Origin of the sequence: Dechloromonas sp. ZY10 (assembly GCF_041378895.1) — a bacterium.
GTDB lineage: Bacteria > Pseudomonadota > Gammaproteobacteria > Burkholderiales > Rhodocyclaceae > Azonexus > Azonexus aquae.
Genome location: NZ_CP144212.1, coordinates 728,782 through 784,664 on the forward strand (window position 1 = coordinate 728,782; position 55,883 = coordinate 784,664).

The window sequence follows — 55,883 nt, forward strand, 5'->3', positions numbered from 1 at the left end:
GAGCGCAGCAGTTTGCCGGAATGTCTCGAAGTGACGGCGTGGACGGACGACGGCGAGATCATGGGGGTGCGTCACAAGACCCTGGCGGTTGAGGGCGTTCAGTTCCATCCCGAGTCGATCCTGACCGAGCGCGGCCACGATCTGCTCAATAACTTTCTTCTGGAGCACCAGTGATGAGTCCGCAAGAGGCTTTGCAACGTGTCATCGAGCATCGCGAAATCTTCCACGATGAAATGATTTCGCTGATGCGCCAGATCATGGGCGGCGAGGTGTCGCCGGTGATGATCGCGGCGATTACCGCCGGCTTGCGGGTGAAGAAGGAAACCATCGGCGAGATTGCTGCCGCAGCTTCGGTGATGCGCGAACTGGCGACGCCGGTCAAGGTCCCGTATGACCGACGGTTCGTTGATATTGTGGGTACCGGCGGTGACGCGGCCCACAGTTTCAATATCTCGACTACGTCAATCTTCGTTGCGGCAGCGGCAGGTGCCAAGGTGGCCAAACATGGCGGGCGCAGCGTGTCATCCAGTTCGGGTAGCGCCGATGTGCTCGAAGCGCTGGGCGCCAATATCATGCTCTCGCCAGAGCAGGTTTCTGCATGCATCGAGGAAACCGGGATCGGTTTCATGTTCGCGCCGAATCACCACAGCGCAATGAAGCATGTGGCGCCGGTGCGTCGTGAGATGGGAGTGCGGACACTATTCAATATTCTTGGTCCGTTGACCAACCCGGCTGCCGCGCCGAACACGCTGATGGGTGTATTCCACCCCGACCTGGTCGGGATTCAGGTGCGTGTGATGCAGCGCTTGGGGGCTGAGCGGGTGTTGGTCGTGCATGGCAAGGACAATCTCGACGAGATTTCGTTGGGGGCGGCAACGTTGGTCGGTGAATTGAAGGATGGGCAGGTGCACGAATACGAGGTGCATCCCGAGGATTTCGGGCTCCAGATGCTGTCGCTCAGGAACCTTCGGGTCAATGGCGCCGCTGAATCAAAGGCAATGATGCTCGGGGCACTGGAAAACCAGCCGGGGGCAGCGCGTGAAATCGTTTGCCTGAATGCTGGCGCGGCGCTCTACGTCGCCAATGTTGCCGATAGTATCGGCGACGGTATTGCCCGGGCGCGCGAGGCTATTGCCAGCGGTGCAGCGCGCACTAAGCTCGACCAGTTCGTGCAGTGTACGCAGCGACTGGCAGCCTAATTTCATTGAACGGAACAAGATGTCGGATATTCTGAAAAAAATCGTCGCCACCAAGCACGAGGAAGTTGCTGCTGCGCTCGCAGTCAAGCCGTTGTCTGTGCTCGAAGCCGAGGCTGCGGCCCAGGCTCCAGCCCGCGATTTCGTCGCGGCGATTCGCAACAGGATTGCTCACGGTCAACCGGCGGTTATTGCCGAAATCAAGAAAGCCAGCCCGTCCAAAGGGGTGATTCGCGAAAATTTTCATCCGGCCGAAATTGCCCGCAGCTATGCACAAAACGGTGCTGCCTGTCTGTCGGTACTGACCGATCGGCAGTATTTCCAGGGGGCTCAGTCTTATCTCGAGGAGGCTCGCGCGGCTTGCCACCTGCCGGTCTTGCGCAAGGATTTCATGGTCGACGCCTACCAGGTGGTTGAAGCGCGGGCGATGGGGGCTGATTGCATTCTGTTGATCGCTGCTGCGCTGGATCTGCCGCAAATGCAGGCATTGGAGCAGGTTGCTCAGCAATTGGGTATGGCCGTGCTGGTCGAGGTGCATGATGGCGATGAGCTGACTGCTGCGTTGCAGTTGCAAACTCCGTTGATTGGCATCAATAACCGTAACCTGCGGACTTTCGAAGTGACTCTGCAGACCACGCTTGACCTGCTGGCGAGAATTCCCGAAGGGCGTATCGTGGTGACTGAAAGCGGTATTCTGAAGCCAGAGGATGTGGCATTGATGCGGAGTCACCGGGTCGGCTCCTTTCTGGTCGGCGAAGCCTTCATGCGCGCAGAGGATCCTGGGCAGGAGTTGGCTCGGCTGTTTGCCTGAAACGGTGGTGGCAAGCCGAGGGGGCGGGTTAAAGCCGCAAGCGCAAGCTGCGGCTTTTTTGTTACCCCTGTCCGTCCTGTAAGCGATTAGCGTCTTCTCCGGCAACAGAGAAGGGTAAATGGAGCCAGAGGAGGGTGGCTGTTGCGGGCCGGGTGTTGCGGGAATGCAACAGGGTCGGGGATGGAGTCTTGTTTTGCGGCAAATGGCGTTTGTGTTGCCAGAGGGGTATGCCAGAATCCCCCCAACTTCTCGATCCGAGAGGTAAAGCTTGGTTTTGCCCCCGGGGAAAACCAAAACTAACCACTAAGGAGAAATTTTGATGCAGAAGAAACTGATCGCTCTGGCCGTCGCCGGCCTGGCCTCCACCGCTGCTTTCGCCCAAACCAACGTCACCGTTTACGGTGTCATGGATGCAACCTTTGACTACGTTGGCGCCTCCCAGAGCACCGCCGCTACCAAGGTCAAGAACGACGCTCGCGTCTCCGCCAACAGCTCCTACCTGGGCTTCAAGGGCGTTGAAGACCTGGGCAACGGCCTGAAGGCTGTGTTCCAGATCGAAGGCGGCCTGACCAGCGACGCCGCTGGCGCTTGGGGCGGTGCAAACCGTGACACCTACGTCGGTCTGACCGGTGGTTTCGGTACCGTTGTTGCTGGTAACCTGACCGCTGCTGGCCGCGCTCTGGGTGCCAAGGTTGACGTCAACTCCGGCGCTACCGGCATCGGCTACCAAGGCGCCCTGTACGGCAAGATCGCCGGCACCACCTCCGGTGTTGATGATCGTACCGCCAACGCCATCGCTTACATCTCCCCGAACTTCAACGGCTTCTCCGCTCTGGCTGCTTGGGGCGCTGGTTCCGAGCAGAAGGACACCGCTGCTCGCACCGACAACGTTTGGTCGCTGGGTCTGAACTACGCTGCTGGCCCGTTCTACGCTGGCTACGCCTACACCCAAGTTGACAACGTCGTTGGCAACACCGATGCCAAGGCCAAGAGCCACCGTCTGGGCGGCACCTTCAACTTCGGCGCTGGCCAAGTTGGTCTGCTGTGGGATCGCACCGATGCCAACACCTCTGACAGCACCGACAGCGCCCGTAACGTCTGGTTGCTGAACGGTAAGTTCAACGTTGGTGCCAAGGGCGCCGTCATCGCCGGTTACGGCAAGGCTGGCGACGTCGGTAACGTCAACAACACCGGCGCTACCCACGCTTTCGTTGGTTACGAGCACAGCCTGTCCAAGCGTACCGTCCTGAAGGCCATCTACGCTCAAGTTCGTAACGAAGCTGGCGCTTCCTACAACTTCTACAACGCCGCTACCGGTTCCGTCGGTGGTGTTGTTGCTGGCAACGATCCGAAGGGCTTCCAGTTCGGTATCCGTCACTCCTTCTAATCTGACTCGTTCAGTTTAGTTTGAGAAAAACGACCGCCTTTAGGCGGTCGTTTTTTTTTGTCCCTGTTTTTGTGTCCCTGCCAGGGGGGCTCGATAGACAAAGTCATCGGCAACTTGGTGAAGTCTGTTTTGGCGAGAGGGTAGTTGCGGCGATTGGGTTGGCTCCTGCCTGACCCCTCATTCGGCGCCATCTCTACAAAGAGAAAAAATTGCGCTGAGCGGCACACTGCCCAGCCGAAAGAGTGCATCCAACCAACTAACCTGGTCTCAGCCTTAGCGGCACGGCACCTGCAACCGGAGGGTTTTAGGGGGGGGGCTGGTCTTTGGATCTTGTGTTTGGTGTTGGGCGCGAGGTCCGGGGTGTATTGACCCAATAGAACCTGCTCAACTTATCTCGCTAAAGCATACGCCTCGGCGGGGATTTTCATGCCAAGTGCCTGATGTGGGCGCTTTTGGTTGTAGAAATTAATCCAGTCTCCAATGACCCGACAGGCATGCTGCAGGGTCTCGAAACGGTAGCGATGGACATACGCTCCTTCAGCGTCTGAATCAGTCGCTCAATCAAGCCGTTCTGCTGCGGCGTGTAGGGCGTGATGAATTCCTGCTGCAGACCATAACTCTTGACCAGCGCCGTGTAGCTGCGACTAGTGAAGACCAAACCATTGTCTGAGCGGAGCAGGAAGGTTTGATCTACCTTGCCCAGCGTTCCGAATCGAGAGATCAGGGCTTGTTCCAAGGCAGACTCGGCCGTCCTGGATTTTCCGCTTCGGGATAAAGGCCACCCTAACAGTTTGCGACTACAGCAGTCAGCCACCAGCGCCAAGGTCACCCAGCCGTCTCGGCCTGTCCAGACCCGGCAGAGGTCCGTGGCCCAGCGCTCGTTCGGCTTCTCTGGCGCTGAAACCTTGGCTTCGATCCGTGGCGGGAAACCCACCGCCCGCTTCCTGACCCGCCAGCCCTTGATCTGGAAGATGCGCTGCACCGTATTCTTGTTCATCGACAGGAGATGCGCCACCGTCCGGTAGCCAAACGAGGGATTCTCCTCGATCATCGTCTTGATCTGTGCCACCAGCGATTCCTGAACTTTGGGTGGCGACTTCACCGGCCGGTAGTAGAACGTACGGCGTGACACTTCGAACTACTGCCACAGCTTGTTGATCGAGACTTCGATGCCGTCGAGTCCCTGGCGGATCATCTCGATCACTTCTCTTCCTCGCCCAGCAGGGACTGCGTTTTTTTTCGTGCACGTAGCTCCAGCATCGCTTCGCCGTAGGCTTCCTGAAGTGCTTTGATCTGCTTCTCGTACTGCTCCCGGATATCCAGCGGATTGGCTCTCAATGCGTTCTCCATGCCCCGCTTGGCTTCATCAACCCAGGTTTCAATCTCCGAGGGTGGCAAGTCAAAGGCTCGACTGGCCTCTGATATCCTCGGCTTGCCTTACACAATCTCACTCACCAACGCGCTCTTGCGCTTGGCTGTCCAGCATTTGATTTCCTCATCCATGACCATGCTCATCGTCAAACTCCTTCAAGGCTAACGCGTGAGCAGATTTTTACTGGGTCAATACAGGGAGGCATTTCCGAAGTGGCGTTTCACGGCAACAAAAAGGCGATCCTTGGATCGCCTTTGGTGTGGGTATTTGCCTATTTATTTGCTGGTGCTGCTTTTCCGTGCTGCAGCTGCCGTGGCGCTTTTGGTTGGCGCGGTGGTTTGGCTGGCGGTGTTCAGGTTGGCTTCGGCGATGTCGCTCAATTGCTTGGCCATCGAGGTCATGCTGCCGAACGCCTTGTTCGATGCGTCGAGCAGAGATTGCATGCCGGCGGCAAAAATGTCGCCGCCCACCGGGGTATTTGCCTTGGCCTTGGCGACGGCTGTGTTGGCGTTTTGGGTGAAGCTGCTGTACTGCGCTTCCATCACTGCCGTGACTTCCTTTTGCATCTCGCTACCCAGTTCATAGAGGCTGCGTGAATAGTCCATCCACTTGTCGAGATTCGGGCGGGCCAGTTCGCTATTGAGTTTGGCCAGGGTATTTGCATCCTTGGCGCCCATCAGCTGTTGGGTGGTGGCGACGGTGGTGTTGAAAAACTCGCGCGAGGCAGCCATGTTCAGCGCGGTCAGGCGCTCCAGGCCGTTGAAGGCAGTGCGCAGCAAGGCCATCATCACTTCGGTGTTGGCTTTCTGGGCGGCGGCCAGTTGATCCAGATTGTTGCTCATGAGGGTTCTCCAGTCTGGTTGCGGTGCGGATGGAAAAAAGCCCCTGCCCAAGGCAGGGGCTTTCATCAATTTAGCCCAAATTACTTCTTTTTGGCAGCAGCGGCAGAGGCGCCTACAGCCTTGACGGTGGCATTGGTCGCGGCGGCTACGTTGGCTTCGGCGATTTCGGCGACTTGCTTGGCAGCCTTGTTCATGTTGTCGAAGGCGGAGTTGGCGGCAGCGATGGCGCTCTTGACTGCAGCAACGGCAACGTCCGAGCCGGCGGGGGCGGACTTGGCGGCCTGGTCGAGGAGGCCGGCCACGGTCTTCTGGAACTCGCCGAACTGGGACTCAACCATCTTGGACAGTTCTTCCTGGGTCTGGGCGGAGATTTCGTAGACCGAGCGAGAGTAGGCGACGGCCTTTTCGACGTTCGGCTGAGCCAGTGAGGCCTGAATCGACAGGGCTTCCTGAACGTCCTTGGCGCCCATCAGCGCCTTGGCGCCGGAGACGGAGTCTTCAACGACCGAGCGGGCGGTGTTCAGGTTCAGAGCGGCGATGCGCTCGGCGGAAGCGAGGGCGGTGTTGGCCAGGGACAGCAGGGAGTCAACGGTAGCCTTGTTGGCGGCAGCGAATTGCTCGGGGGTGGTGAACATGGATATCTCCTGAATGTAAATCATGTATTGCGGCGAAAACCGGCAGCACAGTCATTTATACTTCATGTTGCACTGCATCATGAGACATCATTATAGAGTTCGTTGCTATGCTGTCAACCTCTTTTTTGTGCGCTGCAGCAAATCCTGTTTTTGCGTTACAAATCAGGGGGGTGGCGGCTTGTCAGCAAGCTACTCCGCGAGTGTTGGTGCCGGCGGTGTGATGCTGTTCGCTCCCCGCAGCTGCAGGCTGTCGCTACGTGGTGTCGGGGCAGCGGTGAGTTCCTCTGGCATGCTCTTGTTGCGCGGCTGGATAACCGCGCGGACTCGTGCGGCCGGGGTGCCGGGAGTTTTCCGGTCGCCGATGGTGGCCATGTATTTTTCGCCGATTGCGTCATACCAGATGTAGTCGCCCTTGATTTCATCCTCGCCGCTGCGTACCCAGGCACGATGGAAGAGTTCGGCAATTTCGTCTCGGCTGCTGTACTCGATGCGTTCGGCCTGGCCCTCGACGTACTCGTCCCGTCCCTCGCGTTTCTGGCGGAAACGGGCCAGGCCGTTGCGGCTGCCGAAGGCGATGCCTTTCTGGAAACCGTAGGCGTCTTCGCTGACGACGATGCGTTCGGCTTTGAGGACCAAGGTCCCTTTGGTCAGCACGACGTCACCTTCAAGGATTTGCTGCTTCTTGGCATCGTCGATGGTGACGCGGTTGGCTTCCAGCAGCATCGGCTTGTCGCGGTCGGCGCGTTCGGCATGGCCGGTGCTGGCGGCGAGCAGGCTGCCCAGGGTTGCGAGTAACAGGCAAAGGGGGCGCAGTTTCATTGCGAATCTCGTTGACGGATGTGGCTGCCCTGAACTTGTGACAGCAGCGTAAAGGTAGCAGCGTTGTTGTCGAGGCGCATCCCGGTGCCCTGGAGCCATGAGCTGCCTTGGTCGATGCGCACTGGGCTGGCGGTGAAGCCGATGCCTAGATCGGGTTGAACCGTCAGGTCGGGCATCCGGGCGACCGTACCCGGTTGCCCAGGGCTGCCGGGGCGGGTGGCAGTAACCTCTCCCCAGAGATAAACGGTTTCGCCATTGCTGCTGGCGCGGGCGTTGTGAGCCCGGAGTTCAAGCGGCTCACCGTTGTCGCGCAGGGTGAGAAGGCGCGGCTGGCGCAATTCGGAGCTGTCGTCATCCGGGAAATGCACCAGATACGGGGCTTGCAGGCGGTACTTCAATTGACCACTTTCGCTGAAGCGGCGGATTTCGAAGTCTTCAGCAATCGCATCCGGATCGTGCCGCAATTTGCCGTTGTTGATCGGATTTTCATGGTCGACTGCGTTTTGCAGCAAAAAAGTCAGGCCGGCCAGCAAGGTCAGCAAGATCAGGGGAAAGAGCTGGTTGCTGGAAATTTTCATGACCGGGTCGGCAGGTAGGGGGCCTGTGCGGCGCTCAACTTGTCTTGTGCGGCAAGGATGAATTCGGCTGCTTCGCGAACTGCGCCCTGGCCTCCGCTTGCATGGGTCAGTAACTGGGCCTGCTCGCGGACCAACGGACGGGCATTGGCTGGTGCAATGGCGAGGCCGCAGGCGTGCATCGCGCGCAGGTCGATCAGGTCGTCCCCCATGAAAGCGCAGTTCTCCCAGTCGAGTCCGAGTTCTTGACGCAGGTGATCGAGAACGCTGAGCTTGTCGCCAACACCTTGGTAGACGTGCGAGATGCCGAGATCGGCGGCGCGCTTGGCGACGACCCCGGAGTTACGTCCGGTGATGATTGCCAGTTCCAGACCGACGCTTTGCAGCAATTTGAGGCCCAAGCCATCCTGAACATTGAATGTCTTTAGCTCATGCCCGTCATCGGTATAGTGCAGGCCTCCATCGGTCATCACCCCGTCGATGTCGAAGGCAATCAGGCGGATGCGGGCGGCGCGGGCTTGCGCGAGTTTTTCTTTCATCAGATGACCTTGGCGGTAAACAGGTCGTGCATATTGAGGGCGCCCACCAGGCGGCCGTCGCGGTCGGTGACCAGCAGGGCGTTGATGCGCAGTCGTTCCATCATTTCAACGGCCTCGACGGCCAGCTTTTCGGGGTGGATGGCGTGCGGGGCGGGGTGCATGACTGCACCGATCCGTGCTGTATGCAGGTCAAGTTGCCGTTCAAAGGCCCGGCGCAAATCACCGTCGGTGAAAATTCCTTGTGGCCGGTCGTCCTGATCGGTTACTGCGACCAGACCGAGTCCGCCGCGCGACATGGCGACAATCGCATCACCGATCAGGGTGTCACGGCTGACGCAGGGGACCCGTGAGCGTTCGCGCATCACGTCGCGGACATGGGTCAGCAGGCGTCGCCCGAGCGAACCGCCAGGGTGTGAGCGGGCAAAGTCTTCCGGACCGAAGCCGCGGGCGTTGAGCAGCGCGACGGCCAACGCATCGCCCAGGGCAAGGGCTGCGGTGGTACTGGCAGTCGGGGCCAGATTCAGCGGGCAGGCTTCCTGCGCTACTCCGGCGTCGAGATGAATGTCGGCTTCGCGGGCCAGGGTCGACCCCGGGGCTCCGGTCATCGCAATCAGCCGGGCACCCTGGCGCTTGACGGCCGGAACGATGCGCAGCAACTCCTCCGATTCGCCAGAGTTCGAGAGGGCGAGCAGCACGTCGTCACGAGTGATCATCCCGAGGTCGCCGTGGCTGGCTTCGCCGGGGTGTACGAAGTAAGCCGGGGTGCCGGTGCTGGCCATGGTGGCGGCGATCTTGCGCGCGATATGGCCGGACTTGCCCATGCCGCTGACGATGACCCGGCCGGGGCTGTCGAGAATACACCCTACGGCGGCGACAAAACTGGCGTCAAGACGGGCTTCCAGCGCTGCGACGGCGGCCGCTTCGATGGCCAGGGTACGGCGCCCCAGGGCCAGGGCCTGATCGGGCGCAAAGCTCGGAGCGATGGGGGCGGACGGGCTTGGGTTCATGGACGGGCTGCGGTTATGATGGGCGAAGTATACCCGAATCGAAAAAATCACCCTTGAGCGCACTTTCTCTTGTCCTGCTGTTGCTGGGGGCTTCGGTCCTCGCTGTTGTTGTTTTCCGCCGTTTCAATCTGCCGCCGGTGCTCGGCTACTTGGCCGTGGGCAGTCTGATCGGGCCGCATGCGCTGAACCTGATGGGCGATGTGCAAAAGGCCTCGCATCTTGCGGAATTCGGTGTCGTTTTTCTGATGTTCTCAATCGGCCTCGAGTTCTCGCTACCGAAACTGTACGCGATGAAGCGCATCGTATTCGGGCTCGGGCTATTGCAGGTGGTGGTGACCCAGGTGCTGGCCACCGGGGTGTTGATCCTGTTGGGTGTGTCCTGGCAGCACGGGATTGCGCTTGGCGGGCTGTTCGCAATGTCGTCGACGGCGGTGCTGACCAAGTTGCTGGCCGAACGGATGCAACTCGATTCGCCGCATGGGCGCGAGGTGCTGGGCGTATTGTTGTTCCAGGATTTGGCCGTGGTGCCATTGCTGGTGGTGATTCCGGCGCTGACCCAGCCGCCGGAAAAGCTGGCGATGTTGCTTGGTTTGGCCTTGTTCAAGGCGGTGGTGGTGCTGGCAGTGATTCTGGTCTTCGGCCAGCGGCTGATGCGCAAATGGTTCCATTTCGTTGCCCGCGCCCGCTCGCCCGAGGTGTTTGTTCTCAACGTGTTGCTGATTACCCTGGCTCTGGCTTACGTTACCGAACTGGCTGGCCTGTCGATGGCGCTGGGGGCTTTTGTCGCGGGAATGCTGATTTCGGAAACCGAGTTCCGCCTGCAGGTGGAAGAGGATATCAAGCCGTTCCGCGACGTGTTGATGGGGCTGTTCTTCGTCACCATCGGCGTCCGTCTTGATGTGCAGATTCTGGTCGGCCTGTGGTGGCAGGTGCTGTTTGGCTTGCTAGCGCTGCTGGTACTCAAGGCACTGGTGGTCGGCCTGCTTTCGCGTCAACTTGGAGCCAGCCCCGGCAATGCGATTCGTTCGGCCCTGTGGCTCTGTGCCGGGGGTGAGTTCGGATTCGTATTGCTCGGCGAAATTGCCGGCCTGCCGAAAAATGTCGAACAGGTGGCGTTGACCGTGTTGGTGCTGTCGATGCTGATTGCGCCGTTCATTGTGCAATACAGCGAGAAGCTGGTGATGCGTTTTGTCGCTAGCGAATGGTTGATGCGCTCGATGCAGCTGACCCAGATCGCGGCGCAATCAATGACTACCGAGAAGCATGCGATCCTTTGCGGCTTCGGCCGCAATGGCCAGTACCTGGCCCGTTTCCTGGGGCAGGAAGGGGTTGGCTACATTGCGCTCGACCTCGATCCGGACCGCGTGCGCGAAGCTGCCGCCGGGGGCGAGAGCGTGGTTTTTGGCGATGCAGGGCGCAAGGAGGCGCTGATGGCTGCCGGTCTGATGCGGGCCAGCGTGGTAATCGTGACCATGGCCGATACCAGTCTCGCCGAGAAAATCATGCATCACGTTCAGTCGCTGCGGCCGGAGCTGCCAGTGGTGGTGCGCACTGCCGATGACCGGGACATGGAGCGTCTGAGCAAGGCTGGCGCCGCCGAGGTCGTGCCGGAAACGCTGGAAGCCAGCCTGATGCTGGCTTCGCATGCGCTGGTGCTGGTTGGGGTGCCGATCAACCGGGTACTGAAAAGGATCCGGACCATTCGTGCCAAGCGCTATAGTCTGTTGCGTGGTTATTATCGCGGGGTGACCGATCGCGATGAGGAGGAAGCCCGGCAGTCGCGGCTGCACTCGGTGTTGCTCACGCCGGGGGCCCGAGCCGTTGGACAAACCCTGGCCGAGATCGATCTGGTTCGACTGGGTTGCGAGGTCAGTGCGATCCGCCGCCGGGGCATCAAGGCAGTCGAGCCGGCTCCGGAAACCCGGCTGGAGGCCGGTGATGTGGTGGTTGTGCTTGGCGCTGCCGATGCCGTGGAGGCGGCCGAGCAACGTTTGTTGCACCAATAGCCGATTTGGGTCGCGGTTCACGGTTGACGCCGGAAAACCGGCTTTTCCCGGCGTCGACCGTGGCAGGTGATGCCGGGGATGTCAAAAGGCCAGGCAAACGGTGTAAGGCTGGGCATCGATGATTTGTGCGGTAGCCACCGGGTTGGCTGCCGTATTCTGATTGATTCCCTGGTTGCTCATTGTCTGCAAGGCACCACCGGCGGTATTGCCGTCATCCATTGCAATATCCAACTGGCGGGCGTGGCGGCCGAGAATGCCTTGCGAACAGACGACATGGCTGCCGCGCAAGCCATTGATCGGGGAGTTGGCGCCGCTGCTGATGCCGATGATGCCGCTGTCGGCATTGCGTGGCAGGTAGTCGGCCGCAGCAGGATCGGTCGGGCCGGTAGCCAACCCGGCCAGGCGGATATGCTGCCAGAACAAGCGGCTTTCGTCTGCGGCGTTGCTGCTGTTCCAGGCGCCGTTGATCTGGCCGTTGCCGAGGCAGTTTTCGCAACTTGCCAGTATCGCACCGGAAACATGCTGCGGGGCCGCCGGATCGTCGCCAGGCAGGGACTTGAATTTATCCTGATAGCCGTAGAGATAGAGAGGGATGGTGCGGAAGTCTTGGGCAAAATTCTTGACTTTGGCGCTGGCGATCAATTCCTGCCCCTTGAAAACCCCGCCCAGGAGTAATCCGACCACCACCAGTACGATGGCGATTTCGACCAGAGTAAAGCCGGCTTGGCGGCGGAAAAACAGGATGGGGGACATGACAGTCTCCAGTAAAGGCCTCAGGACAGCCGTCCGACTGCGGCCAGTCGGCTCTTGAGCAGGGCCGGGCTGAGCCAGAGCAGCAGGTCGTCAAAGTCGGGCGCGGGATCTCGGTGGATGAAAATCAGGTTGGCGTCGGCATTTTCGCCTTCATCGCTGCTGGCGCCGGGTATCTGGCGGCCGTCCCGCCACGCCCCGGCACTCCGCTGGCCGTGGCAGACGACGACCAGCGGCAGGTTGTCGGCAAGGTCGCCGCTGGCATTCTGAGCGGCTTTGATCCGCGCGTTGCCGACGCTTTCCAGGGTGATCGCGCTGCCCAGCGGATCAACCGGCAGCTGGGTAAAGCGCCGATCTGCGTAATAAGTCAGCTGTTGTCCCCAAGGGTCGCTGGCTGGAAGCGCCAGTGTCGCCCAGGGGATGATGCCGTGTTCCCGGGTGCAATCCTCGCGCCCGCCCTCGGACGGTGCGGCGGGGCAGGGCAGGCGGCCTTCACTGAGGACGAAGCCGAGCAGGCTGTCGCGAACCTGGTCGAGCAACTGCCGGGCTTCCTGGCGGGCAGCGATTTCACGTTGAGTGCCGAGTAGCGGCAAGGAGGCTCCGGCGAGCAGTGCCAGCACAACCAGGACCAGCGAGAGTTCGAGCAGGGAAAAAGCGGCTTGGTGTTTCATGGTGTGCTGCCCGATGGAGGTGATGCAGCAAAAAGGTCATTACTTACGGTCGACCGTGGCGAACGCTCAAAAACCACGGATGGATAGAGCCCCTGACCATCGCGTCCAGGATCGGCGTTGCGGCCTTCGAGGTAGTCGCCAATTCTCTGGCTGGGCCGGCTCTGCCCGGCCAGCGCACCGCCGGCGGCGACCACCACCAGAGGTAGGTCTTTGCGTGGGCCGAGATGTAGCCGCCCAGGGGCCTTGGCCTGGCGTTCACCGAGTTGATAAAACATGCTGTCCGACCAGCGGTTGCGAGCCCACCAGCCGGGGCTGTCGGAGGTTGCGCGCAGGAAATCGCAGGCGCGACTTCGCCAGGTGAGCGGCCAGGCTTGGGCGGCGGTGCTACCAATCGCCGGCATCAGGGTGGTAAGCAACGCCTGGCTGCGGACGAGAAGTTGCTCGCTGCTGGCGAGGGCCGCTGCCAGTGCTGCTTCGGCTTTTTGCTGGTTGCGCCGGGTCGGTGACTGCTCGGCGGTGCTGCGGGCATCGGCTGCGCGCTGTTCAAGTTCCAGTTGCGCGATGCTGCTCGCCAGCAGGCTGTCCTCACGGGGGAGCGGGCTGCTGCCAGGACTGGCTGGGGCACGAGCCTGGCGACTCAGCTGCTGGCTGTACGTTTCGATCACGTTGGCCAATTGCAGGAGGGGTGGCTCGCTGGCGGCGAGGGCTTGCGCATAGGGAGCAATCGCCTGCTGAAGCGGTCGGGGGGTGGCCTGGTCTTGGGCAATGAATGCAGCCAGTGTGCTTTGTCGATAATTCAGCCAATAATTCAGCGAACTGACACTGAGATTGTGCTCGACTTGTTCCAGTGCCTGCAGGCTATGCACCAGGTGCTGCAGGCTGGCCTGTGCGGTGGCCAGGTCGCCGCTGGCCAGGGCAAGCAGAGCCCGCTCCCGCTCGGCCAGAAGTCCCGGTGGGCCGCTATGCAACTGTTCGAGTAGTTCCCGGGTGAGTTGGCTTTCGGCTGGAGTCGCCTGCGGGTTGGCCAGGAGTTGTGTGCGGCGGGCTTCGAGATCGGCCGCGAGGAGTTCGCTGCGCCGGTTGCTCAGTGCCTGTTGCAGATGGTCACTGGCGGCCTGGGCCAACTGGGTGGATGCGGCAGTGCCCGTGCAGAGTTGGCCGATGCTATCGCTCGCAGCGGCCAGTGGTGCCGTCAGCTCCGGATGTTCGCTGTAACTCAGCGCCAGGTGACTGGCCAGTGTGCACAGCCGGGAAGTGCCGGGTGGGTCATTGGCGAAGCGAGGGAACTCGCGCAACTCGCCAATCAGGGTGGCGGCCCATGGATCCAGTCCGCTGTCTGCCAACAACCCGGGCAGGCGTTGCCAGAGCGGAGATGCGGCTTGCGCGGTGGTGGTGATCGCGCTGCCTTCGCTGCGACTGATCCGCTGATTGCTGCTGGCCCGGTCTACCACCTCGGCCAGTTGGGCGCTGGCCTGGCGTGCGTCGTAGGCGGCGAGAGCAAGTGGGCGACTGCTGGTGAAAGTGGCTTCGGCAAAGTTGCGCAGGCTGGCAATCAACTCGCTGCGGGCAGCGTGCCAGGCTTGCTGCTCGCCGCTGGCTGGATTTGGCGGCAATGCCGCGCGGGTATCGGCGAGTTGTTGCCGGGAGGTCGCTAGGGTTTGCCACGGGGCAGGCTCCGGCTGGGTCTGTGGCACTCGGCCGAAACGGCTGCCGCTTTGCCCGCGTCCGTCAAGGCTGGCGAGAGGGGCGGGCCACGGGTAGTTGTCGGTGCCGGCATGGCGCTGCAGGCATCGATGGACCTGATTTACGATCCGGGTTTCGACGGCAGCCATTAGTTCCCCTCGGCTAATCGCCAGCACCCGGTCGTTTCCGGAAAGCGCCTCTAGATAATCGCTAGCCTGTTGCGAAGGGCGTTGCTGGCCGGGAAGCGCTACCCCGGGGCCGATCAGCAGGGCGGCAATCTGCGACTGGCCTGCATGGCTGAGGCCGGTGGGCGTGTCGCTGTTGATCGGCTCGGAGTTGTCGTCGTCGTAAAGGCCGGGGGCGACAACTAGCCACAGGCGTTCGCCGCTGCGGTCGCGCAAGGGGGGCTGTGCCAACGTTGCCCAAGGTAAGCGGCCAATATCGGTGGGGCAACGGTTGCGTGTCAGATTGTCGGATTTGCCGTCATCCGGGTAATTGCGTAAACCCGCATCGTTGGTCAGCAGGTCCGGACAAGGCAGGCTTCCGGGGCGGTTGTCGTCGCTCTGGGCCCGGGCAAGCAAGGCTTCGCGGGCTTGCTGCAGTGCCCGAGCCTCCTGCTCGACCAGGGTAAGGCGCCACTCTGGCGATGTGTTGCCAAGCCACAGGCCGCCGGCCAGCAGTGGAGGCAGGGTGAGGGGGAGCAGGCGTCCGGCCTGCCGTTTCAGTGAGCTTGCCATCGCGGCCAGAGCAACAGGCAGTGAGCGATCAGCGCCTCGGCGTCGGCTACGACCCGGCAGTGTTCCGGACGGGCCGCAGTTCCTTGCAGCCAGTCTCCTAAATGGGTGAGCAAGTCGCCAGCCTGGGCGATGCGAATTTCCAGTTCCAGGCGATGCCAGGTAGCGGTGCTCCGTTGTCCGGGCGTAAGGCTCGAGGGGGGGCTGGTCTCCGAGGCTGCAATGGTTAGCCATTGTCCAGAAGGTGGACGTTGGGGTGGGGCGGGAGGCTCAGGCAATTCCTGCTGGTGCAGAAAAAGACGTTCCTGCCGGTAGTCGGCGAGCAGTCGGGTGTGCCGCTCTCCCGTGGCAGCCAGAGTTTCCAGCATCCTCTCTTGTTGCAGGGCAAAAGCCTGGCTTGCCTGCTGCCAGGTGGTGGCCCCATCCAGTCGTTGCCCAGCGTCGGCGAACAACAGTGCGGCGGCAATCTGCAGCAGGACGCAGGCTAGCAGGCGTGGGCGAACTGGTCGCGGGGTCATGGTTGCTCCTCGTTGAGGATTTGGAGTCGCCAAGAGGAGATTGGCTGATCGTGCGGTCCAAGCAGCGGAATACCGTGGGCGCAGTCGACATCGGGGGCGTTCCGGGCTGGTGCTGCGAGCCGAACCTGTAGTTCTCGCTGCGGCCAGCGCCAGCTGAGTTCCTGCAGACGAGCGAGGCAGGGCCCGGGCTGTTTCGCCCAGGTTGCCAGTGCCTGTCTGGCCGGTTTTCCATCGGCATGAGCGGTGAGCATTTCTTGCAGCAAATCGGCGGTTGCCGTTGGCAACAGACCATGCGGGTGGTGCTGGGAGGGAAGGCTGTTGCTGCTGATTGTTTGCCGGGCGGTATCGAACGCGGTTCTCGCATGCCAGTTGAAGCCCAGACTGGCTGCCAGCAACAGGCCGCTGGCAGCCAGTCCGATTCTTTCGCCACGGGCGCGCCGGGCTGCCCGGCGAAATTCCGGAGGAGAGAGATCTGCAGCAGGCCGGCTCCGGGCTGGGCACAAGGCATGCAGCAGCGCTTGTTCCCATTTTTCCGCCGTGCAGGGGCTGATCTGCCAATCCGTACCGCTTGAGCCCAGCTTCTGAGGCGAGAGTTCTTCGCTCAAAGTGGGCGGAATCAGGAGCAGCGGTGGGTCGGTATTCTCGTCGCTTGGATGGAGGCGTAGGTATTGCAGCAGGCGATCACTTTCGTCGAGGAGCAGGGGGATCGGCGGCTGATCTTCCGGGAGCGGGATTTGCCGGCTGAATCCGGGTTGTCCGTGGAAAAGAATGAATTGCCGCAACACGCCATCGGCGAGGATTTGCAAGGCGCCACTGAAGCGCGCTGGAATCAGGCCGCTGGTGTCGAGCAGTGCGCTGAGTGGATGGATGCCCGTCGCCTGCTCGGCATGGAGTTGCAGGGTGCCTAGCCAGGGGTCAATCATGCGCGCATCGATTGAGGCAAGGCGCCAGGGGCCGTGATGACGGGATGCCGGGGGAGCGAATACGGTCCGCAATCGACGATCAGGAAAATTGTCGCGTAGTCGTTGCTGCAGGAAGGCCCGGCGGTCGAGCCAGGAAAGAGGTGTCGGGCTGGCCGGCAGTTCGGCATGCTCTTCTCCAGGCAGATCGAGCAATAGCCGCCACGATCTGCCGGCATGGCGACTCAGATAGGCAGCGAAAGCAGCATGGCCTTCGGGTGTCGGACTGAATACGCACGGGGGGCTGGTTGTTCGCTGCCAGGCGCGTAATTGCTTGGCAGTCAGCCATAGCCGCAGGGTCATCGGAGTCCTCCGCCGGAAACCAGCAATTGTTGTAATGGCGAGATCACGCTCCAGGTGGTGGCGATCAGTACCAGGCCGAGCAACATAGTGAGTAGCGGTGGCAGCAGATCCTGCAGTTGTTGCATGCGGGCCTGGGTGTGCAGGGTGAAATGCTCGGCCAGGGTATGCAGGCTTTCGCCAAGGCGCCCGGCCTGCTCTCCGATGGCAAGCAGGCGCAGGAACAGGGTGGGGAAAGGCGAACTGAAGGAGGGGGCGGAGCGATTGGCAAAAGCAATGCTCAGGCTCTGGCCGCTGCTGATTTTTTCGATTGCATGTGCACAGGTGGAGCGCAGGTGTGCGTTGCGCAGCACGTCGCGGCTGATGCTCAGAGCGGCCAGGAGTGGCAGCCCGGCAGCGTAAAGCAGACCCAGGGTGCGACAGAAACGGGCCAGTTCGAAATGCAGCCAGAGCGGACCCAGTAGCGGCAGGTCGAGCAGTTTGCGATGGAGAGGGCGGCGCAGGGTATCCAGGTGCAACAACAGGATGGCGCCGGGAAGCAGGATGCAGCCAAGGAGCAGCCAGGGCGTGGGTGTTTGTAGCCATGCCAGGGCGTGCAGCAGCCAGGTAGTCGATGCCGGGAGTGCAGTCCCCTGGCGGTATGCGAATTGCTGTAATTGCGGTGCGGTGTGGAGAATCAGAAATCCGCAGGCAGCAAGACAGACCAAGCCGCTGAGCAGAGGCCCGGACAGGTTTTGCCGCAACTGCTGACGAAATTGTTCCAGCCAGCGGCGATAGCGATACTGGGAGGCACAGGCTTCTGCCAGATCGCCGCTGTATTCGGCGGCACGGATGCCCGCGATCAAGCCTGGGTCGAAATGCCGGGATTGCAACTGCAGTGCTTGTGATAGCGTCAGTCCGTGGCGCAGGTCATGGCCAAGCCGTTGCAGAATGCCTTTGAGTTGTCGGCTGGCGGATTCGCTGCGGCAGATTTCGATCGTTTCCAGTAGTGGCAGGCCGGCGCCCAGCAGTTGCTCCCACTGGAAGCACAGTTCGGTGACCTGGAGTGAGTTCAGTCGGGGTTCAGGCCATGGCATCGGGCAGGCGAATAGCAGTGTTGCCGCCTGCTCGGCAAGTAGTTGTTCGAGGTCCTGCCGGTCATGGGCTGGCAGCCTGCCGTGGCTGAGCCGGCCGTCGTTGTGCAGAGCGCGATAGAAATGGGGGCGGAGTTGGCTCATGGCTCGAGATCGATCACGCGAGCAGCCTCGGCGAGTGTGGTCAGTCCGGCCGCAGCCAATTGGCGGGCCGATTCGGCGAGTGGCCGGTAGCCATTGGCCGCCGCGGCCTGGCGCAGTTGTTCGGAAGGTGCTCCTGCTGCAATCAGGTCGGCAAGGGCTGGGGTCAGGCGCAGGATTTCCATGACCGCCAGTCGCCCACGGTAGCCCTGCCAGTCGCAATCCTGACAGCCATGCGCCTGCCAGGCCGCATCCGGGTCGGCCAACTCGGCTACAGGGCAGAGCTGTCGGCAGTGTGGGCACAGGCGGCGCAGTAAGCGTTGGCCGATGATGCCGTTGAGGCTGCTGGCCAGGGTGGCCCGCGAAATTCCGAGGTCAAGCAGCCGGGGGAGTGCCGCCAGCGCCGAGTTTGCATGCAGCGTGGTGTAGACCTGATGGCCAGTCAGGGCTGCGCAAAAAGCCATTTCGGCGCTGGCCGTGTCGCGAATTTCGCCAACCATGATGATGTCCGGGTCCTGGCGCAGTAGCGAGCGAATCCCATTGGCGAAGTCGAGGCGAACTGCATCGCAAACCTGGGTTTGCCGGATCAGCGGTAAAGGGTGTTCGACCGGGTCTTCGAGCGTCATGGTGTTGACCCCGGTATGGCTGACCATGTCGAGCAGCGAATAGAGGGTGGTTGTTTTTCCGCTGCCGGTCGGGCCGGTAACGATCAAAATGCCTTCGGGGCGTTGGCGGACCCGCTCAAGCAATTGCTCGCTGGCAGTATCGAGTCCGAGTTGCCGCAGCGATAACAGGCTGCGCTTGCGATCGTGGATGCGCAGAACCAGGTTTTCGCCGTGCAGGGTAGGCAGGCTGGCGACCCGGAAATCAACCTCGCGCCCGGCGATGCGTTGAGTGAAACGACCATCCTGGGCACTACGGCTGTCAGCGATGTCCAGGCCGGCCAGCAGTTTCAGACAGATCAGCAGCGGTTGCCAGATGCGCTCCGGGACTAGCCGGATGACGCGAAGCCAGCCATCAATCCGGTAGCGAATCCGGGCAAAGCCGGCCTCCGGTTCGAAATGCAGGTCGGAGGCTTCGAGGCGGACGGCATCGGCAATCAGGGCGTCGAGCAGGGGGCGGATTGCCGGTCGCTCGCCGCGTACCGGCTTGAATGAGAGTTGCTGCTCGGCATCAAGTTGCGCCAGTAGGCGGTCAATTTCCTCGCTGTAGCCATAGTGCCGGTCAATGGCCTGCTCGATTTCGGCCAGGGAGGCAGCATGGAGCTGGATTTCGCTGCCGGCTGGCAAGTGCTGACGGAGTTGCTCGCGCAGACCGAGGTCGGCGGGATGTTCGGCAAGCAGGGAAAATTGCGCATTGTCCGGCGCGCTGGCAAAGGGAAATATTTTCAGGCGGACGGCCAGCGCTCTTGGTATCCACTGTTCGATGCGGCGGTCGTGGCGGTGTCGATGCGGATCGAAGCAAGGCGGCGCGGCGGTGGTTTGCGGCAGCTGAGTGTGCGCGGTAATCGGCGCAACGCCCGGGCCGGAGATAGATGCGGCGGCATCCGGGGAATTCCCGGTTTCAGTTGTCGACCGTGGGAAAAGGTGGTGTTCTTTCATCGCATACCTCCGCTAGCAAGTGCCGTCAGTCGTTGCCTGGCCTGCTCGAGTGGGAAGCGGTGAGGATGTGTCTGCGCCTGTCGCAGGGCTTCCTGGTATGCCGCTGCGGCTGCTTTCGGTTGGCCTTGATGGTCCTTGGCAACCGCCAGGTTGTACCAGGTGTCGGGAGCATCGGTGGCGCGTCGCAGGCTTTTTTCGAAGGCTTGGGCGGCAGTTTTCCAGTCGGCTTCCTCGCCGTGCGCAACACCTTCGGCAAAGTGCAGTGTCGGACTGTCCGGATACAGGGTGCCCAGTAACTGGAGCATTCGGGCCGATCCCCGCGTATTTTCTGCCAGCCAGCCGATGGCCTGGCTTTCCGGGGTTTCACCGGTGCCATGGTTGGCTTGGCGGTGACGCTCCCGGGCGCGATCAGTAGCGCCTTGAGCGCTGTCGAGCAGCGCTAGCGCCCGCAGGCTGGGCGCATGCCCGGGATACTCGCGTAGAAGTGTTTCGAGCATTTCTCGGGCAGTATCCAGGTCGTGCTGGCGCAATGTCTGGCGTACTCCTTCCCAGTGTTGCTGCAACCGGGCTTCCAGATTTGTTGGGGCCGGTCGTGGGCGGGGTGGCTCCGGTGCTTCGACGGTTTCTGGCTGTGACAAAGGCTGGGCTGGTGTGGCCAGCGGTAACGCTGGTAAGGTCAGTGTTGGTGCAGCCTGCGTAGGCCATGTGGGCGGTGGCATGGACGTGGGTAACTCGTCGCCAAAGTAGGCGACGCTTGCCGCACCGCAAGTCATTCCCGCCGCCGTCAGCAGCAGGGCGTGGCGCCAGGGCATCGCGATGCTTCCCGATCCGATCATGGGACGGTCCCCTTTTTTGGCTGGCTGGGTAGATGCTCCCGCCAGTCGCGGTAATCGCCTAGCAGGCTGGCTTGACGGATCAGTAGCGGGCGGAGAAAAACCACCAACTCGGTTTTCCGGCGTTGTTGCTGGCGATTTGTGAATATTTCGCCTATGGCCGGCAGTTCTCCCAGTCCCGGGATTCGCTTGTTGCGCTCATCGCTGGCATCTTCCATCAGCCCACCCAGCACTGCGATCTGACCGCTATCGATGCGCATGATGGATTCAATTTCGCGGGTACGGATGACTGGTACCAAGTTTTCAATACCATTTTTGCGCAGGTCAGGGTTGGGGTCGGGAACTTCCCTGCCGATGCTGGTGATCGTTGGCCGGATGTTGAGAATGATTTGTCCGTCTTCGGCAATTTGCGGGGTTACCGCCAATGTCAAACCGACAGGAATGGTTTGGGGGGTCGTGGTGTAGGTTGTCGTCGTGCCGACATTGGCGGTGGCGATAGCATCTGCCTTGACCGTAAAGTAGACATAGTTTTCGACTACTTTCAGCAGTGCACTCTGGTTGTTCAACACAGAAAGGCGCGGGCTCGAAAGGACGCGGGTTTGACCAAAGCTGGCGAGCAGCGAAAGCAGGGCCTCCGGGTGCTCGTTACGGGTGAATTTCAGATTGACCCCGGTACGCAACGGATTGCCGAGGAATTCGAATAGGCCGCCGGCTCCGAGTCGGCTCCAGTCAATCCCTTGCTCGTAACCATCGTGCAGGGCAACTTCGACTACTGTGGCTTCGATCAGAACCTGGCGGCGGGCGGCGAGCAGGACCCGCTGGATGAATTCGCGAATCTTGTCGTGCTGGCGCTGGTTGGCGCGCACGCCGATAACCCCGCTTTCCTGGTGAACGATGATGGCGGCAGCTTCGCGCACCGTACTGCGCCGGACGCGCAAATTGCTGCTGGATTGGCTGTCGGAAAATGCCGGAGCGTTTTGCTGGGGGCCAGGGGAGCGCTGGCGCGAGGCTGGACGGGGAGGGAAATGCGGCCCGTTGTTTTGCTGCACCTGTTGTTGTTCGACCTGGGTTTCGCTTGACCCATCCGGCAATGGCTGGTCATGTTCGCGCAGGATGTCTTTCAGGTTGCGCTCCAGGTTCTCCCAGAATTGATGTCGACTGCTATTTTCGATCCTGCTGCTGGACAGGTTGTTGCTGCTTGGTGCAGCACCCGGCAAGGGAGTTGTAGCCGGGAGGGTTGGGGGGCCGCCGGCTATCTGGGCGCTGCTGCCAACCAGGGTATTGGCGCTACGGCTGAGGTTGGGATAGTCCACCTGGTAGTAGGCGAGATAGGGTGAGTCCGGTAGTACCGACAGCGTGTTTTCGCTGAATTCAAAGCGCAATTCATGTTGTCGCGCCAGGCGTTCAAGAATCAAGGGAAGAGGTTGATCAACTGCATGCAGGCTGACCTTGCCGCTGATGGCCGGGTGTAAGTCAAGGTTTAGCCGTGCGTCGCGGGCGAGGGCCAGCAGCAATTCGGGCAGGTTTTGATTGTTGACCGTAATGCTGAGACGCAATTGTTCCTGCTTGGTCCGCAAGGGCGGCAACTCCAGGCTTTCCCGCAGGAGTGGCGGAATCCCCGGGGTGCTCGGCGCAGTCTCGGCGGCCGGCGTCAGGTGGCCACGACCGGAGCTTGCGCCGTATTGCGGCGCGCAGGCCTGGCAGCACAGGATCAATGTGATCAGGAGGGCGGGCTTGAACATGTCTGATGATTTGACTTTTATGTACTTGTTTTATGACATTGTTTTAATTATTTCAAGTTGATGCCCTTGGTCTTTTTGGCGTTGGTGCCGCGTGAGTCGGCTTCTGCTAAAATCGACAGCTTGCCTTTGGAGGGGACTGCCTTGCCCGCCGATATCCTGGTCGATATCGAAGACCTGCACTTTGCCTATGACGGCCGCCCGATCCTGCGCGGAATCAATATGAAGATTCCTCGCGGGCGTGTAGTCGCGATCATGGGCGGGTCGGGGTGTGGCAAGACAACGCTGCTTCGTTGCATTGGCGGGCAGTTGCGGCCTTCTGCCGGCGAGGTCCGGTTTGGTAATGACGCGGTATCGGCAATGTCCGAGGCCGCGCTGTATCGGTTGCGGCGCAAGATGGGCATGCTGTTCCAGTTTGGTGCCTTGTTCACCGATATGTCGGTGTTTGACAATGTGGCCTTTCCTCTGCGTGAACATGCCGGTTTGCCCGAGAGCATGGTTCGCGACCTGGTCCTGATGAAGCTTGAAGCCGTTGGTTTGCGCGGCGCGCAACGCCTGATGCCGAGCGAATTGTCGGGTGGGATGGCGCGGCGGGTGGCGCTGGCGCGTGCGATTGCGCTGGATCCGATGCTGGTGATGTACGACGAACCCTTCACTGGTCTCGATCCGATTGCTCTGGGCGTGATCGGCCAGTTGATCCGCCGGCTCAACGACGCCCTTGGAGCAACTTCGATCATGGTGACCCACGACGTCCATGAGTCGCTGGCGATTGTCGATTACATCTATTTCCTGTCGGAAGGGCGGGTGGTCGCCGAGGGAACGCCGGACGAAATTCGCGCCTCGCAAGACCCCTTTGTGCACCAGTTTGTTCATGCCGAGGCCGACGGCCCGGTGCGTTTTGACTATCCGGCGCCGTCGGTTGCCCGGGAATTCCTCGGTGGGAGGTCGCATGCCTGACTTGCTGCGGCCATTGCGCCGGCTCGGACATGCCGCAGTTGAGCGCATCTGGCGCCTGGGGTTTGCCACCCGCTTCCTGTTTGCCATCCTGCGGCATTCTGGAACGGCCCTGCTGCGCTTGCCGTTGCTGCTGCGCGAAATCTATTTCAGCGGTGTGCTTTCGCTGGTGATCATTCTGGTTTCGGGCCTGTTTGTCGGCTTGGTGCTTGGGTTGCAGGGTTACGAAACCTTGCAGCGCTACGGCTCGACCGAGGCGCTCGGGATTCTGGTCGCACTCTCGCTGACGCGCGAACTGGGGCCGGTGGTCGCTGGCCTGCTGTTTGCATCGCGGGCCGGGTCGTCGATTACTGCCGAAATCGGCCTGATGAAGGCCACCGAACAATTGAAGGCGATGGACATGATGGCCGTCAGCCCGATTGCCCGCGTGGTGGCGCCGCGCTTCTGGGGCGGCGTGATTGCGATGCCTTTGCTGGCAGCATTGTTTTCGGCAATGGGCGTGATCGGGGGCTGGCTGATCGGAGTGGTCTTCATCGGGGTCGATGATGGCGCCTTCTGGTCGCAGATGCAGGCCGGCGTCGATTTCCGCTATGACATAGTGAATGGCGTGATCAAGAGCGTGGTATTTGGTTTTGCCGTTGCATTGATCGCCGTTTTTGAGGGCTACGATTCGGCGCCTACCGCCGAGGGCGTGTCGCGGGCGATTACCCGCACCGTGGTGACCTCGGCGCTGGCCATCCTTGCGCTGGATTTTATCTTGACCTCGTTCATGTTCCGGGGAACTTCATGAATCGCACCGTACTCGACCTGTGGGTCGGTTTTTTTGTCGCCATCGGCTTGGGCGCCCTGTTGTTTCTGGCACTCAAGGTGGGCAACCTTTCCTCGGCCCAGTTGTCCGATACCTACGTCCTGCAGGCCAAGTTTGATAATATCGGCGGCCTGAAGGTACGTGGCCCGGTGAAGAGTGCCGGGGTGGTGGTCGGGCGGATTGCCGAGATTCGTTTCGATCCGGCCAGCTATGAAGCCGTGGTGACGATGAATGTCGATGGCCGGTACCGTTTTCCCAAGGATACCTTTGCATCGATTTATACCGCCGGCCTGCTGGGCGAGCAGTACATCGGACTGGATGTCGGTGGTGATGAGAAAATGCTGAATTCCGGGGATACGATCGCGAAAACCCAGTCTGCCGTGGTGCTGGAGAAACTGATCAGCCAGTTTCTCTTCAACAAGGCGGCAGAAGGACAGGACAACAAATAATGCAGATCAGCACACAACGATACGGAGATCATGGCTGGCGGGCCCTGCTCGTCGGCGCTGCCGCCATGGTCTGGAGCCTCGCTGCCGCAGCCGGGGATAATCCGCGCGACCCTTACGAGGGATTCAACCGGACCATGTTCGCGGTGCACGAAAGTCTTGACCAGGCAGTCATTCGCCCGGTTGCCAAGGGCTATGACCGCGCCGTTCCGCTGCCGGTCAAGGCCGGGGTTGGCAACTTCTTCGGCAATGTCGGCGATGCCTGGATCGGGGCCAACAACCTGCTGCAGGGCAAGGGGGGCGATGCCGGGATCGATTTGGGGCGCTTGCTGGTCAATTCGACCTTAGGCATCTTCGGGCTGTTCGATGTCGCCAGCGAACTCGGGCTGGAAAAGCACGACGAGGACTTCGGGCAGACTCTGGCCGTCTGGGGCGTCGGTGATGGCGGCTACCTGTTCTGGCCGGTGATCGGGCCGCGCAGCGTGCGCGATACCGCTGGTTTCGTGGCCGATGTTTCGGTTGATCCGGTCGGTCGGGTCGATCCAGTGCGCGTCCGCAACAGCCTGCGGGCGGTGCGTGTGGTCGATGTCCGGGCCAGTCTGCTGCCATCCGACAAGGTGGTCGACGAGGCCGCGCTCGACAAGTATGCCTATATCCGCGACGCCTATTTCCAGCGGCGCAAGAACCAGATTTACGATGGCCGTCCGCCACGCCAGGACGATTGAGAGTCGATTCATGATCAGAAAAATTGCTGCCACTCTGCTGGCTGTCCTCTCGTTTTCGGTGTTTGCTCAAGAAACGCCCGACGTGCTGGTGCACCGGGTGACCGAGGAAGTGCTAGAGATCGTCCGTAAAGACAAGGAAATCCAGAACGGCAATACGCAAAAGGCGATTGAACTGGTCGATGCCAAAGTCCTGCCGCATTTCAACTTTGCCCGGATGACTGCGCTGGCGGTTGGCAAGGACTGGCGCAAGGCCAGTCCGCAACAACAGCAGCAATTGACGCAGGAGTTCAAGACCCTGCTGGTGCGGACCTATTCGAACGCCTTGACTGGCTACAAAAACCAGAAAATGGTCTTCAAGCCGTTCAAGATGAACCCTGGCGACAGCGATGCACTGGTCCGGACCGAGGTCGTGCAGCCCGGCAGCAAGCCGGTACAGATCGATTACAGCCTGGAAAAGCAGGATGCCGGGTGGAAAGTGTACGACGTGGTGGTGGCCGGGATCAGTCTGGTGACCAATTATCGCGACCAGTTTGGCCAGGAGGTCCGCAACGGCGGTATCGATGGCCTGATCGGTGCGATCGCCGGCAAGAACAAGTCGCTGGCCGCGCAGCAAGGCAAGTAAGGTACCGATGATCGACGTTCTGCCGGGCCGTTGGCGGGTGACTACCCCGATGCGCATGGAGCATGCAGCAGCGCTGCTTGCGGCTGGTTGCCGGGCGTTGCAGCCCGGCGAAGTGATCGTTGACCTGGCCGATGTTGCCGACGCCGATTCCTCGGCAATTGCGGTCATGCTCGGCTGGTTGCGGGCAGCCCCGAATTCACGGTCAACCCTGCGCTTTGCCAATATTCCGGCCGGCGTCGCCGCCTTGGCCGATTTGTATGGCGTCAGCGAACTGCTGCCGCGCCCCTGAATCCGGAGTTTTTTTGTCTGCTGCTGTAGCCATTGAGGGAGTTGCCAAGCGCTTCGGTGCTTTGCAGGCACTGGCCGGGGTTTCGCTGGAAATCGCGGCCGGTGAGTTTTTCGCGCTGCTCGGTCCCAACGGCGCCGGCAAAACCACGCTGATTTCGACTCTGGCCGGGCTGGTTCGCCCCGACGTGGGCAGCATCCGGGTGCTCGGTTACGACGTCATCCGCGATTTTCGCGAAGCCCGGCGGCGTTTGGGCGTGGTGCCGCAGGAACTGGTTTTCGATCCGTTCTTCAATGTCCGCGAAACCCTGCGCATTCAGTCCGGCTATTTCGGTATCCGCAAGAACGACGACTGGATCGACGAAATCCTGCATCACCTGGATCTGACCAGCAAGGCCGAGGTCAATATGCGGCGCTTGTCCGGCGGCATGAAGCGCCGGGTGCTGGTCGCCCAGGCGCTGGTGCACAAGCCGCCGGTGATCGTGCTCGACGAGCCGACCGCCGGGGTCGATGTCGAATTGCGCCAGGGCTTGTGGCAGTTCATCCGTCGCCTGAATGGCGAAGGTCATACCATCATCCTGACCACCCACTATCTCGAAGAGGCGGAAGCCCTGTGCAACCGGATTGCGCTGATGAAGCAGGGTAAGGTGCTGGCGCTTGATACCACGGCCAATCTGCTGGCGGCCCACCCCGGTGCCTCGCTGGAGGAGGTTTTCATGCGCATGGTGCAGCAGTGATCGGCTTCCTGACCCTGTTTTACAAGGAATTCCTGCGTTTCTGGAAGGTGGCCTTCCAGACCGTGGCGGCGCCGGTGCTGACGGCCTTGCTCTACCTGTTGATCTTTGGCCATGTGCTCGATGGCCAGGTAAGGGTGCATGGCATTGAGTACACCGCCTTCCTGATTCCCGGGCTGGTGATGATGCAGGTGCTGCAGAACGCCTTTGCCAATTCATCGTCCAGCCTGATCCAGGCCAAGATCACCGGCTCTATCGTCTTCGTGCTGCTGCCGCCGATTTCCTACAGTGCCTTTTTCCTCGCCTACATCCTGGCGGCGACCCTGCGCGGCTTGATGGTCGGGGTCGGTGTGCTGCTGGCCACGATCTGGTTCGCCGACCTGCAGGTGGTGGCGCCGCTGTGGATTCTGGTCTTTTCCGTGCTTGGTGGCGCCTTGTTCGGTGCGGCCGGGATGATTGCCGGGATCTGGTCGGAGAAATTCGACCAGTTGGCCGCTTTCCAGAATTTCCTGATCATGCCGTTGACCATGCTCTCCGGCGTCTTTTACTCGATCCACTCGCTGCCTGCGTTCTGGCAGCAGGTCTCGCATTACAATCCCGTTTTTTACATGATTGACGGCTTCCGCTATGGCTTTTTCGGCGTCTCCGACGTGGCGCCGCAGACCAGCCTGGGCGTGGTCGTCGTCTGCTTTGCCGCGGTCTCAGCCTTGACGCTGGAACTTTTGCGCCGTGGCTGGAAGTTGAGAGGTTGAACCCGATGATGCACCCCGATCAGATCAAACAACTCATCCTCGCCGGGATGAATTGCGCCCACCTTGAACTCGACGGCGACGGGCATCATTTCGACGCAGTGATCGTCAGCGATGAGTTCGTCGGCAAGAGCCGTGTGCAGCGCCAGCAGCGGGTCAACCAGATCCTTAAGGAACGCTTCGATAGCGGCGAACTGCACGCCCTGTCGTTCAAGACCCTGACCCCGGAAGAATGGAGCGTGAGCCGTGGATAAGCTGTTGATTCAAGGCGGCCAGTCGCTGCGCGGCGAAGTTGCTATCTCCGGCGCCAAGAATGCGGCCTTGCCGATTCTCTGCGCCTCGCTGCTCAGCGCCGAGCCGCTCAACCTGACCAATGTCCCGCATCTCAACGACATCGCGACCATGCTGCGCCTGCTCGGCGAAATGGGCGTCGGCGTGACCATGGAAGGGGTTGATGGGCTGGCACTGTCTGGCGCCGGCCTGAACAATCCGGTGGCCTCCTACGAGCGGGTCAAGACCATGCGTGCCTCGATCCTGGTGCTCGGTCCCTTGCTCGCCCGCTGCGGCGAAGCCAAGGTTTCTCTGCCCGGTGGCTGCGCCATCGGCGCCCGCCCGGTCGATCAGCACATCAAGGGCCTGCAGGCGATGGGCGCCGAGGTCAAGGTCGAGCACGGCTACGTACATGCCCGCGCCCAGCGGCTCAAGGGGGCCCGGATCTGTACCGACATGGTCACCGTTACCGGTACCGAGAACCTGATGATGGCGGCCTGCCTGGCCGAGGGCGAGACGATCATCGAGAATGCCGCCCGCGAACCCGAGGTGGTCGACCTGGCCAATTGCCTGGTCAGCATGGGGGCCCGCATTTCCGGCGCCGGCACCGACGTGATCCGCATCCAGGGCGTCGATAAACTGCACGGGGCGACGCACGCGATCATGCCTGACCGGATTGAGACCGGCACCTACCTGTGTGCGGCGGCAGCGACCGGCGGCGATGTGCGCCTGACCCGGACCTCGGCGGCCTATCTCGACGCGGTGGTCGACAAGCTGATGGATGCCGGCTGCGACATCGTCATCGAGCGCGACGCGATCCGCCTCAAGGCGCCGCAACGGCTCAAGGCGGTCAGCCTGCGCACGGCGCCCTACCCGGCGTTTCCGACCGACATGCAGGCGCAGTTCATGGCGATCAACTGCGTGGCCGAAGGTGTTGCCACCATCCGCGAAACCATTTTCGAAAACCGCTTCATGCACGCCAACGAGTTGATGCGTTTGGGCGCCGATATTCAGATCGAAGGCAGCAATGCCATCGTCCGCGGTGTGCCGGCGCTGGAAGGGGCAGCGGTGATGGCGACCGATTTGCGCGCTTCGGCCTCGCTGATCATTGCCGGTCTGGTGGCGCAAGGCGAAACCCTGATCGACCGCATCTATCACCTTGATCGGGGCTATGAGCGGATCGAGGAAAAGCTCGCCCGCCTCGGCGCCAGCGTCAAGCGGGTACATTGATCTGAACACTTGAGTTGCCGTGATGCGCGGCAGCGATTTTGGCCCACTTTCACGGTCGACCGTGCAAGTGGGCCTTTTTCATTGCGGGCAGTCGGGGCAGCGCTGGATTTCTACCGTCAGGTGCGCCACTTTGCCGTGGCAGGCCAGCGCCGCGCGCACGCTTTGGGGGCTCAGCTCCGGGTCATGGGTGAGCAAGCTCAGCGCACAGGCATAGGCACCGCTGCCGACGCGCCAGACGTGCAAATCGGTGATTTCGCTACGGCCCGGCAGTTCGCCGACCAAGGTACGAATCTCATCCACAATCGGGTGATCCATCTCGCGGTCGAGCAGGATGCGGCCGCTGTCGCGCAGCAGGTTTTTGGCCCACAGCCCGACCAGCGCCCCGCCGAGCACCGCACAGGCCGGGTCGAGCCAGTCCCAGCCTAGCCACCAGCCACCGGCCAGCGCGGCAATCGCCATCAGCGAGGTCAGCGCGTCGGTCAGCACGTGGATATGCGCGGCGCGCAGGTTCAGGTCGTGCCCGGCTGCATGTTCATGGTCGTGCGGGTGAGGGTGCGAGTGGGTATGTGAATGTGCGTGATCGTGGCCGTGGTGCACATGCCCGTGTCCGGCATCGTCGGCGCGTTCGAGAATGAAGGCGCAGAGCAGGTTGACTGCCAGCCCGATGACGGCCACCAGCAGCGCTTCGCCGTAGCGGATCGGCTGCGGTGCCAGCAGCCGCTCGCCGGCGCTCCACAGCATCGCCAGCGCCACCCCGAGCAGCGCCAGGGCGCTGGTGTAGCTGGCGAGAATCTCGATTTTCCAGGTGCCGAAAGCAAAGCGCGGGTCGTCGGCATAACGTCGGGCGGCGGCGTAGGCCAGGGCGGCGAGGCCGATCGCCAGCGCGTGCGAACTCATGTGCAGGCCGTCGGCGAGCACCGCCAGCGAATTGAACCACCAGCCGGCGACGATTTCGCCAACCATGGTCAGCAGCGTCAGCCACAGCACCTGGCGGGTGCCGCGTTCGGCCGCTGCGCGCGGGCTGGCGAAGCGGTGTGCATGCCGCCAGCGCGACAGATCGTGGGCCGCCGGCAGGTCCGCTTCCGGTATGGGGGACGGGGTTACGCTCATTGCTGGCCGTAGCCCTTGAACTGTTCCAGCACCGCCGCCATTTCCGCTGCGTCGAGCAGAACCGGAGCGCCTAGCTGGCAAGCGCGCCAGTATTGCTCGCACAGTTCTTCCAGCTCGACGGCGAGGGCGAAGGCTTCGCCTAGGTCGCGGCCGGCGACGAGCAGGCCGTGGTTGGCGAGCAGGCAGGCCTTGCGGTTGTGCATGGCTCGCAGCGCTGCGGTCGACAGCGCTTCCGAGCCGAAAATGGCGTAGTCGGCGCAGCGGACGGTCTCGCCGCCGAAGCGCGCGATCATGTAGTGAAAGGGCGGAATCTCGCGGCGCAGGCAGGCCAGGCTGACCGCGAACGGCGAGTGGGCGTGCAGCACGGCACCGACTTCCGGCCGGCTGGCGTAGAGGTCGCGGTGAAAACGCCATTCCGACGACGGTTTGCGCTGGCCCTGCCAGCTGCCGTCGAGCGCCATCAGCGGAATGTCGTCTGCGGTCAGTGCGGCGTAGGGGAGGCCGGTCGGGGTGATCAGGAAACCGTCGCCGCTACGCACCGAGAGGTTGCCGGAGGTGCCCTTGTTGAGCCCGGCTGGCTGCATGGCGCAGGCGTTGGCGATCAGTTGCTTGCGGAGATCGTCCATTGCGCTCAGGCGTAAAGGGTGGTCAGCGGCAGCTGCAGGCCGAGGCTGGCGAATTCGGCGCAGTCGTCGTCGGTAAATGGCAGGTAACGCCAGCCGATGTCGCCTTCGCGGCGATAGATTTCGACGCTACGCTCGTCCTGGGCCACCAGCACGTATTCCTGGAGTGAGGGAATGCGGCGGTAGGCGGCCAGCTTTTCGCGGCGGTCGATGGCTTCGGTCGACGGCGACAGGACTTCGACGATCAGTGTCGGGTCGTCGATCACCCGCTGCTCGTCGGCCAGCGGTTGCGGCTGGCAGCGCACCACCAGATCGGGGTAGTAGAAGGCGTTGGCCGCTGCCGCGTGTACCTTGAGATCGGCGATGAAGGTCTCGCAAGGGCGCCCGGCGAGGTGCTGGCGGAGCACGACAAACAGGTTGCCGCTGATCCGGTTGTGCTTGGCCGTGGTTCCGGTCATCGCGTGGATTTCACCATCGACGTACTCGTGCTTGAGCTCGGCGCTGGCGTCGAAGGCCAGGTATTCGGCGGGGCTGAGCAGGTGCGGCTTGCAGACAGGATTGGGCATGAAAGTACCTCAAGGTCGGCGGCGTTGCGCCCATTCTCTCATTTTTCGCCGGCCGCTTCCGGATACAGCGTGCGCAGGCCGGCGGCGCTGGCCGGGCAGACGCCGCGTTCGGTGATCAGCGCGGTGACGAGGCGGGCCGGGGTGACGTCGAAGGCCGGGTTGGCCACGGTTTCGCTGGCCGGCAATTGGCGTAAAGCGCTCGGCTGGGCGTGGTGGTCGAGGCCATGCACCAGGCGGAATTCGTCGCCGTCGCGTTCCTCGATCGGGATCGCATCGCCGCTGGCGCAGGCGAAATCGAGGGTCGAGCGCGGCGCCGCGACGTAGAAGGGAATGCCGTTGTCGGCGCAGGCCAGGGCCTTGAGATAGGTGCCAACCTTGTTGGCGACGTCGCCGTTGGCGGCGATCCGGTCGGCGCCGACGATCACCGCATCGACCTGACGGTTGCGCAGCAGGAGGCCGGCAGCGTTGTCGGCGAGCAGCGTGTGCGGCACGCCGTGCTGCGCCAGTTCCCAGGCGGTGAGCAGGCCCTGGTTGCGCGGCCGGGTTTCCGAGACCAGCACTTCGACCGGCACGCCGGCAGCGTGCGCGGCATAGACCGGCGACAGCGCGGTACCCCAGTCCACGGTCGCCAGCCAGCCGGCGTTGCAATGGGTCATGATCCGTAGCGGCTGGCCGTTGCGGACGGCGATCAGCTCGCCCCAGGCGGCCAGGCCGTGACGGCCGATGGCGGCGTTCTGGGCGACGTCCTCGTCGGCAATCGCCGCCGCTTCCTGCCAGGCGGCGGCGTGGCGGGCAGCCGGCGGCAGCGGGCGCAGGTGGCGGGCCATGCGCGTCAGTGCCCAGTGCAGGTTGACGGCGGTTGGTCGGGTCGCGCCGAGTAGCGCGATGGCGGCGTCGAGGCGGGCGTCGGAGGCTTCGAAATCGAGCGCGATGGCCAGGCCGTAAGCGGCGGTGGCGCCGATCAGCGGCGCGCCGCGCACCTGCATCGCGCGGATCGCGTGCGCCGCCTGGTCGAGGCTGGCGACGCGGACCCAGGCCAGCGCATGCGGCAGGCGGGTCTGGTCGATGATGTCGATGCAGTTCTGCGCCGGGTGGGCGCGTACGGTGCGGGTCGGGATGCCGTCGATGTTCATGGTTTTGCGAGGGGTGAAGGGCGCTGGCCGGATGGCCGCAAGGCCCGGATTCTAGCAGCCCGGGCGGAGCGCTTCGCGGCCGGGGGCGGCGGGCGGCTTGTCAGCCCGGCATTTTTTGCGGATGATTTTTGCCGTTTTTCTGCTTTTTCACCCGTTGACCGTGGATATGCCCATGCACACCCCGTTTCAGATTGCCTCCCGCTTCCCGCAGATGGGGACGACCATTTTCACCGTGATGTCCAAGCTCGCCGCCGACTGCGGCGCGGTGAACCTGTCGCAGGGCTTTCCCGATTTCCAGGCCGAGCCGGCGCTGTTCGACGCCGTGCATCGCCACATGCTGGCCGGCCGCAACCAGTACGCGCCGCTCGCCGGCATGCCCGAACTGCGTGCTGCCGTCGCGGCCAAGATCGAGGCGCTGTACGGCGCCCGTTACGATGTCGACAGCGAAATCACCGTCACCGCCGGCGCGACCCAGGCCTTGTTCACCGCAATTGCCGCGCTGGTCCATCCAGGCGACGAGGTGATCGTCTTTGACCCGGTCTATGACTCCTACGTGCCGGCGATTGAAACCGTCGGCGGCAAGGCGGTGCATGCCCACCTGCGCTTTCCCGACTACGCGCCGGACTGGGACGAGGTCGCGGCGCTGATCACCCCGCGCACGCGGATGATCATCGTCAATACGCCACACAACCCGACCGGTAGCCTGTTATCCACGGTCGACCGGCAAAAACTGGCGAATTTGCTGCGCGGCACCGACATCGTGGTCCTTGCCGACGAGGTCTATGAACACATCGTCTTCGACGGCGCCGAACACGCCAGCTTCTGCGCCGACCCGGAACTGGCGGCGCGCAGCCTGGTGGTGTCGAGCTTCGGCAAGACCTATCACATCACCGGCTGGAAAATCGGCACCATCGTCGGCCCGGCGGCGCTGATGGCCGAGTTCCGCAAGGTGCACCAGTTCAACGTGTTCACCGTCCATACCCCGTCGCAGCTGGCGCTCGCCGAATACCTGCAGGACGCTTCGCGCCACCTCGGGCTGGCGGCTTTTTACCAGCAGAAGCGCGACTTCTTCCGGCAACTGCTCGCCGACACCCCGTTCGAGCTGCTGCCCTGTCGCGGCACTTATTTCCAGCTCGCCAGCTACCGGCGGATTTCCGATCGGCCCGACCGCGAATTTGCCGAATGGCTGACCCGCGAGATCGGCGTCGCGGTGATCCCGGTCTCGGTCTTTCACCACGACGGCCGCGACGACCGGGTAGTCCGTTTCTGCTTCGCCAAGCAGGAAGCAACCTTGCTCGCCGCCCACGAGCGGCTGCGCCGGCTGGGCGGCTGAGGCCGCCCAGCCGGCGCAGCCGCGGCGGATGAATGAAAAAGGGAAGCCGCTCAGGCTTCCCTTGGTTGCGGGCGGTTTTTGCCGCCGGGGCCGGTCGACCGTGGTAAGTGGCCCGCCGGCTTAAACGCTGCGCCCGACGTAGAGCAGCAGGCCCATGCCGATGGCGCCGAGCAGCAGGTAGAGCTTCCACGGCGTCTTCTTTTCGGCATAAGGGTCCGACAGCGCGCGTTCGGCGCCGTCGGGCAGGCGCGCGGTCTGGGTCAGCGCGGTGCCGAAGGGGATGTTGATGCGGGCGCGGGTATTCACCGCCCAGCCGTTGGCGTCGAGGATCGGTCCGAGGTTGCGGTTGCGCAGCTTGAAGAAGGCGATTGCCATCGCCGGCCCGGAAATCATCAGCATCAGCCCGGCCAGCGCTAGCGGCATCTGCCAGGCTTTGAGTCCGAGGAAGCCGGTGACCACCGAGGCCAGCGCGGTGCCGATGGCGCCAAGGGCGAGCCCGACGGCGGCGAAGATGCCGGCGAACTTGCCGGCGTCGAACGGCGTTGGGGCTGGGGCCGGAGCCGCTGGTTTGGCGCCGGCTTCGATCTTCTTGCCGGCATCGGTGACGGCGCTGGCGGCCAGGTCGTCGGCCGCCTTGGCGCGGGCCGAGGCGAGTTTCTGCGCCTGTTCGGCGACCAGCCGGACGATCTTCTTATACGGCGACCAGAAGGCCTGGCGGATGCTGATCGGGTGCTCGACGATCTTGACGATGGTCGCGTCCCAGTCGCGGCCGTCGCGGTCGTAGAAGACGCCGTTGCGGCCGACCATCAGCTGGTCTGAATCGCCGGCGGTGAAGGCAGCGGCAACGGTCATCTTGTCGCCGCCACGGACGCAGTCGCAGTAGGCGAGATAGACGCCAGAAAGCCCGGCCAGCGCGGCGTGCTTGCCGGCGTCGAGGACCTTCACTGTCAATTCGCAGCTGCGGCCGTCGAGGTAGAGGGTGCCAGCCTGGAAGACTGCGCGGTCGCGGCGGGTGTAGAAGTCGGTGAAGGCGGCGAAGTTGTTGGCCAGCCGGGCCAGGTCGCGGGTGTAGCGGACCAGTCGGTCGACGTCGGCGATTGCTTCGGCTTCACCGGCCAGCGCCGCGTCGCGGGCAATCAGCGCGCTCAGGCGGACGGCGTGGTCGCCGGCGAGCAAGGTATCGAGGCGTTCCGGGGCCAGCGTTTCCAGCGCGGAAACCGGCTTGGCGGCAAGCCAGTCGCCATACGCCGCAAGTTGCCCGCGCAGTTGCTGCCATTCGGCATCAGCGAGTCGTTCGCGGGCGCCGAGTAGCGGGGTCACGGCCGCGTCGCGCAGGGCGGCGATGGCGGCGGCCCAGGCCGGGTTGAGTCCTTCGGTCAACGGCAGCGCCGCGCCTTTTTCAACCAGCGCTAGCGGCAAGGCGGCGACCGCATCGCCGGCATCGGCCAGGTTGCGCGCGGCCAGGGTGCGCAGTTCGTCCTCGCTGCCGTTCATCAATAGTCCGGCGCGCGGGTCGAAGGCGGCCAGCCGGCAGCGGGTGAAAAAGTCGTCGATTTTGTCGCGGACGGCGATGAAAGCGGCGTAGGCGGCCGCACTCGCGGCTGGGTCGGCAAGCGGCCGTAGCGCCGGGTCGGCGTCGGGCGCGTGGCGCCAGGCGGCCAGCGCGGCGGCATCGGCAAAAAAGCGGTCGAGCGTGGCCTGGTCGATGCCGGGTTCGCCGCTGCGGTCGGCAACGCTGCCGCAAGCGGTCACGATTTCATCAAAGGTTTCGTTGAGGTCAGGGTCGAGCGCGCTGGCGGCGATCACGCCATCGCCGTTGAAGGGCATGCCGGCGAAGATGCGGGCGCTGTCGGCAGTGTCCTCGGCGTCGATGTGGCCGGCGTCGGCCTTGCCCTGGCTGTTGAGAATCTGGCGCGCCGAGGCAAGCAGCTGGCGGCCGGCTTCGTTGCTGTCGTCAATCGCCGAGAGCGGCAAGGCGCCGCCGGCGATCAGCGTGTCCGGGGTTTTCAGGCGGGCCACCGCCCATTCGATGGCGGCAATCAGTTCCGGGGCGCGGATGTGGCCGTCGTTGTCGCTGTCGAGCAGCGCCAGCGTCCGGCTGTCGAACTCCAGGCCCTGGACCGGGCAGGACAGCGCGACCCACAGCTTCTGGTCGAGTTGGCCGAGGCGGGCCAGGTCTTCGCCGCGGTCGAGGCGGACCTGATCGAAGCCGCCGGCACTGAAAAAGCGCCAGCGGTGCGCGGTATTGGTGCTTGAACCGGGTGCAGTCATGGATATTTTTCCTCAGGCAAAAACGGCCTGCCACAGCCGGTTGACCGTGGCAATGTGAGTTTCGATGCTGTCGAGCAACACGCGGCTCTTGGGCGTGGCCGAGAGGCGCTTGGCGTGTTGCAGGCGACGGTACTCGCGGTAGGCGTCGCCGCTGGCGGTGGCCAGTTCGCGGTCGATCAGACCCAGTTCGCCGGCAATCCGCAACAGCGCGATATTGCCGAGGTTGCCGACCAGTTCGGGGTGCTGGCGGGCGTGGCCGAGCACCAGGTACTGGACGATGAATTCGACATCGATAATGCCGCCGCGATCGTGCTTCAGGTCGAATTCGGTCTCGCTGTTCGAGGCGTGCGCGTCGAGCATCTTCTGACGCATGCCGAGGACCTCCTGCTTGAGCGTCGCCAGGTCGCGCTCACGGCGCAGGATCTCGATCCGCACCGCTTCAAACGCATCGCCCAGCGCCGGGTCACCGGCGCAGAAGCGGGCGCGGGTCAGCGCCTGGTGTTCCCAGACCCAGGCGTTGTTGCGCTGGTAGTCGCGGAACGACGAGAGCGAGACCGCGAGCAGGCCGGCATCGCCGTTGGGGCGCAGGCGCAGATCGGTTTCGAACAGGATTCCGGCCGAGGTCTGGCTCGATAGCCAGGTATTGAGCCGTTGCGCCAGCCGGGTATAGTTCTCCGGCGCATCCGGGTCTTCGTCGTCGTAGAGGTAAACCAGGTCAAGGTCGGAGGCGTAGCCGAGTTCCTTGCCGCCGAGCTTGCCGTAGCCGACGATGGCGAAGCGCGGGGTGGCGCAGTGCCGCTTTTTCACGGTCGACCAGCACAAGGGCAGGGTTTCGCGGAGCAGGGTGTCGGCGAGTTCGCTGAGGTGGTCGGAGAGTTTTTCGATGCTCTGCAAGCCGGCGATGTCCTGCGCCAGCAGGCGGAAGACCTGGGCATGGTGCATTTCGCGCAGGATGTCCATTTCCCGCTCGGTGTCGCCGGCATGGTCGGCCAGCACCCGGCGCAGGCTGTCGCTGAAGCCGGCCCAGTCGGTTGCCATCTCGTAGAGGCGAGGGTCGAGCAGTTCGTCAAGCAGCAGCGGATAGCGGTTGAGGTATTCGGCCGCCCAGCTGGAAGCGCCAACCATGTCGGCAACGCGGCGCAGCGCCAGCGGATATTGCTGCAGCAGCGCGAGATAGGCGCCGCGGCGGGCGATCCCTTCGAGAAAGGTGAGGGCGCGGGCCAGCGTGGTTTCCGGGGCTGGCGTGTTGGCTGCGGCTTCGAGCAGGCGCGGGCCGACCGCGTCGAAGCGACTGCGGTTGCTTGCCGGCAGTTGCTGGTAGCGGTTGGCGGCACGCAGGTCGGCAAGTCGGGCGATGGCCTCTTGCGGTCGCCGATAGCCGAGATTGCCGAGGGTTTCCAGCGCAGTGTCGTCGTCGCACTGGCCGAGCCAGATACCGGTCAAGGGATGTTCGCCGCCCTCAGGGTCGGAGAAGACTGCCTCGAAATGCTGGCTGACCCGGGCGCGGTGGGCGTTGAGCTCGCTGAGCAAGGCTTCCCAGTCGGCAAAGCCCATGTTGCGCGCAATCCGTTCGCGGTCGCCGCTGTCTTCCGGCAGCATGTGGGTCTGCTTGTCCTCGACGTATTGCAGGCGGTGTTCCAGCCGGCGCAGAAAGACATAGGCGCTGCGCAATTCCTGCTCGGTCTCGGCCGGCATCAACTGGCGCTCAACCAGGCGCTGGAGCACCGACAGGGTCGGACGAATCTGCAGGCCGGGGTCGCGGCCGCCACGGATCAGCTGGAAAACCTGGGCCATGAACTCGATTTCGCGGATACCGCCGGGGCCGAGCTTGATGTGGTCGGCCTTGTCCTTGCGCGCCACTTCGCGGCGAATCTGCGCATGCAGGTCGCGCATTGCGTTGATTGCGCCGAAATCGAGGTATTTGCGGAAGACGAAGGGGCGCGAAATCCGGCGCAGGGCTTCCATCCATTCGCCGAGCGCGGCACCTTCGGCGTTGGCGCCGGCATTCATTACCCGTGCCTTGATCCAGGCGTAGCGTTCCCATTCGCGCCCCTGGGTGATGAAATAGTTTTCCAGCGAATCGAGCGAGCAGACCAGCGGCCCGGAGTCGCCGTTGGGGCGCAGGCGCATGTCGACGCGAAAGACCTGGCCGTCGGCGGTGATGTCGCCCAGCGCCTGGATCACGCGCTTGCCCAGGCGGGTGAAGAAATCGAAATTTTCGATGCTGCGGCGGCCTTCGACGCCAGTGGTGTCGCCTTCCTCCGGGTAAATGAAGATGTAGTCAACGTCGGACGAAACGTTCAGTTCGCGGCCGCCGAGCTTGCCCATGCCGATCACCAGCAGGCGTTGCGGCCGGCCGTTGCGGTCGAGCGGTTCGCCGTGGGTCTCGACCAGTTGTCGGTGGTAGTAATCGAGTGCGAAATTGGTGGTCAGATCGGCGAGCAAGGTCATGCTCTCGACCACTTCGGACAAGGGGGCAAGACCGCACAGGTCGCGCAACGCGATGTGCGCCATTGCCCGCTGACGGACCTTGCGCAACGCGCTCTTGACCTCGTTATCGTCGCTGAACGGGCGGCGCAGCGGCGCCAGCAGAAGGTCGTCGGAGAGCGGGTGCAGCCAGTTGGCGGCCAGTTCCGGAATCATTTCCGGGCGGGCCGACAGGGTTTGCCTGAGGTAGCGACTGAGTTCGAGCGCGGCTTGCCAGCGCGGATCGGGGAGCGGGTCGGGCAGCGTTTGCATGGGATTTTCTCGTTGTTGTGGCGCCGCTGCCATTGTCCGGCTGCTGTCCGGCAGTGCCGGGCCGAACAGGATAAAATGGCAGTCTTGGCGATCTCCCGATTGTAGTGACCTATGACCCTTTCTGGCAAAGCAGTCTGACACATGAGTAGTGCGCATGGATAAGCAGACGGCGCCGACCGGCGCCGGTGCCGCTTCTTTTCGTTCCCGGATCGCGCGGCGGATGCGGGCATTTCTGGCCCGCCCGGCAGTCGACCGTGGACTTCGCTGGCTGGGCTGGGGGCTGTTTGCTGCCTGGCTGCTGTTCGTAGCTACCGTCCTTGCCCTGCGTTATGCCGTGCTGCCCGGGATTGCTACCTACAAGAGCGAAATCGAGGCCGCCGCCAGCAAGGCCGTCGGGCTGCAGATCGGAATCGGGCGGATCGAGGCGCGCTGGCAGGGGCTCAACCCGGATCTGGTGCTCGACCGGGTCACGGTCGCGGATCGCGAGGGTCACCCGGTGTTTGCGCTGCACCGCGTCGAAGCGGTGCTGTCCTGGGAAAGCCTGCTCCGGATGCGGCTCAAGCTGGATTTGCTGGCCTTTGAGCAGCCGGTGCTGCATGTGCGGCGGGCGGTTGACGGGCGGATTTCGATTGCCGGCCTGGAACCGGAGGGGGAGAGCGACCCGGCGGCGCTCGAATGGCTGCTCGCGCAGTCGCGGATTCGTATCCGCGACGCCACCCTGGTCTGGGATGACCGGCAGCGGCAGGCGCCGCCGCTGGTACTCGAGGACGTTTATTTCGGTCTTGACAATCGCGGTCACCGCCATCGCCTCGGGCTTTCGGCGGTGCCGCCGGCGGCGCTGGCCGATCGTCTCGATCTGCGCGGTGAACTCAAGGGGGACCTGTTGCAGGCCTTGCAGTCCGGGGCCTTTGCCGAACTGGCGGCACGTCTCTACGTACAGCTTGATTATGCCGATCTGGCCGGCTGGCGGCGCTGGGTCGATTACCCGGTGCATCTCCCGCACGGGCGGGGTGCCCTGCGCCTGTGGGGCGAGATGCGCGATGGGAGCGGTCGTCTGACGGCGGACCTGGCTCTGGAAGAGTTGCGTATCCGCTTGGCGCAGAAATTGCCGGAACTCGATCTGGCCAGCCTGCGCGGCCGGGTTGAGGCGCGTTATCGGCCGGGCGAGTGGTCGCTGGCCGGCAAGCGGGTCGAACTCCAGACCGCCGACGGTTTGCGCATTGCACCGAGCGATTTCCGTCTCGACTGGCGCGACGATACCGCCAGCGGCACGGTCGAAGGGCGGGCCAGTGCCAGTTTCCTGGACCTCGGTGCGCTGGCGGAATTGGCCGGTCACATGCCCTTTGATCCGGCGACCCGCCGCCTGTTGCAAACTTATCGTCCGCAGGGCCGCATAGCCGAACTGAAGGCAAGCTGGGTCCTGCATGACGAAACCCTGCAGCGTTACGCGCTGAAGGCCTCGTTCGATCGTCTTGGTCTGCGCGCCGAGGCGTATTTTCCCGGGGCGGCTGGCTTGTCCGGGCAGATCGACCTCAACGAGCGTGGTGGTGACCTGCTGCTCGATTCGCAGCAGGCGACCCTGGCGCTGCCGGCGGTGTTTCCGGTGGCCGAGATTCCGCTCGACCTGCTCAAGGCCCGGGCCAGCTGGCGCCTGCGTCCGCAGGGCGAGCAGCAGCGGCTGGAAGTTAACCTGGAACGGCTTGATTTTTCCGGTCCGGATGCCGCTGGTTCGGCCCGCGGTACTTATACCAATGCCGGCGACGGTCCTGGCGTCATTGACCTGGCCGCCCGCGTAGACCGGGCTGATGGCAAGGCGGTCTGGCGCTACATGCCGCACGCAGTCAATGCTGATGCCCGGAACTGGATCCGGCGGGGCATCGTCAGTGGCCGGGGCTACGACGGGCGTCTGGTGCTGAAGGGAGACCTGCGCGACTTTCCATTCCGCGATCCGGCCCTTGGCCAGTTCAGCGTGACGGCCAAGGCGTCGGACGTGCGCATCGACTATGCGCCCGGCTGGCCTTTGATCGACCATGTCGATGCCGAGATGAGTTTCGGCATCGGCATGAAAATCAACGCCCAGCGCGGCGAAATCCTCGGGGCTCGTTTGTCCGGGGTGCAGGTTGCGATTCCTGATTTCGAGTCGCACGACGAAATGCTCAAGGTGGCGGGCAGGGCCGAGGGACAGACTGGAGATTTCCTGCGGTTCATCAGCCAGAGTCCGGTGGCCGACAAGATCGACCGGTTTACCGACGGGATGAAGGCCAGTGGCGAGGGGGCGCTCGACCTGCATCTCGACCTGCCGTTGCGGCGTCCGGCCGAGGCCAGGTTGCGGGCCGATTACGCCTTTCGCAACAACCAGCTGCAGGTAGTGCCGGGCTTGCCGCCGTTGGCACAGGTCAATGGCCGTTTGCAGATCACTGAAAGCAGCGTGCAGGCTCGCGACATCGAAGGCCGGGCCTTTGGGGGCGGCTTCAAGGTCCAGGTCCGCAGTCAGGGCCCCCGGGTTGGGGTGCAGGCTGCCGGCACGGCAGCAATTCAGGAAGTGAGCAAGCACTTTGGCTGGCCGCTGCTTGACCGGCTGAGTGGTTCGACTGGCTGGAAGGCGAATATCGACATTCGCCAGCGCAATGCCTCAGTGGTGGTCGAGTCCGATTTGCAGGGGATCAGTTCGCCGCTGCCCGAGCCGCTCAACAAGACTGCGGCCAGCGTCCTGCCGCTGCGCATCGAGCGTTCACTGCCCGATGCCAGTCGTGAGCAATACCGGGTGACCCTGGGCAAGGCAGCGCAGGGCGTGATCGTGCGCCGTGGCGAGCAGTGGGAAAAGGGCGTGTTCGCGATTGGCGACGGCGAATTGAAGTTGCCCGAACGCGGGCTGGCGGTGCGCGTTGGCGGCAGTTTCATCGACGCCGACGCCTGGCGCAGCCACCTGCCGGCAGACGCTGCCGGGGGCGACGGCGGGCATGGCGGGCTGGCTTTGAACGCAGTGACGCTGAAAGCCGCCACCTTGCGGCTGATGGAGCGCGACTACCATCAGGTCGATGTCGCCCTGCGGCCACGCGACGGTGGCTGGCAGATCGGGATCAATACCCGCGAGGCGGTTGGCGACCTGTTCTGGAAGGGGGCTGGCGAGGGCTGGGTCGAGGGCAGTTTCCGGCGTCTCAGCGTGCAGCCGGGTGCCGAGGCCGAGTCCGGCGGCAACAGCCAGAACCTGGTCGACTCGCTGCCGGGGATGAGTCTCGGGGTCGAGAATTTCCTGCTCGGCGATAAATCGCTCGGTCGTCTGACGCTGCGGGCGCGGAACGAAAAGGGGGCCTGGCGGCTGGAGCGGCTGGAGCTCAACAATCCCGACGGCAGCCTGCGCGGCCAAGGCGTTTGGGAAAAGCCCCGGCAGAAGGGCGGGGCGCACCATACCGGGCTGGAGTTCGATCTGCAGGCGCGCGATGCCGGAAAATTGCTTGAACGCCTTGGGTATCCCGAGGGGCTGCGCCGGGGGACGGCCAAACTGAGCGGTCAATTGCAATGGAACGGGCCGTTGACTGCCATCGATTACGGCAGTCTTTCCGGCCAGTTGCGGCTGGAGGCCGAGCGCGGTCAGTTCAACAAGCTGGAGCCGGGGGTGGGCAAACTGCTCGGGCTGATTTCATTGCAATCCCTGCCGCGTCGCCTGACGCTCGATTTTCGCGACATTTTCAGCGACGGCCTGGCGTTCGACAGCGTTGATGGGCGGTTTTCCGTGCGCCGTGGGGTGTTGCGCACCCAGGGCGTGTTGCAGATCAAGGCGCCGGCAGCGCAAATCCAGATCAGTGGCGAAACCGATCTGAAAAATGAAACCCAGTCGCTCGACGTACTGGTACGCCCCGAACTGAGCACGCTGACGACGATCGGCGCGACGCTGATCAACCCCGTCGCTGGTGCCGTTTCGTTGATTGCCGGGGCGGCCGGGCAGAGCCCGCTCAATCGTTTGTTCAGCTACCGCTATCAGGTCACGGGAACCTGGAGCGATCCGCTGGTCGAAAAGAAAAGCGGCAGCGCGCCGCCGCCTTCCGGCGAAACCGAACGGGATGTTACCGCCGCGCCGGAAAAGGACCTCAAGGAAAGCCGGGAGCCAGTCAATGATGGGCAGTAAACAGAACGCACGGGTGGCCGCAGTCCAGATGGTGTCGGGGCCGCGCGTCGAGGCAAACCTGACGACAGCCGCGCGGCTGGTTGCCGATGCCGTGCGGCAGGGGGCGCAATTGGTGTTGCTGCCCGAGTATTTTCCGATCATCGGTGCCGCCGATGCCGACCGGGTGCGTGCCCGCGAGGCCTTTGGCCACGGTCCGGTCCAGGATTGGCTGGCGGCGACTGCGCGCCAGCATGGCATCTGGCTGATCGCCGGCTCGCTGCCGTTGACCGCACAGGCGGCCGACAAGATGTGCAACAGCACGCTGGTCTATAACCCGCAAGGCGAATGCGTGCAGCGCTACGACAAACTGCATCTGTTCGGCTTCGCCAAGGGTGACGAAAGCTACGACGAGGCTGCCTTCATCGAACCCGGCAACACGCCGGCCACGGTCGACACGCCGTTTGGCCGGATTGCGCTGTCGATCTGCTACGACCTGCGCTTTCCCGAACTGTATCGCGGCCTCGGGCCGGTCGACCTGATCGTGCTGCCGGCCGCATTTACCGAAACCACCGGGCGGGCGCACTGGGAAATCCTGTTGCGCGCCCGCGCCATCGAAAACCAGTGTTATCTTCTTGCCGCCGGCCAGGGCGGGCGTCATGAGAACGGTCGTCTGACCCATGGCAACAGCATGGTGGTCGACCCCTGGGGGGAGATTCTCGACCGCAAGTACAAGGGCGAAGGCGTGGTGGTTGCCGATCTCGACCACGCGCACATTGCCGAAATCCGCGAGAGCCTGCCGGCGCTCGCTCACCGCAAGTTACGCTGAATTTTGGAGTTATCCGATGTCTTCCTCTGAGGCCCTGGCGCAAGCCGAATCCCTGCTGCTGGCGCCGTTTGCGCTGGGTGAATCCGACCTGGCCCGGACCTTTGGCCAGATCATGCAGAAGCAGGTCGATTATGCCGACCTGTATTTCCAGTATTCGCGTTCCGAGGCCTGGAGCCTGGACGAAGGGATCGTCAAGTCCGGCAGTTTCAACATCGACCAGGGGGTCGGTGTGCGCGCCATTGCCGGCGAGAAAACGGCTTTTGCCTACTCCGATGACATTAGTGCGCGTGCGCTTGGCGATGCCGCCGCAGCTGTACGGGCGATAGGTGCGGCGGGGCAGGCCGGGACGCTGGCAGCCCCGGGTTTTGGCCAGTTTTCACGGTCGACCGTGAATGCCGGGCTGTATCTCCCGCATGACCCGCTGGCCTCATTGCCGGCCGAAGCCAAGGTCAGCCTGCTCGAACGGCTGGAGTCCTTTGCCCGTGCGCTCGATCCGCGCGTGGTGCAGGTGATGGCCTCGCTCGCCGGCGAGTACGAGGTGATCCTGGTCGCCGGTTCCGATGGTCGCCTGGCGGCCGATATCCGGCCGCTGGTGCGCTGCTCGATCTCGGTGATCATTGAGGAAAACGGCAAGCGCGAGCAGGGCGCGGCCGGCGGGGGCGGGCGTTTCGATTTTGCCTATTTCAGCGACGAAGTGTTGCAGCGCTATGCGCAGGAGGCGGTGCATCAGGCCGCAGTCAACTTGCATGCCGAGCCGGCACCGGCCGGGCAGATGACGGTAGTGCTCGGTTCCGGCTGGCCCGGCATCCTGCTCCACGAAGCGGTTGGGCACGGTCTCGAAGGCGATTTCAACCGCAAGGGCAGTTCTGCATTCTCCGGCCGGGTCGGCCAGCGCGTTGCGGCCAAGGGCGTCACGGTGATCGACGACGGCACCATCGCCGACCGCCGTGGTTCGCTCAACATCGACGACGAAGGCAATCCGACCCAGCGCACCGTGCTGATCGAAGACGGCATTCTCAAGGGCTACATGCAGGACAGTCTCAACGCCCGGCTGATGGGCGTCGCGCCGACCGGCAACGGGCGCCGCGAATCCTTTGCCCACCTGCCGCTGCCCCGGATGACCAACACCATGATGCTGGCCGGCGAGCATGATCCGCAGGAAATCATCGCCTCGGTCGACAAGGGGATTTATGCCGCCAATTTCGGCGGCGGTCAGGTCGATATCACCAGTGGCAAGTTCGTTTTTTCGATGAGCGAGGCCTACCTGATCGAAAACGGCAAGATCACCCGCCCGATCAAGGGGGCAACGCTGATCGGCAACGGTCCGGATGCTCTGACCCGGGTCTCGCTGATCGGCAACGATCTCAACCTCGATCCCGGAGTCGGGACTTGCGGCAAGGAAGGCCAGAGTGTTCCGGTCGGCGTCGGCCAGCCGACCCTGCGCATCGACGGTCTCACCGTCGGCGGCACCGGTTGAGTCGTGGTGTTTTGATACGACGGAATTGAGTTTTTTGGTTTTTTTGTAGTTGGTTGCAGTTTTTTTCCTGGTTTCCGTGGTTTTTTACCCGGAAACGTTGGAAAAGCCGGCAATCCGTTAAAATCAGTTCTTTAAGCCATTTGCGTTACCAATTGAGAGGGCAGGAGTCATGACATCGCCGAGCAAGCCGAATACCGACGACGTACGGATCAAGGAAATCAAGGAGCTGGTGCCGCCAGCCCACGTCTTCCGCGAGTATCCGGCCTCGTCGCGGGCGGCCCAGACGACTTACAACGCGCGCCAGGCCATCCACCGCACCCTGCATGGCGCCGACGATCGCCTGCTGGTGGTGATCGGCCCCTGCTCGATCCATGATTACGATGCGGCGATGGAATATGCCCGCCGTCTGGAGAAGGAGGCGGCCCGGCACGCCGAAGACCTGATCGTGGTGATGCGGGTTTATTTCGAAAAGCCGCGTACCACGGTGGGCTGGAAAGGTCTGATCAACGACCCCCGGATGGACAACACCTTCCGCATCAACGAAGGTATCCGCCTGGCCCGCCGCATCCTGCTCGAAGTCAATGAAATGGGCTTGCCCTGCGCTACCGAGTTCCTCGATACGATCACCCCGCAGTACACCGCCGACCTGATTGCCTGGGGAGCCATTGGTGCCCGTACCACCGAGTCGCAGGTGCACCGCGAGCTGGCTTCCGGCCTCTCCTGCCCGGTCGGTTTCAAGAATGGGACCGATGGCAATATGCGCATTGCGGTCGATGCGATCCGTGCCGCCAGTGCCCCGCATCATTTCCTGTCGGTGACCAAATCGGGTCATACCGCGATCGTGTCTACCCTTGGCAACGAGGATTGTCATGTGATCCTGCGCGGTGGCAAGGAGCCGAACTACGACGCCGCCAGCGTCGAGGCCGCCAGCAGCGAGATCGCCAAGGCCGGTCTGGCGGCCCGTTTGATGGTCGATTTTTCGCACGGTAACAGCCGCAAGCAGTACAAGCTGCAAATGGAAGTTTGCGACAGCGTGGCAGAGCAAATCGCAGCGGGTGAGGAGCGGATCATGGGGGTGATGGTCGAGTCCCATCTGGTCGAAGGGCGGCAGGATCTGGTCCCGGAAAAACCGCTGACCTACGGCCAGAGCGTGACCGATGCCTGCATCCACTGGGAGGACAGCGTCCGGGTGATGGACCAGCTGGCGGCCGCCGTGCGCGCGCGCCGGGTCAAGGAAGCAGCAGAGTAATCATTGGGTGCGCCCTGCATGTGTGGGGCACCAACAAAAATGGCGAGCCGCGTTGCTCGCCATTTTTTCGTCCGCAGCGGTAGCCGGTTCAGGCCATGGTGGCGAGAGCCGCCGCCAGATCGGCATTGCTGTTGTCACCGCCCGGCATTTTCGAGCCCAAGCCTTCCTCGACCTCGGTGGTGTAGCCCTGATTGCGCAGGGTGTCGGCCCAGAAGTGCGCCATTTCCGAGGACGTGTGCCAAGGGCCGCGCTCGATGACTGGGCGCGGCTTGCCACAACGATATTTGGTAATGACGCGAAACACGTTCGGGCAATTTCAGGGGGAGGGGGAAACGGCTGCAAGATTACCGTACTTTTGCCGGAAGTGCAGCATCCACAGCCGTTCCAGCGTCAAGTTCAGGCGTTCTTGCCCTTTTGCCAGAGTACATCGCCGCGGCCGCCGGCCCGGTTGAGCACGCGGCCGAGCACGAAGAGCAGGTCGGAGAGGCGATTGACGTAGCGGCGGGCGGCGTCGGGCAGTGGTTCGGCGCGGTGCAGGCGGACCATGCTGCGCTCGACCCGGCGGCAGACCGTGCGCGACAGGTGGGCGAGGGCAGCGGCGCGGGTGCCGCCGGGGAGAATAAATTCCTTGAGCATCGGAAGATCGGCGTTGAATTCCTCGACCAGATTTTCCAGGCGCTCGACCTGACTGTCCTTGATCACGTTCATGCCCGGCAGGCAGAGTTCGCCGCCGAGGTCGAACAGGTCATGCTGGATGCCCAGCAGGGCGTCGCGAACGGAATCGGGCAACTCTTCGCAGAGCAGCACGCCGAGTCCGGAATTGAGTTCGTCGACCTCGCCGATGGCGTCGATGCGCAGACTATCCTTGGTCGTTCGGCTGCCATCGCCGAGGCCGGTCGTGCCGCCGTCGCCGGTGCGGGTGACGATTTTCGACAAGCGGTTGCCCTTGCGTTCGCCGGTGTCGTTCTGGGGGGTCTCGTTGTTATCCATGCTGGTCTCCTGATCAAGTGGGCGGATTATACTGACGGGCCGAAGCACTGACCTTTGTCCCATGCCAAAGTTTGCCGCCAACCTCAGTTTTTTGTTTGCCGACGCGCCTTTCTCCGAGCGCTTCGGGCGCGCCGCCGCAGCCGGATTTGCCGGCGTCGAGTACCTTTTTCCCTATGATTGGCCGGCCGCCGAGGTTAGCCGCTGGTTGACCGAGGCCGCTGTCGAACAGGTCCTGTTCAACTTGCCGCCGGGCGACTGGGCGGCCGGGGAGCGCGGTTTGGCCTGCCTCCCCGGGCGCCAGGGCGAGTTTGCCGAAGGCGTTGAACGGGCGCTGGCTTATGCGATGGCACTCGACTGCCCGCGCGTGCACTGCATGGCCGGGCTGCGTCCGGCAGGCATCCCGGAGGACGAACTGAGTGCCGTCTATGTCGCCAATCTGCAGTACGCCGCCGACCAGCTCGGGCGCGAGGGGATCGACGTCCTGATTGAGCCGATCAACAGCCGGATCGACATGCCGGGTTACTGGCTCGACGATGTGGACAAGGCGGTACGCCTGCTGGATCAGATAGGGCGCGACAACGTTCGCCTGCAGCTTGATCTGTACCACGCCCAGATCATTCGCGGCGATCTTGCCGGTTGTATCGAGCGGCACTTCCCGCGCATCGGCCATATCCAGGTGGCCGACCACCCTGGGCGGCATGAGCCGGGCACGGGCGAAATCCACTACCCTTTCCTGTTCGCATTGCTTGACCGGCTCGGTTATTCGGACTGGGTGGGTTGCGAGTACAAGCCGCTTGGGGCGACTGAAGCCGGACTCGACTGGCGGCGGGGATGAGCCTGTTGCACCGGTCGGGCCGTGCTCCGGCCTTGACCGATGTCAATGACGCTTGTGTCTCTCCTGCTCAGGGTGGCTGCCTGCGGCAGGGAGGGTTATCCCTGTCAGTTTTGTCAGTTATTCAATTATGCCTTTGGTAGTAAAATCAGCCTTTCGGGCGCGGCACAGGGAATTTTTGGGCGGCGTAAACCAGTATGCAATCCCTTGATTTCCGGGTGGCGCTTGCCTGCCGGCAGCAATTCCGGCTGTTGCCATCGGGGTATCATGGGGCCGGTGTGACCGTGGGTGGATGTTGCCCGCAGAAAATACAAACAACGAGGTTAAGGAATGAGTGCGGGCAATTCGGTGTTCGAGATTACTCAGAGTCTCGATGACATGGGTAAAGAGCGCGTCAAGCGGTTGCTGGAAGGGGGGGTCAAGATTCCGCCACAGCCCCGGGTGGTGGAAGAGTTGCGCAAACTGATCGCCCGCAAGGAAATGGATGTCCGTCTCCTTGCCCGCACCATCAATCAGGATCCCGGGGTGGCGGCCATGCTGTTCAAGGTGGTCGGCAATGCTGCTTATCGCAAGTTGCAACCGTTCGACTCGATTGAACAGATTCTCCATGCTGTCGGCGTGCAGCAAACCTACCATCTGGTACAGGCGATCACCCTGGCTTCGATCGGTGACAAGAAGAAAAATGCTGCTGTATACGAGGCTTTCTGGGCGCGTTCGCAAGCAGTGGGGCAGTTGGCGATGCTGATTGCCGACGAGCGGATTGCCGTCTGCAACATCTTCCCCGATCAGGCCTATCTGGCGGGTATCTTCCACGATTGCGGCGTGCTGCTGCTGATGCAGCGCTTCCCGACTTATTGCAGCGAGATGCGGCTTTCCGAGCAGGGGCGCTGGGTCGATCTGACCGCCGAAGATGGCAAGTTCAATGCCGATCACTGCGTGGTCGGTTATCTGGTCGGCCGGCATTGGCATTTGCCTGAATTCATCTGTGACGGTATCCGCCATCACCATCACATTCAGGATATTGGCGATCACCAGGCTCGGACCATGGTCGCGATCCTGTCGCTGGCCATCGATATTTATTACCGCGATCAGCGGGTTGCCAATCCGGAATGGGATGAGATCAAGGAATCGGTGCTTGAGGAACTGGGCTTGAACGAAGAGGCGTTGCCCGAATTTGTCGACGTCATTCTCGAGCGCTTCCACGTCGCCATGGCCGACCTCTGATTCGCCAGACAGGTTGCCGCAAATACTCAGGGCCGCTTGCGCGGCCCTGATGCATTCCGGGGCCCGGCATTTCTACCGGGCGGCGACCATTGTGGCTGGCCTGCTGATCAGTCCTTGCGGCCCAGACCGCCGAGCAGTGCGGCAACGACCCGGCGCGGCTTGTGCGGGTCGATCTTGGCCGGTGCCTGCGGGGAATCGGGGATTTCTCCCTGCGGCTTTTCTTCATAAGGCCGGCTGAAGTCGAACCCGTCGGCGGCAATCATCGGATTGCGTCGCCGTCCCGAAGTTGCCGGGCGCGCCGCCGGCTGGGTCAGCGGTGCCTTGCTGGGCGCAGGCGCGGGGCGTTTCTTCTTGTTCCCCGGCGGGTATTCATATTCCGCTTCGGGCTCGAAACCTGCGACCTCGATTTGTTCAATCGGCCGCTTGATCAATTTTTCGATCTCGACCAGATAGCCGACTTCGTGCGCGCTGACCAGAGAGATTGCGTTCCCCTGGCGCCCGGCGCGGCCGGTACGCCCGATCCGGTGAACGTAATCTTCCGGCACGTGCGGCAACTCGTAGTTGATTACATACGGCAGTTCGTCGATGTCGAGACCGCGAGCCGCCACGTCGGTTGCCACCAGCGCCTGGGTCTGGCCGGCCTTGAAGGCATCGAGGGCCTTGATCCGGTCGAGCTGGCTCTTGTCACCGTGAATCGCGTCGGCGTGGATGCCGGCCCGCTGCAGTTCGCGTGAGAGGCGCGAGCAGCCTTGCTTGGTGCGCATGAAGACGATGCACTGGCGGATATCGCCGGATTTCAGCAGTTTGATCAACAGTCCGCGCTTGCCCCAGTCGGAAACCGGATGCACGCGATGGCTGATGGTTTCCGATACCTGGTTGCGGCGGGCGACTTCGACCAGCACCGGTGATTGCAGCATGGTATCGGCCAGCTTCTTGATCTCGTCCGAGAAAGTGGCGGAAAACAGCAGGCTCTGCCGCTGCGCCGGCAGCATTTTGAGGATGCGGGTGACGTCGGGGATGAAGCCCATGTCGAGCATGCGGTCGGCTTCGTCGAGGACCAGCGCTTGCACCGAGTTGAAGCTGACGCTCTTGTTCTCGACGTGGTCAAGCAGACGGCCCGGCGTGGCGACCAGGATTTCGACGCCTTTTTTCAGTTCTGCGATCTGCGGCTTGATATCGACGCCACCAAAGGCGCATAGTGCCCGCAGCGGCGTATGCTTGCTGTAGGCCTTGACCGATTCGAATACCTGCAGCGCCAGTTCGCGGGTCGGAGCCAGGATCAATGCGCGGACCGGGTGTTTGGCCGGCGAGGGGCTGGAACTGGCAAAAGGCAGGATGCGTTGCAGGATCGGCAGCGTAAACGCTGCTGTTTTGCCGGTGCCGGTCTGGGCGCCGCCCATGATGTCCTTGCCGGAGATCACCAGCGGGATGGCCTGGGCCTGGATCGGCGTGGGCTTGCTGTAGCCCATGTCGTTGAGGGCGCGCAACAGTTCGGGCGCGAGGCCGAGGTCGGCGAAAGTGGTTTCTGCGACAACCGGGGTCGCAGCGGGGACGGAAGAAGCGTCCTGAGAATGGATTTCTGACATGGGCGGGAATTATACGCGTTACGCCTGCAATTCGTTGTTTTCCACGGTCAACGCGGGTTTTTCGCTGCTTTTGCCGAGGTAAACGGTGAACCAGAAATGGCTGCCCTGGCCGAGCCGGCTGTCCACGCCGCATTCGCCACCCATTGCCCGGGCGAGTACGCGGCAAATGGCGAGTCCCAGGCCGCTGCCACCGAAGCGGCGGGTGGTTGAGTTGTCAGCCTGCTCGAAGGGGGCAAAAATCCGGGCTGCCTGCTCCTGGCTCAGCCCGATTCCGCTGTCGCGCACGCTGAAGCGGAGCAGCGCCTGGGCGTCGTCCTCCTGCAGGCAGTCGGCACTCACGTCAATTTCGCCGTGGGTGGTGAATTTGGCTGCATTGCCGACGTAGTTGATCAGCATTTGCCCAAGCCGTAACGGGTCGCCATGCAGTGTCTGCGGCAAGGCCGAGAAATCCACATTGAAGGCAATGCAGCGCTGGCGTAGTTGTTCGCCGAACATCGCCTGCAGGGTTTCGGCCAGGGAGGTGCCGGAAATCCGCGCATGCTGCAATTCGAGCTTGCCGGCTTCGATGCGGGCCAGATCGAGGATGTTGTTGAGCAACTCCAGCAAATGCGTTGCCGCAACATCAATCCGCTGTAGCTTGTCGGCCTGTTCCGGACGTGGATGCTGGCGCCGCAGAATGTGGGTCAGACCGATCACGGCGTTGAGCGGAGTGCGGATTTCATGGCTGATATTGGCCAGAAACCGGCTCTTGGCCTGGCTGGCCTGCTCCGCTCTTTCCTTGGCGCGCAGCAGTTCGCCGGTCCGCTTGCGGACTTCTTCTTCGAGCTGGTCGCGTTGTCCGGAAAGGGCCCGCTCGGTCTGGCGCAGCGCTTGCAAGGTGGCGCCCTGGCGGATCAGTGCGCGCAGCAGCAGATGGCACAGCCCGGTCAGCAGCAGGGCGACGCTCCAGGCGGCCAGGCGCAAGGTCGGGTGGCTTCCGGCTTCCGGCAGCGGGGCCGCCATCTGCCAACTGCCGCCGGGAATCCGGATGTCGAGCAGCAGGCTGTTGCCACTGAAGGCCTCCGGGTTGCCCATGAACACCTCGCCATCACTACCCTTGCCGTCGCGGCCGCGCAGCGCAAAGCCGGCCGGCAGGCTGCGGCCGAGCGAACGCAGGTGGCGGAACAGGCGTTCGTTATCGATCACCGTACTGATCATGCCCCAGTAATTCTGTTCGATATACACCGGAATCCGGTAGATCAGCGCTTCGCCTCCCTGTTGCAGCGGCGTCGGTCCGGCCAGCGAAGGCTGGCGCTTTTCGATGGTGCGGCGGACGGCCGGCCATTGAGTGGGATGGTCGGGGTAGTACAAGCCGAGCGCGGCCTCGTTGCCGATCAGCGGATAGATGTAGCTGAGCCGGTTGGCGGGAGCGATGCCGATGTTGCGGATATGCCGCCCCTGGCGGTACAGCTCGGCCAGCATCGGAGTGATGTCGCCGGCGGCAATCTGGCCTTTGCGGGCCACGATATAGGTTGCGATCCCGCTGGCGATGTGGGCGCTGGCGTTGAGTTCGGATTCGATCAGGACGCGCAGGTTGCCGGCTTCGTGCCAGGCCTGCGCGCGCTGTTCGGCAATCCTTCCGGTCTGTTCTTCGGAGACCAGCAATTCGGCGCAGCCAACGAACAGCAGCAACAGCAGCAGGGTCAGCCAGTGGAGCAGCGCGGCCGGCAGATTCTGCAGGCGGTGCTGCAGTTCAGTCAGCACGGGGGCTCCCGGTCGAGGGAAAGGCGGCGGCAAGCAAGCTCGTCAGGGTCTCGCGTTCAACCGGTTTGACCAGGATTTCATCAAAGCCGCAGCCAAGGAAGCGCAGGCGCTCCTCGGGAAAGGCGTGCGCAGTGTAGGCGATGATATAAAGGCTGGCACCCAGCGGCAGGGCGCGCAGGCGACGGCAGGTTTCCTCGCCGCTGAGCCCGGGCATGCTGATGTCGAGCAGGACCAGCTGGAAGTCGCCGGCCGCTGCGGCGGCCAGTGCGTCTTCGCCGCTATCTACACTCACCGTTTGCCAGCCCAGCAGTTTCAGGTATTTCTCGGCGAGCAGGCGGCTTGAGGCTACATCGTCGACGATCAGGGCGCGCGTTTCAGACAAGTCAATCTCCTTGCCGCAAGGGCAGGTGCAGGGTGAAGCAGGCCCCCTGACCAGCCTCCGATTCGAGGCTGAGGCGGCCGCCGAGCAGGCTGGCCAGCTGGCGCGAGAGCGCCAGGCCGAGTCCGATGCCGCCGTGATGGCGGGTCAGGAAGTGTTCGAGCTGCTTGAATTTCTCGAACACCGCTTCGTGATTCTCGCGGGCAATCCCGGGGCCGCTGTCGCGGACAGCGATCCGGATTTCATGCTCGTCGCCGGTGACCTCGATACGGATTTCGCCGCTGGGGGTGAACTTCACCGCATTGTCGAGCAGGCGGTCGAGAATCTGGCGGATGCGCAAGGGATCGGAGTGCAGCGGCGGCAAGTCAGCGTCGGTGCCGCTGACGCTGACTTGCAAACCCTTGTCGCTCAGCGGCGTGCGCAGCGGCAGCAGGGCCTCGCGAATCAGCAGCGGCAGGTCGATCAACTCGCACTGGGGCGTCATTTCGCCGGACTGCACGCGGGTCAGGTCAAGGATGTCATTGACCTGACCGAGGAGCTTTTCTCCGCTGCTGTGGATGATGCGGGCGTACTCCACCTGTTCCGGGTCCTGCAGTTCGTTGTGCAGCAGGTCGGCAAAGCCGATGATGCCGTTGAGCGGGGTGCGCAGTTCGTGCGAGACCGTGGCCAGGAAGGCGGATTTCAGCTGGCTGGCCTCTTCAGCCTTGTTGCGCGCCTCTTCAAGCCGGGTAAACGATTCACCAACCGAGTCGGCCATGCGGTTGAAGGAGTTGGCCAGTTCGCCCATCTCGTCTGCGCTCTCGCTGCTCAGGCGGCGCTGCAAGTCGCCTTGCTGGAAAGCATGGATGCCTTCGATCATCCGGGTAATCCGCCCGGTCATCAGGTCGGCCAGCCAGATGGCGATGCCGATCACCGCGATCGCCATCACCAGCGTCGACCCCCACAGCCCCAGGGCGGTGCTGCTCAGGCTGCTGCGGATGTCGCTGAGCAGGCCCTCGCGTCCGGCCTTGAACTCGGCGTCCTTGTCGCTGAGCAGGCGATTGATCCGGTCGGCGGTTTCGGTTGCTGCGCGGTGGAATTCATCGACGTTCGCGCCGATTGTGACAAAACCGAAGCCCTGCCGGCTCTCGCCGTATTGGCCGGTGTAGTAGGGGATGGCCGCAGCCGTGGTGAGTTTCCACAGACCGGAGAAGAAAATCACGAACGAACCCGAACCGCCGTGCTCGGTCAGTGCATTCCAGCCGTGGCATTGCGGCGAAAAGTTCAGGTAGCGGCAATCCAGGCCGACGTTGCCGGCGGCGGTCAGTGCGGCGGCCGGCTTGCGCTTGAGGTCGGGATCGCGGAAGGCCGGAATGCCGGCCAGGAACTGGTCCGAAGGCTGGCCGCTCTGTTGCCATTCGGCATATAGCTCTTCGTCCAGCCACGGCGTTGCCGGGCGGCCGGTGGCCGGATCGTAGCCGACGATGAAATAGTCGCGCGGATGCGAGATCGAGCGGCTCTTGTGGTCCCAGATGAAGGCGTAGTTGCCGTTGCTGGCATCCGAAATCGGGGTGTAGCGCTGCTCGGTCGGCATCAGCCGGTCGGAAAACTGGCGAATGTGGTCGTGATCCAGGGCCAGCGTCACGTAGCCGGCCAGCTTGCCGTTTTGCAGCACCGGGGTCGCCCAGCGGACGATGCCCCGGAAGCGTTTGCCGAGCGGGTTTTCGCTGCCGGCATAAGCCGATTCTTCCGGCCGGAACGGCTTGCCGGCTTTTTCCAGGCGCTCTGGCGTGTAAGCGCCGATCAGGTGGGTTGGCACATAGGCGCCGATTACCTCGGAGACGTAGATTTCACCGGGCTTGAGCTTTTTCAGCTCGGAAAAATAGCTTTCGGCGCCGAGGAAGGTATTTTTACGGTCGACCACGTTTTTCAGCGATTTTTCGGTCAGATTGCCGCGTGTCGCCTTGATTTTTTCCTGGCCGTCGGGGGTGATGAAGCTCATTTCGACAAACAGCGGCCGCTGTTCCTCCTCGCCCAGGTATTCCGCCGGGCGGGCATGGAAATCCTTGGCGTTGTCGCTGAGGATGGTGCGCGTCATGCGCACCTCCGGAGTCACCGGGGTGACCGGCTCCCAGCCTTTGCCGTCGGCCTTGAGGCGCCATTCGCCGTGCTTGTGCAGGCGCCGGGTGTGGTCAGCGAGAAAGCGCTGGAAAGCCGCCTCGGACAGTTCCTGGCGGGCAGCCAGGCGAATGTCGCGGTCGCGGTCGTAGAGAAAGTCGGCGATTTCCTTGGCGGTGTCGACCGTCAGTGCTTCGATCGCCTCGCGCGAGCGCAGGTCGAGGGCGCGGATCGAGTCGTCGATCACGGTCTTGCCGATATGGCCGATGGTCGCGCGCATCGCCTCGGCCATTCCGCCGGCCTTGTCCGACACGTCGTTGCCCAGGCGGCTGGCAGCATTCCAGGCAAAACCGGCAAGCAGCAGGAGCGGCACCACCTTGATCAGGACAAAGAGGGCAATCAGTTTGCCGCGCATGCCGCGCAGAAAGGCGGGGGTGGGCATCGGGTTCTCCTGGGCCGTATGGCGCCGCTTGGGGCGTCAGTGTTTTGCCGGCTTGGCGGGTTCCTTGGGGGGCGGATCCTTGGCGTCCTTGGCCGCTTCCTTGCCGTCGCCGGCGGGGGCTTCGCCTTCTTTGGGTGCGGCGCC

General features: G+C 63.0%; 51 protein-coding genes and 2 pseudogenes (2 of these 53 only partly in view). 22 read left to right on the forward strand and 31 right to left on the reverse strand.

What is annotated here, in order from left to right; genetic code table 11:
- From VX159_RS03340 to VX159_RS03355, 4 genes are all read left to right on the forward strand, one after another.
- Nucleotides 1–174: the end of an aminodeoxychorismate/anthranilate synthase component II gene (locus tag VX159_RS03340; protein ID WP_371324577.1), read on the forward strand. Its footprint begins 396 nt before the window's first position; the window shows 174 of its 570 coding nt (coding positions 397–570); the start codon falls outside the window, past its left edge; the stop codon is at nucleotides 172–174.
- On the forward strand, nucleotides 174–1,199 hold the full coding sequence (gene trpD / locus VX159_RS03345) for an anthranilate phosphoribosyltransferase (RefSeq protein ID WP_371324578.1): 1,026 nt from the start codon (nucleotides 174–176) through the stop codon (nucleotides 1,197–1,199). Before VX159_RS03340 ends, trpD begins: the two co-directional genes overlap by 1 nt.
- Nucleotides 1,200–1,218: 19 nt before the next feature.
- On the forward strand, nucleotides 1,219–2,007 hold the full coding sequence (gene trpC / locus VX159_RS03350) for an indole-3-glycerol phosphate synthase TrpC (protein WP_371324579.1): 789 nt from the start codon (nucleotides 1,219–1,221) through the stop codon (nucleotides 2,005–2,007).
- A gap of 319 nt (nucleotides 2,008–2,326) precedes the next feature.
- The gene (locus tag VX159_RS03355; protein WP_371324580.1) at nucleotides 2,327–3,394 is read left to right on the forward strand and encodes a porin; all 1,068 of its coding nucleotides are present in this window, start codon (nucleotides 2,327–2,329) and stop codon (nucleotides 3,392–3,394) included.
- A 389-nt stretch (nucleotides 3,395–3,783) separates the two neighbouring features.
- On the opposite strand, the gene VX159_RS03360 is transcribed toward VX159_RS03355, so the two are convergent.
- From VX159_RS03360 to VX159_RS03400, 9 genes and pseudogenes are all read right to left on the reverse strand, one after another.
- The gene (locus tag VX159_RS03360) at nucleotides 3,784–3,897 is read right to left on the reverse strand and encodes an integrase core domain-containing protein (RefSeq protein WP_371325485.1); all 114 of its coding nucleotides are present in this window, start codon (nucleotides 3,895–3,897) and stop codon (nucleotides 3,784–3,786) included.
- Nucleotides 3,898–4,031: 134 nt separating this feature from the next.
- Nucleotides 4,032–4,445: pseudogene (locus tag VX159_RS03365) on the reverse strand (DDE-type integrase/transposase/recombinase); the annotation flags it as partial.
- 149 nt (nucleotides 4,446–4,594) lie between these two features.
- Entirely contained in the window at nucleotides 4,595–4,744 is a 150-nt protein-coding gene (locus tag VX159_RS03370) for a hypothetical protein (RefSeq protein ID WP_371324581.1), read from the reverse strand.
- Nucleotides 4,745–5,041: 297 nt separating this feature from the next.
- Complete coding sequence (locus VX159_RS03375) at nucleotides 5,042–5,608, reverse strand: phasin family protein (protein WP_371324582.1); 567 nt, start codon at nucleotides 5,606–5,608, stop codon at nucleotides 5,042–5,044.
- An 80-nt stretch (nucleotides 5,609–5,688) separates the two neighbouring features.
- Nucleotides 5,689–6,243 carry a phasin family protein gene (locus VX159_RS03380; RefSeq protein ID WP_371324583.1) on the reverse strand — a complete coding sequence of 185 codons (555 nt, stop codon included), beginning with the start codon at nucleotides 6,241–6,243 and terminating at the stop codon, nucleotides 5,689–5,691.
- A 189-nt stretch (nucleotides 6,244–6,432) separates the two neighbouring features.
- Complete coding sequence (lptA, locus tag VX159_RS03385) at nucleotides 6,433–7,062, reverse strand: lipopolysaccharide transport periplasmic protein LptA (RefSeq protein WP_371324584.1); 630 nt, start codon at nucleotides 7,060–7,062, stop codon at nucleotides 6,433–6,435.
- Nucleotides 7,059–7,640: an LPS export ABC transporter periplasmic protein LptC gene (lptC, locus tag VX159_RS03390; protein WP_371324585.1), complete on the reverse strand. Its 582-nt coding sequence runs from the start codon at nucleotides 7,638–7,640 to the stop codon at nucleotides 7,059–7,061. The genes lptA and lptC overlap by 4 nt, the downstream gene beginning before the upstream one ends.
- Nucleotides 7,637–8,176 (reverse strand): KdsC family phosphatase, encoded by a 540-nt coding sequence (locus VX159_RS03395; RefSeq protein ID WP_371324586.1) that lies wholly within the window; start codon nucleotides 8,174–8,176, stop codon nucleotides 7,637–7,639. Before VX159_RS03395 ends, lptC begins: the two co-directional genes overlap by 4 nt.
- Entirely contained in the window at nucleotides 8,176–9,183 is a 1,008-nt protein-coding gene (locus VX159_RS03400) for an SIS domain-containing protein (protein ID WP_371324587.1), read from the reverse strand. The genes VX159_RS03395 and VX159_RS03400 overlap by 1 nt, the downstream gene beginning before the upstream one ends.
- A gap of 53 nt (nucleotides 9,184–9,236) precedes the next feature.
- Here VX159_RS03400 and VX159_RS03405 point away from each other — a divergent pair, with 53 nt between their 5' ends.
- Nucleotides 9,237–11,189, forward strand: coding sequence for a monovalent cation:proton antiporter-2 (CPA2) family protein (locus VX159_RS03405; protein ID WP_371324588.1), 1,953 nt, complete (start codon nucleotides 9,237–9,239; stop codon nucleotides 11,187–11,189).
- Nucleotides 11,190–11,270: 81 nt separating this feature from the next.
- On the opposite strand, the gene VX159_RS03410 is transcribed toward VX159_RS03405, so the two are convergent.
- The 9 genes from VX159_RS03410 to VX159_RS03450 are packed head-to-tail and all read right to left on the reverse strand — an operon-like array spanning nucleotide 11,271 to nucleotide 22,194.
- Nucleotides 11,271–11,942 carry a prepilin-type N-terminal cleavage/methylation domain-containing protein gene (locus tag VX159_RS03410; RefSeq protein ID WP_371324589.1) on the reverse strand — a complete coding sequence of 224 codons (672 nt, stop codon included), beginning with the start codon at nucleotides 11,940–11,942 and terminating at the stop codon, nucleotides 11,271–11,273.
- Between the two features lie 20 nt (nucleotides 11,943–11,962).
- Nucleotides 11,963–12,610 carry a prepilin-type N-terminal cleavage/methylation domain-containing protein gene (locus tag VX159_RS03415; RefSeq protein ID WP_371324590.1) on the reverse strand — a complete coding sequence of 216 codons (648 nt, stop codon included), beginning with the start codon at nucleotides 12,608–12,610 and terminating at the stop codon, nucleotides 11,963–11,965.
- Complete coding sequence (locus tag VX159_RS03420; RefSeq protein WP_371324591.1) at nucleotides 12,607–15,030, reverse strand: hypothetical protein; 2,424 nt, start codon at nucleotides 15,028–15,030, stop codon at nucleotides 12,607–12,609. Before VX159_RS03420 ends, VX159_RS03415 begins: the two co-directional genes overlap by 4 nt.
- On the reverse strand, nucleotides 15,015–15,545 hold the full coding sequence (locus VX159_RS03425) for a hypothetical protein (protein ID WP_371324592.1): 531 nt from the start codon (nucleotides 15,543–15,545) through the stop codon (nucleotides 15,015–15,017). Before VX159_RS03425 ends, VX159_RS03420 begins: the two co-directional genes overlap by 16 nt.
- Nucleotides 15,542–16,807, reverse strand: a complete 1,266-nt coding sequence (locus VX159_RS03430; protein ID WP_371324593.1) for a hypothetical protein — start codon at nucleotides 16,805–16,807, stop codon at nucleotides 15,542–15,544. Before VX159_RS03430 ends, VX159_RS03425 begins: the two co-directional genes overlap by 4 nt.
- Complete coding sequence (locus tag VX159_RS03435) at nucleotides 16,804–18,021, reverse strand: type II secretion system F family protein (RefSeq protein WP_371324594.1); 1,218 nt, start codon at nucleotides 18,019–18,021, stop codon at nucleotides 16,804–16,806. Before VX159_RS03435 ends, VX159_RS03430 begins: the two co-directional genes overlap by 4 nt.
- Entirely contained in the window at nucleotides 18,018–19,619 is a 1,602-nt protein-coding gene (locus VX159_RS03440; protein ID WP_371324595.1) for a GspE/PulE family protein, read from the reverse strand. The genes VX159_RS03435 and VX159_RS03440 overlap by 4 nt, the downstream gene beginning before the upstream one ends.
- Entirely contained in the window at nucleotides 19,616–20,455 is an 840-nt protein-coding gene (locus VX159_RS03445; RefSeq protein WP_371324596.1) for a tetratricopeptide repeat protein, read from the reverse strand. The genes VX159_RS03440 and VX159_RS03445 overlap by 4 nt, the downstream gene beginning before the upstream one ends.
- Complete coding sequence (locus VX159_RS03450) at nucleotides 20,452–22,194, reverse strand: type II secretion system protein GspD (RefSeq protein ID WP_371324597.1); 1,743 nt, start codon at nucleotides 22,192–22,194, stop codon at nucleotides 20,452–20,454. Before VX159_RS03450 ends, VX159_RS03445 begins: the two co-directional genes overlap by 4 nt.
- 141 nt (nucleotides 22,195–22,335) lie before the next feature.
- On the opposite strand from VX159_RS03450, the gene VX159_RS03455 reads away from it, so the two are divergent.
- The 10 genes and pseudogenes from VX159_RS03455 (at nucleotide 22,336) to murA (ending at nucleotide 29,014) form a co-directional block, all read left to right on the forward strand.
- Nucleotides 22,336–23,148: an ABC transporter ATP-binding protein gene (locus tag VX159_RS03455; protein WP_371324598.1), complete on the forward strand. Its 813-nt coding sequence runs from the start codon at nucleotides 22,336–22,338 to the stop codon at nucleotides 23,146–23,148.
- A complete protein-coding gene (gene mlaE, locus VX159_RS03460; RefSeq protein ID WP_371324599.1) occupies nucleotides 23,141–23,935 on the forward strand; it encodes a lipid asymmetry maintenance ABC transporter permease subunit MlaE in 795 nt (264 codons plus the stop codon). The genes VX159_RS03455 and mlaE overlap by 8 nt, the downstream gene beginning before the upstream one ends.
- On the forward strand, nucleotides 23,932–24,402 hold the full coding sequence (gene mlaD, locus VX159_RS03465; protein WP_371324600.1) for an outer membrane lipid asymmetry maintenance protein MlaD: 471 nt from the start codon (nucleotides 23,932–23,934) through the stop codon (nucleotides 24,400–24,402). The genes mlaE and mlaD overlap by 4 nt, the downstream gene beginning before the upstream one ends.
- Complete coding sequence (locus VX159_RS03470; RefSeq protein ID WP_371324601.1) at nucleotides 24,402–25,124, forward strand: VacJ family lipoprotein; 723 nt, start codon at nucleotides 24,402–24,404, stop codon at nucleotides 25,122–25,124. The genes mlaD and VX159_RS03470 overlap by 1 nt, the downstream gene beginning before the upstream one ends.
- A gap of 10 nt (nucleotides 25,125–25,134) precedes the next feature.
- Complete coding sequence (locus VX159_RS03475; protein ID WP_371324602.1) at nucleotides 25,135–25,746, forward strand: phospholipid-binding protein MlaC; 612 nt, start codon at nucleotides 25,135–25,137, stop codon at nucleotides 25,744–25,746.
- Nucleotides 25,747–25,753: 7 nt separating this feature from the next.
- Nucleotides 25,754–26,035 carry a lipid asymmetry maintenance protein MlaB gene (locus VX159_RS03480; RefSeq protein WP_371324603.1) on the forward strand — a complete coding sequence of 94 codons (282 nt, stop codon included), beginning with the start codon at nucleotides 25,754–25,756 and terminating at the stop codon, nucleotides 26,033–26,035.
- A pseudogene (locus VX159_RS03485) lies at nucleotides 26,004–26,735 on the forward strand (ABC transporter ATP-binding protein); the annotation flags it as partial. The gene VX159_RS03480 and the pseudogene VX159_RS03485, both read left to right, overlap by 32 nt.
- 29 nt (nucleotides 26,736–26,764) lie before the next feature.
- Complete coding sequence (locus tag VX159_RS03490) at nucleotides 26,765–27,517, forward strand: ABC transporter permease (RefSeq protein ID WP_371324604.1); 753 nt, start codon at nucleotides 26,765–26,767, stop codon at nucleotides 27,515–27,517.
- A gap of 5 nt (nucleotides 27,518–27,522) precedes the next feature.
- On the forward strand, nucleotides 27,523–27,768 hold the full coding sequence (locus VX159_RS03495; protein WP_371324605.1) for a BolA family protein: 246 nt from the start codon (nucleotides 27,523–27,525) through the stop codon (nucleotides 27,766–27,768).
- A complete protein-coding gene (gene murA, locus VX159_RS03500) occupies nucleotides 27,761–29,014 on the forward strand; it encodes a UDP-N-acetylglucosamine 1-carboxyvinyltransferase (RefSeq protein WP_371324606.1) in 1,254 nt (417 codons plus the stop codon). Before VX159_RS03495 ends, murA begins: the two co-directional genes overlap by 8 nt.
- A gap of 78 nt (nucleotides 29,015–29,092) precedes the next feature.
- Here the strand turns inward: murA and dmeF are convergent, their stop codons facing one another.
- Genes dmeF through mtnA form a run of 4 tightly spaced genes read right to left on the reverse strand, consistent with a single transcriptional unit; the run spans nucleotide 29,093 to nucleotide 32,446 of the window.
- Nucleotides 29,093–30,124, reverse strand: a complete 1,032-nt coding sequence (gene dmeF, locus VX159_RS03505; RefSeq protein ID WP_371324607.1) for a CDF family Co(II)/Ni(II) efflux transporter DmeF — start codon at nucleotides 30,122–30,124, stop codon at nucleotides 29,093–29,095.
- The gene (locus tag VX159_RS03510) at nucleotides 30,121–30,750 is read right to left on the reverse strand and encodes a class II aldolase/adducin family protein (RefSeq protein ID WP_371324608.1); all 630 of its coding nucleotides are present in this window, start codon (nucleotides 30,748–30,750) and stop codon (nucleotides 30,121–30,123) included. Before VX159_RS03510 ends, dmeF begins: the two co-directional genes overlap by 4 nt.
- A gap of 5 nt (nucleotides 30,751–30,755) precedes the next feature.
- Entirely contained in the window at nucleotides 30,756–31,313 is a 558-nt protein-coding gene (locus VX159_RS03515) for a Uma2 family endonuclease (RefSeq protein ID WP_371324609.1), read from the reverse strand.
- Nucleotides 31,314–31,351: 38 nt separating this feature from the next.
- Nucleotides 31,352–32,446, reverse strand: a complete 1,095-nt coding sequence (mtnA, locus tag VX159_RS03520) for an S-methyl-5-thioribose-1-phosphate isomerase (RefSeq protein WP_371324610.1) — start codon at nucleotides 32,444–32,446, stop codon at nucleotides 31,352–31,354.
- A 166-nt stretch (nucleotides 32,447–32,612) separates the two neighbouring features.
- Between mtnA and VX159_RS03525 the strand changes: the two genes are divergently transcribed.
- Nucleotides 32,613–33,779, forward strand: a complete 1,167-nt coding sequence (locus VX159_RS03525; protein WP_371325486.1) for a pyridoxal phosphate-dependent aminotransferase — start codon at nucleotides 32,613–32,615, stop codon at nucleotides 33,777–33,779.
- A gap of 120 nt (nucleotides 33,780–33,899) precedes the next feature.
- On the opposite strand, the gene VX159_RS03530 is transcribed toward VX159_RS03525, so the two are convergent.
- Complete coding sequence (locus VX159_RS03530; RefSeq protein ID WP_371324611.1) at nucleotides 33,900–36,050, reverse strand: hypothetical protein; 2,151 nt, start codon at nucleotides 36,048–36,050, stop codon at nucleotides 33,900–33,902.
- Between the two features lie 12 nt (nucleotides 36,051–36,062).
- Nucleotides 36,063–38,789, reverse strand: a complete 2,727-nt coding sequence (glnE, locus tag VX159_RS03535) for a bifunctional [glutamate--ammonia ligase]-adenylyl-L-tyrosine phosphorylase/[glutamate--ammonia-ligase] adenylyltransferase (RefSeq protein ID WP_371324612.1) — start codon at nucleotides 38,787–38,789, stop codon at nucleotides 36,063–36,065.
- Between the two features lie 154 nt (nucleotides 38,790–38,943).
- On the opposite strand from glnE, the gene VX159_RS03540 reads away from it, so the two are divergent.
- The 4 genes from VX159_RS03540 (at nucleotide 38,944) to aroG (ending at nucleotide 46,446) form a co-directional block, all read left to right on the forward strand.
- Entirely contained in the window at nucleotides 38,944–42,915 is a 3,972-nt protein-coding gene (locus VX159_RS03540; protein WP_371324613.1) for a YhdP family protein, read from the forward strand.
- A complete protein-coding gene (locus tag VX159_RS03545; RefSeq protein WP_371324614.1) occupies nucleotides 42,902–43,720 on the forward strand; it encodes a carbon-nitrogen hydrolase family protein in 819 nt (272 codons plus the stop codon). Before VX159_RS03540 ends, VX159_RS03545 begins: the two co-directional genes overlap by 14 nt.
- A 16-nt stretch (nucleotides 43,721–43,736) precedes the next feature.
- Entirely contained in the window at nucleotides 43,737–45,197 is a 1,461-nt protein-coding gene (gene tldD, locus VX159_RS03550; RefSeq protein ID WP_371324615.1) for a metalloprotease TldD, read from the forward strand.
- A gap of 169 nt (nucleotides 45,198–45,366) precedes the next feature.
- On the forward strand, nucleotides 45,367–46,446 hold the full coding sequence (aroG, locus tag VX159_RS03555; protein ID WP_371324616.1) for a 3-deoxy-7-phosphoheptulonate synthase AroG: 1,080 nt from the start codon (nucleotides 45,367–45,369) through the stop codon (nucleotides 46,444–46,446).
- Between the two features lie 88 nt (nucleotides 46,447–46,534).
- Here aroG and VX159_RS03560 read toward each other — a convergent pair whose 3' ends face one another.
- Nucleotides 46,535–46,669 carry a hypothetical protein gene (locus tag VX159_RS03560; protein WP_371324617.1) on the reverse strand — a complete coding sequence of 45 codons (135 nt, stop codon included), beginning with the start codon at nucleotides 46,667–46,669 and terminating at the stop codon, nucleotides 46,535–46,537.
- A gap of 173 nt (nucleotides 46,670–46,842) precedes the next feature.
- Nucleotides 46,843–47,436 carry a cob(I)yrinic acid a,c-diamide adenosyltransferase gene (locus VX159_RS03565; protein WP_371324618.1) on the reverse strand — a complete coding sequence of 198 codons (594 nt, stop codon included), beginning with the start codon at nucleotides 47,434–47,436 and terminating at the stop codon, nucleotides 46,843–46,845.
- A 61-nt stretch (nucleotides 47,437–47,497) separates the two neighbouring features.
- Between VX159_RS03565 and hyi the strand changes: the two genes are divergently transcribed.
- The gene (hyi, locus tag VX159_RS03570; protein WP_371324619.1) at nucleotides 47,498–48,271 is read left to right on the forward strand and encodes a hydroxypyruvate isomerase; all 774 of its coding nucleotides are present in this window, start codon (nucleotides 47,498–47,500) and stop codon (nucleotides 48,269–48,271) included.
- Nucleotides 48,272–48,598: 327 nt separating this feature from the next.
- Complete coding sequence (locus tag VX159_RS03575; RefSeq protein WP_371324620.1) at nucleotides 48,599–49,492, forward strand: HDOD domain-containing protein; 894 nt, start codon at nucleotides 48,599–48,601, stop codon at nucleotides 49,490–49,492.
- 107 nt (nucleotides 49,493–49,599) lie between these two features.
- Here the strand turns inward: VX159_RS03575 and VX159_RS03580 are convergent, their stop codons facing one another.
- The 5 genes from VX159_RS03580 to VX159_RS03600 all read right to left on the reverse strand — a co-directional run.
- Complete coding sequence (locus VX159_RS03580; protein ID WP_371325487.1) at nucleotides 49,600–50,961, reverse strand: DEAD/DEAH box helicase; 1,362 nt, start codon at nucleotides 50,959–50,961, stop codon at nucleotides 49,600–49,602.
- 135 nt (nucleotides 50,962–51,096) lie between these two features.
- The gene (locus VX159_RS03585) at nucleotides 51,097–52,821 is read right to left on the reverse strand and encodes an ATP-binding protein (protein ID WP_371324621.1); all 1,725 of its coding nucleotides are present in this window, start codon (nucleotides 52,819–52,821) and stop codon (nucleotides 51,097–51,099) included.
- Nucleotides 52,811–53,203 carry a response regulator gene (locus VX159_RS03590; protein WP_371324622.1) on the reverse strand — a complete coding sequence of 131 codons (393 nt, stop codon included), beginning with the start codon at nucleotides 53,201–53,203 and terminating at the stop codon, nucleotides 52,811–52,813. The genes VX159_RS03585 and VX159_RS03590 overlap by 11 nt, the downstream gene beginning before the upstream one ends.
- Nucleotide 53,204: 1 nt before the next feature.
- Nucleotides 53,205–55,739, reverse strand: coding sequence for an ATP-binding protein (locus tag VX159_RS03595; RefSeq protein ID WP_371324623.1), 2,535 nt, complete (start codon nucleotides 55,737–55,739; stop codon nucleotides 53,205–53,207).
- Between the two features lie 36 nt (nucleotides 55,740–55,775).
- Nucleotides 55,776–55,883, reverse strand: the final stretch of a protein-coding gene (locus VX159_RS03600; protein ID WP_371324624.1) for a hypothetical protein. 354 nt of this gene lie beyond the right edge of the window; 108 of the gene's 462 nt are visible here — the last part of the coding sequence; the start codon falls outside the window, past its right edge — the gene reads right to left on this strand; the stop codon is at nucleotides 55,776–55,778.

Excerpts from the sequence above, each read along its gene's own strand:
- VX159_RS03560 (WP_371324617.1), bottom strand. The coding sequence starts at position 46,669 with ATGGCGCACTTCTGGGCCGACACCCTGCGCAATCAGGGCTACACCACC.
- VX159_RS03355 (WP_371324580.1), top strand. The coding sequence starts at position 2,327 with ATGCAGAAGAAACTGATCGCTCTGGCCGTCGCCGGCCTGGCCTCCACC.
- VX159_RS03415 (WP_371324590.1), bottom strand. The coding sequence starts at position 12,610 with ATGAAACACCAAGCCGCTTTTTCCCTGCTCGAACTCTCGCTGGTCCTG.
- lptA (WP_371324584.1), bottom strand. The coding sequence starts at position 7,062 with ATGAAACTGCGCCCCCTTTGCCTGTTACTCGCAACCCTGGGCAGCCTG.
- VX159_RS03420 (WP_371324591.1), bottom strand. The coding sequence starts at position 15,030 with ATGGCAAGCTCACTGAAACGGCAGGCCGGACGCCTGCTCCCCCTCACC.
- VX159_RS03380 (WP_371324583.1), bottom strand. The coding sequence starts at position 6,243 with ATGTTCACCACCCCCGAGCAATTCGCTGCCGCCAACAAGGCTACCGTT.
- VX159_RS03450 (WP_371324597.1), bottom strand. The coding sequence starts at position 22,194 with ATGTTCAAGCCCGCCCTCCTGATCACATTGATCCTGTGCTGCCAGGCC.
- VX159_RS03595 (WP_371324623.1), bottom strand. The coding sequence starts at position 55,739 with ATGCCCACCCCCGCCTTTCTGCGCGGCATGCGCGGCAAACTGATTGCC.
- VX159_RS03425 (WP_371324592.1), bottom strand. The coding sequence starts at position 15,545 with ATGACCCCGCGACCAGTTCGCCCACGCCTGCTAGCCTGCGTCCTGCTG.
- glnE (WP_371324612.1), bottom strand. The coding sequence starts at position 38,789 with ATGCAAACGCTGCCCGACCCGCTCCCCGATCCGCGCTGGCAAGCCGCG.
- VX159_RS03440 (WP_371324595.1), bottom strand. The coding sequence starts at position 19,619 with ATGAAAGAACACCACCTTTTCCCACGGTCGACAACTGAAACCGGGAAT.
- aroG (WP_371324616.1), top strand. The coding sequence starts at position 45,367 with ATGACATCGCCGAGCAAGCCGAATACCGACGACGTACGGATCAAGGAA.
- mlaE (WP_371324599.1), top strand. The coding sequence starts at position 23,141 with ATGCCTGACTTGCTGCGGCCATTGCGCCGGCTCGGACATGCCGCAGTT.
- VX159_RS03480 (WP_371324603.1), top strand. The coding sequence starts at position 25,754 with ATGATCGACGTTCTGCCGGGCCGTTGGCGGGTGACTACCCCGATGCGC.
- VX159_RS03410 (WP_371324589.1), bottom strand. The coding sequence starts at position 11,942 with ATGTCCCCCATCCTGTTTTTCCGCCGCCAAGCCGGCTTTACTCTGGTC.
- VX159_RS03575 (WP_371324620.1), top strand. The coding sequence starts at position 48,599 with ATGAGTGCGGGCAATTCGGTGTTCGAGATTACTCAGAGTCTCGATGAC.
- VX159_RS03525 (WP_371325486.1), top strand. The coding sequence starts at position 32,613 with ATGCCCATGCACACCCCGTTTCAGATTGCCTCCCGCTTCCCGCAGATG.
- mlaD (WP_371324600.1), top strand. The coding sequence starts at position 23,932 with ATGAATCGCACCGTACTCGACCTGTGGGTCGGTTTTTTTGTCGCCATC.
- tldD (WP_371324615.1), top strand. The coding sequence starts at position 43,737 with ATGTCTTCCTCTGAGGCCCTGGCGCAAGCCGAATCCCTGCTGCTGGCG.
- trpC (WP_371324579.1), top strand. The coding sequence starts at position 1,219 with ATGTCGGATATTCTGAAAAAAATCGTCGCCACCAAGCACGAGGAAGTT.
- VX159_RS03510 (WP_371324608.1), bottom strand. The coding sequence starts at position 30,750 with ATGGACGATCTCCGCAAGCAACTGATCGCCAACGCCTGCGCCATGCAG.
- VX159_RS03540 (WP_371324613.1), top strand. The coding sequence starts at position 38,944 with ATGGATAAGCAGACGGCGCCGACCGGCGCCGGTGCCGCTTCTTTTCGT.
- VX159_RS03375 (WP_371324582.1), bottom strand. The coding sequence starts at position 5,608 with ATGAGCAACAATCTGGATCAACTGGCCGCCGCCCAGAAAGCCAACACC.
- VX159_RS03475 (WP_371324602.1), top strand. The coding sequence starts at position 25,135 with ATGATCAGAAAAATTGCTGCCACTCTGCTGGCTGTCCTCTCGTTTTCG.
- VX159_RS03400 (WP_371324587.1), bottom strand. The coding sequence starts at position 9,183 with ATGAACCCAAGCCCGTCCGCCCCCATCGCTCCGAGCTTTGCGCCCGAT.
- VX159_RS03370 (WP_371324581.1), bottom strand. The coding sequence starts at position 4,744 with ATGGAGAACGCATTGAGAGCCAATCCGCTGGATATCCGGGAGCAGTAC.
- VX159_RS03545 (WP_371324614.1), top strand. The coding sequence starts at position 42,902 with ATGATGGGCAGTAAACAGAACGCACGGGTGGCCGCAGTCCAGATGGTG.
- VX159_RS03495 (WP_371324605.1), top strand. The coding sequence starts at position 27,523 with ATGATGCACCCCGATCAGATCAAACAACTCATCCTCGCCGGGATGAAT.
- VX159_RS03470 (WP_371324601.1), top strand. The coding sequence starts at position 24,402 with ATGCAGATCAGCACACAACGATACGGAGATCATGGCTGGCGGGCCCTG.
- hyi (WP_371324619.1), top strand. The coding sequence starts at position 47,498 with ATGCCAAAGTTTGCCGCCAACCTCAGTTTTTTGTTTGCCGACGCGCCT.
- VX159_RS03530 (WP_371324611.1), bottom strand. The coding sequence starts at position 36,050 with ATGACTGCACCCGGTTCAAGCACCAATACCGCGCACCGCTGGCGCTTT.
- VX159_RS03580 (WP_371325487.1), bottom strand. The coding sequence starts at position 50,961 with ATGGGCTACAGCAAGCCCACGCCGATCCAGGCCCAGGCCATCCCGCTG.
- lptC (WP_371324585.1), bottom strand. The coding sequence starts at position 7,640 with ATGAAAATTTCCAGCAACCAGCTCTTTCCCCTGATCTTGCTGACCTTG.
- dmeF (WP_371324607.1), bottom strand. The coding sequence starts at position 30,124 with ATGAGCGTAACCCCGTCCCCCATACCGGAAGCGGACCTGCCGGCGGCC.
- VX159_RS03395 (WP_371324586.1), bottom strand. The coding sequence starts at position 8,176 with ATGAAAGAAAAACTCGCGCAAGCCCGCGCCGCCCGCATCCGCCTGATT.
- trpD (WP_371324578.1), top strand. The coding sequence starts at position 174 with ATGAGTCCGCAAGAGGCTTTGCAACGTGTCATCGAGCATCGCGAAATC.
- VX159_RS03435 (WP_371324594.1), bottom strand. The coding sequence starts at position 18,021 with ATGAGCCAACTCCGCCCCCATTTCTATCGCGCTCTGCACAACGACGGC.
- VX159_RS03565 (WP_371324618.1), bottom strand. The coding sequence starts at position 47,436 with ATGGATAACAACGAGACCCCCCAGAACGACACCGGCGAACGCAAGGGC.
- VX159_RS03430 (WP_371324593.1), bottom strand. The coding sequence starts at position 16,807 with ATGACCCTGCGGCTATGGCTGACTGCCAAGCAATTACGCGCCTGGCAG.
- VX159_RS03445 (WP_371324596.1), bottom strand. The coding sequence starts at position 20,455 with ATGATCGGATCGGGAAGCATCGCGATGCCCTGGCGCCACGCCCTGCTG.
- mtnA (WP_371324610.1), bottom strand. The coding sequence starts at position 32,446 with ATGAACATCGACGGCATCCCGACCCGCACCGTACGCGCCCACCCGGCG.
- VX159_RS03515 (WP_371324609.1), bottom strand. The coding sequence starts at position 31,313 with ATGCCCAATCCTGTCTGCAAGCCGCACCTGCTCAGCCCCGCCGAATAC.